57 protein-coding genes and 3 pseudogenes (2 of these 60 cut by a window edge) are annotated in these 57,671 nt (G+C 36.5%); 29 read left to right on the top strand and 31 right to left on the bottom strand.

The genetic code is table 11. The features are described from left to right. Positions 1–1,419: the 5' portion of an aminopeptidase N gene (gene pepN / locus C9J51_RS08205; RefSeq protein ID WP_045040735.1), read on the bottom strand. It extends 1,212 nt beyond the left edge of the window; 1,419 of the gene's 2,631 nt are visible here — the first part of the coding sequence; the start codon lies at positions 1,417–1,419; the stop codon falls past the left edge of the window. Between the two features lie 379 nt (positions 1,420–1,798). On the opposite strand from pepN, the gene pncB reads away from it, so the two are divergent. Next, a complete protein-coding gene (gene pncB, locus C9J51_RS08200; RefSeq protein WP_045038281.1) occupies positions 1,799–2,998 on the top strand; it encodes a nicotinate phosphoribosyltransferase in 1,200 nt (399 codons plus the stop codon). 110 nt (positions 2,999–3,108) lie between these two features. Here the strand turns inward: pncB and C9J51_RS08195 are convergent, their stop codons facing one another. From C9J51_RS08195 to C9J51_RS08180, 4 genes are all read right to left on the bottom strand, one after another. Then, the gene (locus C9J51_RS08195) at positions 3,109–3,774 is read right to left on the bottom strand and encodes a lipocalin family protein (protein ID WP_045040734.1); all 666 of its coding nucleotides are present in this window, start codon (positions 3,772–3,774) and stop codon (positions 3,109–3,111) included. A gap of 255 nt (positions 3,775–4,029) precedes the next feature. After that, positions 4,030–6,027 (bottom strand): carboxy terminal-processing peptidase, encoded by a 1,998-nt coding sequence (gene prc, locus C9J51_RS08190; RefSeq protein WP_107274959.1) that lies wholly within the window; start codon positions 6,025–6,027, stop codon positions 4,030–4,032. Positions 6,028–6,044: 17 nt separating this feature from the next. Continuing rightward, complete coding sequence (gene proQ, locus C9J51_RS08185; protein ID WP_045038278.1) at positions 6,045–6,677, bottom strand: RNA chaperone ProQ; 633 nt, start codon at positions 6,675–6,677, stop codon at positions 6,045–6,047. A 109-nt stretch (positions 6,678–6,786) separates the two neighbouring features. Beyond that, positions 6,787–7,245, bottom strand: a complete 459-nt coding sequence (locus tag C9J51_RS08180; RefSeq protein ID WP_107237028.1) for a GAF domain-containing protein — start codon at positions 7,243–7,245, stop codon at positions 6,787–6,789. 86 nt (positions 7,246–7,331) lie between these two features. On the opposite strand from C9J51_RS08180, the gene C9J51_RS08175 reads away from it, so the two are divergent. The 4 genes from C9J51_RS08175 (at position 7,332) to rsmF (ending at position 14,720) form a co-directional block, all read left to right on the top strand. After that, the gene (locus C9J51_RS08175; RefSeq protein ID WP_045040733.1) at positions 7,332–9,164 is read left to right on the top strand and encodes an ABC transporter ATP-binding protein; all 1,833 of its coding nucleotides are present in this window, start codon (positions 7,332–7,334) and stop codon (positions 9,162–9,164) included. Positions 9,165–9,280: 116 nt separating this feature from the next. Then, positions 9,281–10,477 (top strand): paraquat-inducible protein A, encoded by a 1,197-nt coding sequence (locus C9J51_RS08170; RefSeq protein WP_045038275.1) that lies wholly within the window; start codon positions 9,281–9,283, stop codon positions 10,475–10,477. Beyond that, complete coding sequence (locus C9J51_RS08165; protein ID WP_045040732.1) at positions 10,458–13,085, top strand: PqiB family protein; 2,628 nt, start codon at positions 10,458–10,460, stop codon at positions 13,083–13,085. Before C9J51_RS08170 ends, C9J51_RS08165 begins: the two co-directional genes overlap by 20 nt. A 204-nt stretch (positions 13,086–13,289) precedes the next feature. After that, a complete protein-coding gene (rsmF, locus tag C9J51_RS08160; RefSeq protein ID WP_045040731.1) occupies positions 13,290–14,720 on the top strand; it encodes a 16S rRNA (cytosine(1407)-C(5))-methyltransferase RsmF in 1,431 nt (476 codons plus the stop codon). A gap of 302 nt (positions 14,721–15,022) precedes the next feature. Here rsmF and C9J51_RS08155 read toward each other — a convergent pair whose 3' ends face one another. Then, the gene (locus C9J51_RS08155; RefSeq protein WP_045038272.1) at positions 15,023–15,337 is read right to left on the bottom strand and encodes a DUF496 family protein; all 315 of its coding nucleotides are present in this window, start codon (positions 15,335–15,337) and stop codon (positions 15,023–15,025) included. Between the two features lie 544 nt (positions 15,338–15,881). Here C9J51_RS08155 and cspE (C9J51_RS08150) point away from each other — a divergent pair. Both cspE (C9J51_RS08150) and cspE (C9J51_RS08145) read left to right on the top strand, forming a co-directional pair. After that, positions 15,882–16,091 (top strand): transcription antiterminator/RNA stability regulator CspE, encoded by a 210-nt coding sequence (gene cspE, locus C9J51_RS08150; protein ID WP_045029050.1) that lies wholly within the window; start codon positions 15,882–15,884, stop codon positions 16,089–16,091. Between the two features lie 460 nt (positions 16,092–16,551). Then, positions 16,552–16,761, top strand: a complete 210-nt coding sequence (gene cspE / locus C9J51_RS08145; RefSeq protein ID WP_036794623.1) for a transcription antiterminator/RNA stability regulator CspE — start codon at positions 16,552–16,554, stop codon at positions 16,759–16,761. A gap of 79 nt (positions 16,762–16,840) precedes the next feature. Here the strand turns inward: cspE (C9J51_RS08145) and C9J51_RS08140 are convergent, their stop codons facing one another. The 9 genes and pseudogenes from C9J51_RS08140 to C9J51_RS08100 form a co-directional block, all read right to left on the bottom strand. Beyond that, on the bottom strand, positions 16,841–17,302 hold the full coding sequence (locus tag C9J51_RS08140; protein WP_052675299.1) for a GNAT family N-acetyltransferase: 462 nt from the start codon (positions 17,300–17,302) through the stop codon (positions 16,841–16,843). A gap of 114 nt (positions 17,303–17,416) precedes the next feature. Beyond that, complete coding sequence (gene efpL, locus C9J51_RS08135) at positions 17,417–17,989, bottom strand: elongation factor P-like protein EfpL (RefSeq protein WP_045038271.1); 573 nt, start codon at positions 17,987–17,989, stop codon at positions 17,417–17,419. A 208-nt stretch (positions 17,990–18,197) separates the two neighbouring features. Beyond that, positions 18,198–18,617: a GNAT family N-acetyltransferase gene (locus tag C9J51_RS08130; RefSeq protein ID WP_045038270.1), complete on the bottom strand. Its 420-nt coding sequence runs from the start codon at positions 18,615–18,617 to the stop codon at positions 18,198–18,200. A 191-nt stretch (positions 18,618–18,808) separates the two neighbouring features. Then, the gene (locus C9J51_RS08125; RefSeq protein ID WP_082301553.1) at positions 18,809–19,024 is read right to left on the bottom strand and encodes a hypothetical protein; all 216 of its coding nucleotides are present in this window, start codon (positions 19,022–19,024) and stop codon (positions 18,809–18,811) included. Between the two features lie 199 nt (positions 19,025–19,223). After that, on the bottom strand, positions 19,224–20,609 hold the full coding sequence (locus C9J51_RS08120) for an MDR family MFS transporter (RefSeq protein WP_045040730.1): 1,386 nt from the start codon (positions 20,607–20,609) through the stop codon (positions 19,224–19,226). Between the two features lie 129 nt (positions 20,610–20,738). Next, positions 20,739–21,536 carry a Cof-type HAD-IIB family hydrolase gene (locus tag C9J51_RS08115; RefSeq protein ID WP_045038268.1) on the bottom strand — a complete coding sequence of 266 codons (798 nt, stop codon included), beginning with the start codon at positions 21,534–21,536 and terminating at the stop codon, positions 20,739–20,741. Between the two features lie 118 nt (positions 21,537–21,654). Further along, entirely contained in the window at positions 21,655–21,834 is a 180-nt protein-coding gene (locus C9J51_RS08110) for a hypothetical protein (RefSeq protein ID WP_045038267.1), read from the bottom strand. Positions 21,835–21,953: 119 nt separating this feature from the next. Continuing rightward, entirely contained in the window at positions 21,954–22,760 is an 807-nt protein-coding gene (locus tag C9J51_RS08105) for a Cof-type HAD-IIB family hydrolase (protein WP_045040729.1), read from the bottom strand. Positions 22,761–22,899: 139 nt separating this feature from the next. Beyond that, positions 22,900–23,040 (bottom strand): annotated as a pseudogene (locus tag C9J51_RS08100) (DUF417 family protein); the annotation flags it as partial. A gap of 175 nt (positions 23,041–23,215) precedes the next feature. Here C9J51_RS08100 and C9J51_RS08095 point away from each other — a divergent pair. Continuing rightward, a complete protein-coding gene (locus tag C9J51_RS08095; protein WP_045038265.1) occupies positions 23,216–23,785 on the top strand; it encodes a TetR/AcrR family transcriptional regulator in 570 nt (189 codons plus the stop codon). Positions 23,786–24,323: 538 nt separating this feature from the next. Here the strand turns inward: C9J51_RS08095 and C9J51_RS08085 are convergent. Continuing rightward, on the bottom strand, positions 24,324–25,163 hold the full coding sequence (locus tag C9J51_RS08085; RefSeq protein ID WP_045038263.1) for a class I SAM-dependent methyltransferase: 840 nt from the start codon (positions 25,161–25,163) through the stop codon (positions 24,324–24,326). 468 nt (positions 25,164–25,631) lie between these two features. On the opposite strand from C9J51_RS08085, the gene C9J51_RS08080 reads away from it, so the two are divergent. The 4 genes and pseudogenes from C9J51_RS08080 to C9J51_RS08065 all read left to right on the top strand — a co-directional run bounded on the left by C9J51_RS08080 (position 25,632) and on the right by C9J51_RS08065 (position 29,329). Next, positions 25,632–26,867: an SGNH/GDSL hydrolase family protein gene (locus tag C9J51_RS08080; protein ID WP_107237018.1), complete on the top strand. Its 1,236-nt coding sequence runs from the start codon at positions 25,632–25,634 to the stop codon at positions 26,865–26,867. Positions 26,868–27,289: 422 nt separating this feature from the next. Continuing rightward, the gene (locus C9J51_RS08075; protein WP_045040727.1) at positions 27,290–28,060 is read left to right on the top strand and encodes an SDR family NAD(P)-dependent oxidoreductase; all 771 of its coding nucleotides are present in this window, start codon (positions 27,290–27,292) and stop codon (positions 28,058–28,060) included. 107 nt (positions 28,061–28,167) lie between these two features. Then, positions 28,168–28,608: pseudogene (locus C9J51_RS08070) on the top strand (SDR family NAD(P)-dependent oxidoreductase); the annotation flags it as partial. A gap of 145 nt (positions 28,609–28,753) precedes the next feature. Continuing rightward, the gene (locus tag C9J51_RS08065) at positions 28,754–29,329 is read left to right on the top strand and encodes a TetR/AcrR family transcriptional regulator (protein WP_045040745.1); all 576 of its coding nucleotides are present in this window, start codon (positions 28,754–28,756) and stop codon (positions 29,327–29,329) included. Here the strand turns inward: C9J51_RS08065 and C9J51_RS19705 are convergent. Together C9J51_RS19705 and C9J51_RS08060 are read right to left on the bottom strand one after the other, a co-directional pair. Beyond that, positions 29,315–29,449 (bottom strand): hypothetical protein, encoded by a 135-nt coding sequence (locus tag C9J51_RS19705; protein ID WP_255418358.1) that lies wholly within the window; start codon positions 29,447–29,449, stop codon positions 29,315–29,317. The genes C9J51_RS08065 and C9J51_RS19705 overlap by 15 nt on opposite strands. Before the next feature lie 105 nt (positions 29,450–29,554). Beyond that, a pseudogene (locus tag C9J51_RS08060) lies at positions 29,555–30,718 on the bottom strand (alpha-hydroxy acid oxidase). 164 nt (positions 30,719–30,882) lie between these two features. Here C9J51_RS08060 and C9J51_RS08055 point away from each other — a divergent pair. From C9J51_RS08055 to C9J51_RS08035, 5 genes are all read left to right on the top strand, one after another. Then, positions 30,883–31,140: a HupE/UreJ family protein gene (locus C9J51_RS08055; protein WP_082301556.1), complete on the top strand. Its 258-nt coding sequence runs from the start codon at positions 30,883–30,885 to the stop codon at positions 31,138–31,140. A 445-nt stretch (positions 31,141–31,585) separates the two neighbouring features. Continuing rightward, positions 31,586–32,782: a nucleoid-associated protein gene (locus tag C9J51_RS08050; protein ID WP_107274957.1), complete on the top strand. Its 1,197-nt coding sequence runs from the start codon at positions 31,586–31,588 to the stop codon at positions 32,780–32,782. A gap of 1 nt (position 32,783) precedes the next feature. After that, positions 32,784–34,028: a hypothetical protein gene (locus tag C9J51_RS08045; RefSeq protein WP_045040725.1), complete on the top strand. Its 1,245-nt coding sequence runs from the start codon at positions 32,784–32,786 to the stop codon at positions 34,026–34,028. Positions 34,029–34,594: 566 nt separating this feature from the next. Then, positions 34,595–34,867, top strand: coding sequence for a hypothetical protein (locus C9J51_RS08040; RefSeq protein ID WP_045040487.1), 273 nt, complete (start codon positions 34,595–34,597; stop codon positions 34,865–34,867). Between the two features lie 54 nt (positions 34,868–34,921). Further along, complete coding sequence (locus C9J51_RS08035; protein ID WP_052668155.1) at positions 34,922–35,263, top strand: helix-turn-helix transcriptional regulator; 342 nt, start codon at positions 34,922–34,924, stop codon at positions 35,261–35,263. A gap of 116 nt (positions 35,264–35,379) precedes the next feature. Here C9J51_RS08035 and C9J51_RS08030 read toward each other — a convergent pair whose 3' ends face one another. From C9J51_RS08030 to C9J51_RS08005, 6 genes are all read right to left on the bottom strand, one after another. Then, entirely contained in the window at positions 35,380–36,144 is a 765-nt protein-coding gene (locus C9J51_RS08030; RefSeq protein ID WP_045040488.1) for a hypothetical protein, read from the bottom strand. 223 nt (positions 36,145–36,367) lie between these two features. Further along, a complete protein-coding gene (locus C9J51_RS08025) occupies positions 36,368–37,888 on the bottom strand; it encodes an HD domain-containing protein (protein WP_107274956.1) in 1,521 nt (506 codons plus the stop codon). A 311-nt stretch (positions 37,889–38,199) separates the two neighbouring features. Then, positions 38,200–38,466 (bottom strand): hypothetical protein, encoded by a 267-nt coding sequence (locus tag C9J51_RS08020; RefSeq protein WP_045040489.1) that lies wholly within the window; start codon positions 38,464–38,466, stop codon positions 38,200–38,202. A gap of 24 nt (positions 38,467–38,490) precedes the next feature. After that, on the bottom strand, positions 38,491–38,664 hold the full coding sequence (locus C9J51_RS19625; protein WP_244907451.1) for a Rha family transcriptional regulator: 174 nt from the start codon (positions 38,662–38,664) through the stop codon (positions 38,491–38,493). Positions 38,665–39,190: 526 nt separating this feature from the next. Then, positions 39,191–40,222 (bottom strand): SMEK domain-containing protein, encoded by a 1,032-nt coding sequence (locus C9J51_RS08010; protein WP_052668160.1) that lies wholly within the window; start codon positions 40,220–40,222, stop codon positions 39,191–39,193. A 497-nt stretch (positions 40,223–40,719) separates the two neighbouring features. After that, positions 40,720–41,028: a tyrosine-type recombinase/integrase gene (locus tag C9J51_RS08005; RefSeq protein WP_052668162.1), complete on the bottom strand. Its 309-nt coding sequence runs from the start codon at positions 41,026–41,028 to the stop codon at positions 40,720–40,722. Between the two features lie 398 nt (positions 41,029–41,426). Between C9J51_RS08005 and sbcB the strand changes: the two genes are divergently transcribed. From sbcB to purT, 7 genes are all read left to right on the top strand, one after another. After that, positions 41,427–42,848 (top strand): exodeoxyribonuclease I, encoded by a 1,422-nt coding sequence (sbcB, locus tag C9J51_RS08000; protein WP_045040490.1) that lies wholly within the window; start codon positions 41,427–41,429, stop codon positions 42,846–42,848. Between the two features lie 162 nt (positions 42,849–43,010). Next, a complete protein-coding gene (locus tag C9J51_RS07995; protein ID WP_146144928.1) occupies positions 43,011–43,538 on the top strand; it encodes a hypothetical protein in 528 nt (175 codons plus the stop codon). Positions 43,539–43,656: 118 nt separating this feature from the next. After that, positions 43,657–44,001, top strand: a complete 345-nt coding sequence (locus tag C9J51_RS07990) for a CidA/LrgA family protein (protein ID WP_045037383.1) — start codon at positions 43,657–43,659, stop codon at positions 43,999–44,001. Continuing rightward, the gene (locus C9J51_RS07985) at positions 43,998–44,684 is read left to right on the top strand and encodes a CidB/LrgB family autolysis modulator (protein WP_045037384.1); all 687 of its coding nucleotides are present in this window, start codon (positions 43,998–44,000) and stop codon (positions 44,682–44,684) included. Before C9J51_RS07990 ends, C9J51_RS07985 begins: the two co-directional genes overlap by 4 nt. Positions 44,685–44,899: 215 nt before the next feature. Next, positions 44,900–45,787 (top strand): cytidine deaminase, encoded by an 888-nt coding sequence (gene cdd / locus C9J51_RS07980; protein WP_045037385.1) that lies wholly within the window; start codon positions 44,900–44,902, stop codon positions 45,785–45,787. 132 nt (positions 45,788–45,919) lie between these two features. Beyond that, a complete protein-coding gene (locus tag C9J51_RS07975; protein ID WP_045037386.1) occupies positions 45,920–46,795 on the top strand; it encodes a DMT family transporter in 876 nt (291 codons plus the stop codon). Positions 46,796–46,959: 164 nt separating this feature from the next. Beyond that, a complete protein-coding gene (purT, locus tag C9J51_RS07970) occupies positions 46,960–48,135 on the top strand; it encodes a formate-dependent phosphoribosylglycinamide formyltransferase (protein WP_045040492.1) in 1,176 nt (391 codons plus the stop codon). 76 nt (positions 48,136–48,211) lie between these two features. Here purT and C9J51_RS07965 read toward each other — a convergent pair whose 3' ends face one another. Beyond that, positions 48,212–48,850, bottom strand: coding sequence for a thiopurine S-methyltransferase (locus tag C9J51_RS07965; protein ID WP_045040493.1), 639 nt, complete (start codon positions 48,848–48,850; stop codon positions 48,212–48,214). 298 nt (positions 48,851–49,148) lie between these two features. Continuing rightward, positions 49,149–49,442: a hypothetical protein gene (locus tag C9J51_RS07960; protein ID WP_005367981.1), complete on the bottom strand. Its 294-nt coding sequence runs from the start codon at positions 49,440–49,442 to the stop codon at positions 49,149–49,151. A 238-nt stretch (positions 49,443–49,680) separates the two neighbouring features. Between C9J51_RS07960 and C9J51_RS07955 the strand changes: the two genes are divergently transcribed. Next, positions 49,681–50,088 (top strand): nitrous oxide-stimulated promoter family protein, encoded by a 408-nt coding sequence (locus tag C9J51_RS07955; RefSeq protein WP_045037389.1) that lies wholly within the window; start codon positions 49,681–49,683, stop codon positions 50,086–50,088. 147 nt (positions 50,089–50,235) lie between these two features. Here C9J51_RS07955 and C9J51_RS07950 read toward each other — a convergent pair whose 3' ends face one another. Then, positions 50,236–50,604, bottom strand: coding sequence for a hypothetical protein (locus tag C9J51_RS07950; RefSeq protein WP_045037390.1), 369 nt, complete (start codon positions 50,602–50,604; stop codon positions 50,236–50,238). A 79-nt stretch (positions 50,605–50,683) separates the two neighbouring features. Then, positions 50,684–51,373: a pseudouridine synthase gene (locus C9J51_RS07945; RefSeq protein WP_045040495.1), complete on the bottom strand. Its 690-nt coding sequence runs from the start codon at positions 51,371–51,373 to the stop codon at positions 50,684–50,686. A gap of 282 nt (positions 51,374–51,655) precedes the next feature. Here C9J51_RS07945 and C9J51_RS07940 point away from each other — a divergent pair, with 282 nt between their 5' ends. After that, a complete protein-coding gene (locus C9J51_RS07940) occupies positions 51,656–52,429 on the top strand; it encodes a class I SAM-dependent DNA methyltransferase (protein ID WP_045037392.1) in 774 nt (257 codons plus the stop codon). A gap of 99 nt (positions 52,430–52,528) precedes the next feature. Here C9J51_RS07940 and hpf read toward each other — a convergent pair whose 3' ends face one another. After that, complete coding sequence (gene hpf, locus C9J51_RS07935; protein WP_045040496.1) at positions 52,529–52,918, bottom strand: ribosome hibernation-promoting factor, HPF/YfiA family; 390 nt, start codon at positions 52,916–52,918, stop codon at positions 52,529–52,531. Between the two features lie 485 nt (positions 52,919–53,403). On the opposite strand from hpf, the gene C9J51_RS07930 reads away from it, so the two are divergent. Beyond that, positions 53,404–54,765, top strand: a complete 1,362-nt coding sequence (locus C9J51_RS07930; RefSeq protein WP_045037394.1) for a phosphatidylserine decarboxylase family protein — start codon at positions 53,404–53,406, stop codon at positions 54,763–54,765. Between the two features lie 56 nt (positions 54,766–54,821). Here the strand turns inward: C9J51_RS07930 and C9J51_RS07925 are convergent, their stop codons facing one another. Both C9J51_RS07925 and C9J51_RS07920 read right to left on the bottom strand, forming a co-directional pair. Further along, the gene (locus C9J51_RS07925) at positions 54,822–55,196 is read right to left on the bottom strand and encodes a hypothetical protein (protein WP_045037395.1); all 375 of its coding nucleotides are present in this window, start codon (positions 55,194–55,196) and stop codon (positions 54,822–54,824) included. Positions 55,197–55,308: 112 nt separating this feature from the next. Beyond that, positions 55,309–55,830 carry a hypothetical protein gene (locus C9J51_RS07920; RefSeq protein ID WP_045040498.1) on the bottom strand — a complete coding sequence of 174 codons (522 nt, stop codon included), beginning with the start codon at positions 55,828–55,830 and terminating at the stop codon, positions 55,309–55,311. 521 nt (positions 55,831–56,351) lie between these two features. Here C9J51_RS07920 and C9J51_RS07915 point away from each other — a divergent pair. After that, entirely contained in the window at positions 56,352–56,579 is a 228-nt protein-coding gene (locus tag C9J51_RS07915; RefSeq protein ID WP_045037397.1) for a hypothetical protein, read from the top strand. Between the two features lie 486 nt (positions 56,580–57,065). Beyond that, positions 57,066–57,671, top strand: the 5' portion of a protein-coding gene (locus tag C9J51_RS07910; RefSeq protein WP_045040499.1) for a 2OG-Fe dioxygenase family protein. The gene runs 48 nt beyond the window's last position; only the first 606 of its 654 coding nucleotides appear in the window; it begins with the start codon at positions 57,066–57,068; its stop codon lies off the right edge, out of view.

Raw genomic sequence — 57,671 nt, 5'->3', positions numbered from 1 at the left:
CTGCTTAATAGTGACAGCGTAACTCTTCGCTGATGCATCATAAACGGTTGAGACACTAACAACAGGTGTACCTGCTTGACTGTACCAACGACGGAAACGGCTTAAATCAATCCCAGAAGCGTCTTCCATTGCTTGTGCGAAATCATCACAGGTTGCTGCTGTACCATCATGGCGATCAAAGTATAGCTTCATACCTGCTTGGAAATTTTCTTCACCCAATAAGGTATGCAGCATACGGATCACTTCACTGCCCTTTTCATACACGGTTAAGGTATAGAAGTTATTCATCTGAATGACTTTTTCAGGACGAATTGGATGTGACATTGGACCACGATCTTCAGCAAATTGAGGACCACGTACAATACGTACATTAGCAATACGATTAACAGGTCGAGAGCCTAAATCTGAAGAAAACTCTTGATCACGGAAAACCGTTAAGCCTTCTTTTAAGCTTAATTGGAACCAATCACGACAAGTAACACGGTTGCCTGTCCAGTTGTGGAAATATTCATGACCGATAACCGCTTCAATGCCTTGATAATCAGTATCTGTTGCCGTGTTTGGATTTGCTAATACGAATTTAGAGTTAAAGACATTCAAGCCTTTATTCTCCATCGCACCCATATTGAAGAAATCAACTGCTACAATCATGTAGATATCAAGATCGTATTCAAGACCGAAACGCTCTTCATCCCACTTCATTGAGTTCTTTAATGATGCCATTGCATAATCAGCACGATCAAGATTGCCTTTATCGACAAAAATCTCTAACGCAACATCACGTCCACTCATGGTAGTGAATGTATCACGCAATACATCAAAATCACCCGCAACAAGTGCAAATAAGTACGATGGTTTTGGGAATGGGTCTTGCCATTGAACCCAATGGCGACCGTTGTCAAGGTCACCTTCTGCAATGCGATTACCATTACTTAGCATGTATGGGAAAGCGGCTTTGTCTGCAATAATTTTGGTAGTAAAACGCGCTAAAACATCTGGGCGATCTAAATAGAACGTAATACGGCGGAAACCTTCTGCTTCACACTGTGTACAAAAACCACCACCTGACTTATATAGACCTTCAAGTAGCGTATTCGCTTCAGGATTAATTTCAGTCGTGATTGCCAATTCAAAATCAGCAGGAAGGTTTGCCAACGTTAAATGACCTGACTGCTGGTGGTAATCTGACCACGCTTGGCCATTCACACTCACACTGATCAATGTTAAATCATCACCATCTAACACTAATTCAGCATTTGTTTGATCGCTCATTCGTACAACATGACTAACGGCAACAACTGTTGTTTTGGTATCATGAAGGTCAAATGTCAGATCGATATCCGTAATGGTGTAATCAGGCGAGCGATAGTCTGAACGATATTTTGCCGCAGGTTGAGTCACAGTAGAATGTTCTGTCATTATTTTTATATCCTTTATGATTGCTCACATGCTGTATGCACGAGCCACCGATTAATGTTGACTGTTATATAATAATATTGTGTCACCAATAACACTTTTCAAGCATAACTTAACCGACAATATTCATTATCACGAACGTAATCGTTTTCGTATTTTATACGTCATACACGTTGAGATGATTAATGCAACAGTCACAACACCTAAACTTGATATTCCTTGACGTAGTTCACCGCTTAGGTCACAATCTCACACCAGTTAAATAGTTTAGTTATTTATTTACTAAACCTTATAAACCATGTCCAAGACATTGAATTTAAAGATCCTATAATTATAAAAATAAATTCTTTAAGTTTATTAATGTGAGTATCTACTACCAGGTATGAATAATAACAGACACAATAATGGGGTTATCGACTCCCTGCTTGATACTGATGCTTATAAATTGCATATGCAACAAGCAGTTTTCCATCAATATCCCGGCGTTGAAGCAGTGGCAGAGTTTCATTGTCGTAGCGAAGAAGATCTACGTCCTTTCGCTGCTGAAATCCAAGCACAAATTGATCACATTGCGACCTTATCTTTCACCCAAGGTGAACTCGATTTTCTATCGACTCTAACTTTTTTCCATGCTGATTACCTTGCTTTCTTAAAAGATTTTAAACTTAAAGCAAATGACGTTGACGTTGATGTCTCAGGTGATCAACTGGCTATAACTATTCGCGGTACATGGCTTGATATCATCTTATGGGAAGTACCATTACTTGCCATTATTTGTGAAACACGTTGCAAACATCTTTATCCACAAGCAACGGCAGCCATTGCTATTGAGCAGTTAAAAACAAAAATTGAACGTTTCTATCATGATGCAAAAGACTGTGATTTAAGCCAATTTTCTTTAGTCGATTTTGGTACACGTCGTCGTTTTTCAAAAGATGTTCATCATCATGTTGTTGATTATCTAAAAGATAATATGCCTGAATTTAAAGGCACATCAAATTATTATCTTGCTTACACGCGCGGATTAACACCCGTTGGCACTCAAGCTCATGAATGGTTCCAAGCACATCAACAACTTTCAGGTGCATTAGCTGATTCTCAACAACTAGCACTTAACCGTTGGCTACAAGAATATCCGCATGATTTAGGCATAGCACTAACAGACTGTATCAATATGGATGCTTTCTTACGTGACTTCGATCAGCGTTTATCTGAGCGTTTTATTGGTTTACGTCATGACAGTGGTGATCCTATTTCTTGGGGTGAAAAAGCCATTGCACACTACCAAGCGTTAGGTATTAATCCAAAAACAAAATCTTTGGTTTTTTCAGACAGTCTTACACTTGATAAAGCTTTAGTGATCTATAAGCACTTTAATGATCGCATCAATGTTAGCTTTGGTATTGGTACGCAACTTACTTGTGATCTACCTGATGTAAAAACATTGAATGTCGTTTTAAAACTGACAGAGTGTGAAGGTCGACCAGTTGCTAAAATATCAGATGAACCAGGAAAAAGTATTTGTCGTGATGAAAACTATCTTGACCAACTACGAACAGCTTTTCAGTTAGTTAACGAATAATCACTTTCCTAAATTCTCATAAATAAAAAAGCGAACAGCTCTTGTTCGCTTTTTTAGTTTTCTACGTCATCATCAATACGACTCATCGTAGTTATTACTCTCTGCTGAAATTATTCTCTATTTAATATTGCTTCCATACCAAAATGTTTATTGGTCAATGTTAACGTATTCTGTCCATTCAATACAAAATGGCTATCATGTTGCCCTTCTTCATATAACAATACAATTTGATCATCCTCTAAATAATACACACCACGATGTTGTTTCTTTTTCCCCTCTTGATTAGATATCTCCGCAGAAAATAAAAAATCCGGACGTAATGACAAGGCAAACTCTGAAATATTATCAGCAACGTCTTCGCCTGTAATATTTTTTGCCCGCCAGTTTCCGGCTAAATGCTCAGGTGCTAATTTAGTAAATTGGGCACCATCAAGAACAAAACGGTTATAGTTAAGTAAATAGGTATGTATTTGATCATCTTCACCAGCAGAAACAAAAGTAATATTGGTGTCATCAATATTATAATTCCCCGTCCACTGTTCAACTTGACCATTTATACGTAATAATCGCATTGCGAATTGATAATCTGATTTAAACATCACATGCATTGCTCGGTATCGTTCCCCCTCACTTTCAACCCCTTCTTGTTGGTCACTAAACCAATACCAATTACCGAGTAAAAAAGGATAATCAAATTCAGTAATGTCATCAGCAACAGAATGAAAACTAAATAAGCTTAAGATAAATAATCCAAAAAAGTAAAACGTCTTCATCATTCGCATTTCCCCTTACTTAACATTTTAGTTTCATCTAACTCCGCCGTATTACCGAAGCCATATACTTAACGTTAGTTTGGAAACCTAATTCTCGATGAAAAATATGCGTAATATCACACTTTGTAATTTAATCCGTCTCAATAATAAGACACAAATTCTACAGATAAAAAATAGACATAAAAAAAGCGCTCCGAAGAGCGCTTTAATAATAGAGACATCAACACAGTAATGTCATTCCGTTAATCATTATTACGATTATTTATGATCACTAAAATCTGCTGTTATCGCGACAGCTTCATCAAGATAAACATCTGGTGCTTCATAATCTTTTGGCACCGCATCCAAATCAGCAAAAGGTTTTTTACCTAATACTTTTTGACGTTTATTTAAGCGGGCTAAACGATCTGAATCTTCTTTATCTTGTTCGACTACACGTGTCTTCTCATTCAATGAAATTGTATTGATATCTTTTTCCTTTTTATAGGTCAAGATATCTTCATTGATAAAACCAAACTCCATATTATTTTTAATACGTGCTTGGTGTTCAGCAGTTAATATCGGCACAAGCGTATTGTAATTATGTAACTTCTTATAACCTGCTGGCTTTATACTATCCCAAGGTAATGCATTATCTTCAACACTCTCTCCTGTTTCAGCGGGATCAATCGCTGACGGGAAAGAAATATCAGGCACAACACCTAGATTCTGAGTACTTCCACCATTAATACGGTAGAATTTTTGAATAGTATATTGAACATGACCTAATGGCTTATCAAATAAATCATAAAGATGATTTAATGACCGGTGTTGTTGCACCGTACCTTTACCAAAAGATTGCTCGCCTAAAACAATGGCTCGTCCGTAATCTTGCATAGCCGCAGCAAAAATTTCTGACGCTGATGCGCTATAGCGGTTAACTAATACCGTTAATGGCCCATTAAAAGAAATTTGGTCATCTGAATCACCATTAACTTTAATTCGACCATAACTGTCTCGAACTTGCACTACCGGGCCACTCGAAATGAATAATCCCGTTAATGCTGTCGCTTCAGTTAACGCACCACCACCATTATTACGTAAGTCGATCACAACACCATCAACTTTCTGGTTATTTAATTTAACCAGTTCTTTTTTGGTGTCTTCTGACAGTCCCATATAAAAGCTTGGAATTTCAAGCACACCAATTTTTTTACCATCGATAGTTTTCACTTCCGACTTTGCTGCACGATCTTCAAGACGAATCTTGTCGCGTACAATAGTTACGGTGTAACTCTTTGCATTATTGCCTTCAGGTAGTATATCCAGAATAACCTTACTGCCTTTCGGCCCTTTAATTAACTGCACAACATCGTCAAGACGCCAACCAATAACATCAACAACTTTCTTGCCTTCTTGACCTACGCCAATAATGCGATCACCTGCTGCAATTTTCTTCGAACTTGCCGCTGGTCCACCAGCGACTAAAGAACGAATTTTGGTATAGTCATCTTCAACCTGTAATACTGCACCAATTCCTTCTAATGACAGATTCATCTCTGCCTGAAATTGCTCAGCATTGCGCGGCGATAAGTAACTTGTATGTGGATCGACCTCACGAGAAAAAGCATTCATGTATATCTGAAATACATCTTCACTGTGTGTTTGTGTAAGACGTTTAATCGCATTGTTATAGCGTTTAGTTAGCGTCTTTTGAATTTCAGGCCACTTCTTTCCTGCAAGTTTAAGATTTAGCGCATCATATTTAACACGTTGTCGCCAAATCTCATTCAGTTCAATATTATTTTTTGGCCATCCAAGCTCTGAACGATCAATAACAAAATCATCTTTATTATCGAATTTTATTTCAGTATCAAGTTGCGTAAGTGCAAATTGATACCGTTCAAAACGACGTTGAAGGACTTTATTAAAAATATCAAACGCAGCCGATGTATTCCCTGATTTCAGTTGATCATCTAACTGGCTTTTCCATTTACCAAACTGTTCGACATCTGTTGCGTTAAGAAAGCTTTTATTATAATCAAGCATTTCAATATAACGATTGAATACTTGTCCAGAAAACTGATCATCAAGTGTAAAATGCTTATAGTGAGAACGCATATAACGCGAAGCCACCCTAGTGCTCGCCGTTGCATGCTGCTTTTCAGAAGCAAGATGCGGCACATCACTTAATGAATATTTAGCCTCAGAGGCTTGAACCGAAGCTGCTAGTATTATGCCAGCAGCTATCAGTGAGAAACGGAATCGACAATTCATGTGTCGCGCATTCTCCTTTATGAACGCAAGTGCTCCGCTTTAACAGCCATTACTAAGCCATTATTTAAACGAACTCGCACATCGTCCTTGTTAATTTCAACAATAGTCGCTGGCATGTTACCTGAACCCATGTTCACTTGAACATTTTTGCCTACGATTACTTCATCAGCATTAAGCACACGTGTTGTCTCTACAGGCTGCTTTTTAATAGTAGCTGTTTTTGGCTTAGTGTTGCTAGATTTAACTGTTTTTGCTCGTGTTTTTTTAGCTTCGCCTTCTTTTGCCGCTTTTGCAATTGCTTGCTCTTTACGACGAGTGCGTACTTTAGCTTTGCTTTCTTCTAAAGCTTTAAGTGCATGATCAACGTGCTCCTGCTCTAGAACATCACAATCGTTACCATCTAGATCAACACGGTTCACACCCGCTTTAACACCGTGAAGGTAACGCCAAGAAGATGTGTATTGACGTAGAGCTGTACGTAATTGAGTCTTGCTTACTTTTGGATCTTCATTAAGACGCTCTGCAAGGTCTTGGAAGATACCAATTTTAAGTGGCTTAGCTTCACCTTCAACAGTGAAACATTTAGGGAAACGCTCAGCGATGTATGCAATAACTTCTTTACTGTTCGTTAACTTTTCAGAGTTTTCCATGGAGTTTCCTGACATAAACGAGGATTGCTCGTTATTTGTGCTTTGTTCAAAAAGAAATAGTGCTGCTATTATAATTACCTAACGAGGAAAAACCACCGAAAGCATGAAATTAGAGTACTTTTTGTAGTGCTTCTACAAAAGAAACTAGACCTTGTTCATCATTTTGGTCAAATCTTGACAAATTTGGGCTATCAATATCCAACACGCCAATTAATTTCCCCTTCACTGTAAGCGGAATAACGATTTCTGAATTACTGGTAGCGTCACAAGCAATATGTCCTGGGAATGCATGTACATCAGCAACACGTTGCACTTTATTTTCAGAAATAGCGGTACCACACACACCACGTCCAACAGGAATACGAACACAGGCAGGATTTCCTTGGAATGGACCTAGCACTAATTGGTCTTGTTTCAGTAAATAAAACCCAACCCAATTAATTTGTTCTAACTCCATATTTAATAACGCACTAATATTAGATAGATTAGCAATAAGATCCGTTTCACCTTCAATTAACGCTAATGCCTGTTGAGTGAGACGATTATAAAAAGCGGGTGTATTTTCCATAGATTACTCCGTATATAGCCGTTAGAATAGCAAGAATAAAATTGATAATAGGAATTATTCTCACCGTGAAAGATAAGAACCATCTTATGATTAATTGGTCTTGGTTACTACTACAAGCTAAGTTACATAAACCAAGATTAATTGTTGCGAATATTATTGCGGTTATCGCAACATTGATCAGTGTGCCTATTCCACTTCTAATGCCATTAATGGTGGATGAAGTTTTGTTGCATAAACCAGGAGAAGGCATTAATTATCTCAATACCCTTCTACCTTCAGCTTGGCATAATGCAACCGGTTATATTCTTCTCGTATTAGTCTTAGTTGTATTAATGCGCACATTTAGTCAGGCACTGAATATACTGCAAAGCAGACAATTTACATTAGTATCAAAAGACATAACCTATAACTTACGCCAACATTTACTGGATAAATTAGGCCGTATAAGTATGTGTCAGTATGAAGAGCGTGGTAGCGGTGGCATTAGTTCTCACCTTATAACGGATGTCGAGACGATTGATAAGTTTGTTGGCGATACATTAAGCCGCTTTATTATTGGACTGTTAACCGTTATTGGTACTGCCGGTGTGCTTTTATGGCTAGATTGGAAACTCGGGCTTTTTATTCTGATCATCAATCCTATTGTTGTTTATGCCTCTAAACTGATGGGCAGCCGTGTTAAGAATTTAAAAAGTAAAGAAAACAAATCTTATGAAGTCTTTCAACATCGCCTAATTGAAGTATTAGATGGCCTCTACCAATTACGAGCATCTAACCGTGAACGTGATTTTTTAGATCAATTAAAAGGTAATGCCAATGATATTCGCCACAGTGCTGATAAATATGCATGGCAATCAGAAGCCGCTGGTCGTGTTTCCTTTCTCTTATTCTTAATCGGATTTGAGATATTTCGCGCTGCCGCCATGCTGATGGTGTTATTTAGTAATTTAACCATTGGTGAAATGTTAGCTGTCTTTAGTTATCTATGGTTTATGTTAGGACCAATTCAAGAATTATTAGGTATTCAATTCGCTTGGTATGGCGCATCTGCGGCAATGCAACGTCTTAATAGTTTATTATCACTGGAAGAAGAAACCCGTCCACCAGCAACGGTTTACCCTTTTAATGACGATCAAACTATTGCGATTAAGATTCGTGACTTACATTTTTCATATGATAACGACAAAGAAGTGTTATGTGGCTTAAATCTTGATATTCCAGCAGGTAAACGCGTCGCACTAGTGGGAGCATCAGGCGGAGGAAAATCCACCTTAATTCAATTGCTCTTAGGTATTTATCAAAAAAACAGTGGCGATATTTTAATAAACAACCATCCGATAGAAGCGGTTAGCTATGAAGCCTTACGTGAAAAAATGGCGGTAGTATTACAACAACCCATATTGTTTAATGAAACGTTACGTCATAACTTAACCCTTGGTGCATCATTTAGTGATGAGCAATTGTGGCAAGCATTAGACATCGCTCAACTTGCTGATGTTACAGAACGCCTTACTCACGGTTTAAATACTGAAATTGGCCGCCAAGGTATTCGCTTATCGGGTGGACAGCGCCAACGATTAGCCATTGCCCGCATGGTACTGACTAATCCTGAGTTTGTTATTCTCGATGAAGCAACATCAGCATTAGATACCTCAACAGAAGCGGCACTACATACTGCACTTAATGGCTTTTTAAAAAATAAAACCACCTTAATTGTTGCTCACCGTTTATCTGCGGTAAAACAAGCTGACATTATTTATGTACTTGAAAATGGCTTAGTCAGTCAATCAGGCACACACGTTGAACTGGTTAATACTCAAGGGCTTTATCAAACTCTTTATGGATCAATTCAGTCAGCAGAAATATCACCCAATAATATCGATTCTCACGAAGCAGTAGCCAGCGTCAACGCAAAATAATATAGTGTGCATCGATCGGCGCTCATTGAGAGTATTCATCGTTTATATTAATAATGGATAACTCGTTACTCAATGAGCGCTTTTGTGCACCTAATTATAAAAGGAAGAAACGCACCATGTCGAAGGCTCGACGCTGCCCAGGCTGCGATTTACTTGTGTTGCCACAAACCGCAACCCAAGGACACAGTGCCTATTGCCCACGTTGTCATACTCGACTTTATCGCGGTGGTCTTGCGCACTTTAATGCAGAATTAGCGATTGCGGTGGCTTGTCTTATTCTCTATATACCCACTATTAGTTTACCGTTAATTACTATTCGTCTAGTGGGTCAAATGATCCCTGCGACACTCGCATCAGGAACCATTGCGCTAGCACCTACTTTTCCAGAAGTTGCTATCTTAATCCTCTTTTGTAGTGCCATTGCGCCATTATTACTAATGAGTGCCGTTGTGAGCGCGCAATTCTCATTACGTTTTCGACACTTCCGTATTTTTAAAGTGTCGTTATGGATCTTGTCTCACTTAAAACAATGGACAATGCTAGAAGTCTTCTTAGTCAGCTTAGCGATTTCATGTTTTAAAGTACAAGAAGTGGCAGAAATCTATGTGGGTATAGGATTATATTGTTTAATCAGCATGCAGATTTTATTGTCAGTACTATTAACTAAAATCAGTGTTCGTCGTTATTGGGATGCATGGCAACCAGAAGATGAACATATCAGTGATAAACTTGATACCGTCTGTCATTGTTGTCAATTAACCCAAGAAGCATTACTCGACTGCCGCCGATGTGGTAGCCCATTACACCATAGAATTCCCAAGTCACTACAAAAAACATGGGCATATCTTATTACTGCCAGTATTTTCATTTTGCCCGCAAACCTTTACCCTATTTCTATCTTTATGAATAACGGTAAACGGATTGAAGATACTATCTTTTCAGGTGTTGCCGGATTAGTAAAAACAGGGATGACAGGTATTGCCATCATTATTTTTGTTGCTAGTATTGCGGTTCCCGTCGCTAAAATCATTGGGTTAGCGTATATATTATTATGCATTCAGTTTAAAAAACAAAGCCAACACCTACAACGCATGCGTATTTTTCGAATAGTGCATTGGATTGGAAAATGGTCAGTAATGGATCTTTTTGTGATCGCGATTATGGTCGCTCTAATTGACCGTGGTCAAATTCTTGACTTCACACCAGGACCTGGGGCAATTGCTTTTGCCGTGGTCGTCATCTTAACAATGTTAGCAGCAGAGAGCTTAGATTCTCGTCTAATCTGGGACAAATATGAACAACGAACAAAATAATACACAACCACAACAGGTTAATATTCGTCGCGATCGCGGCTTATCCCCTCTATGGTTATTACCCTTACTCGCGATTATTGTCGCGGGTTGGTTATTATATAAAGCTGTCAATGAAGGCGGTGAACGCATTCAAATCCACTTTAATGATGCCGTTGGTTTAGTTGCAGGCCGTACAACAATACGGTATCAAGGCTTAGAAGTCGGTATTGTTCGAGATGTAACATTATCTAAAGATCTTAAAAGTATTTATGTCTCTGCTGATATTTACCCTGAAGCAGTCAAAACATTACACTCGCATACTCAATTTTGGTTAGTTAAACCCAAAGCGTCTATTACTGGAATTTCAGGATTAGATGCGCTTGTATCTGGTAACTATATTGCTCTTCAACCTGGCTCTGGGGATTTTGCGACTCAATTTACAGCCCTAGAAAATCAACCGTCAAACATGCCAGCACATAATGGTTTGACGCTACAATTAAAAGCCCCTAACTTAGGTTCTCTTAGCATTGGATCCCAAATTTTTTATAAAAAGATCCCTGTCGGTGAAATTTATAACTACACCCTTAGTGCCAATAAAAAAGAAGTCTTAATTGATGCATTAATCAAACCGCGTTACGCCAATCTTATTACTAATAAAAGTCGATTTTGGAATGTTAGTGGCGTCAATGCTAACATTGGTTTTAATGGTGTTGATGTTCAGTTTGAAAGTTTATCAGCACTCATTGCCGGTGCGATTGCCTTTGACTCTCCAGATGAAGGCACACCAATTGATGATGGGCACTTATTTAATCTCTACCCTGATATTAATACCGCTGGTCGTGGTATCGCGATCACAATCACCCTGCCTGATAACAATAATGTAAGCAATTCAGGTGCCCCCATTATGTATCGAGGCTTACAAATTGGTAAAATTTCCGATCTAAAACTGGATGATAAAACCAATAAAATTATCGCTCATGCCGCAATTGAGCCTAGCATGAGTGATTTACTCAACAGTGGTTCTCGATTATTACTCGAAGAAGCACAAGTCTCACTTTCTGGTGTTAAAAATATTGGTAACCTTGTACGGGGCAACTACTTACGCTTAATTCCCGGCGAAGGTGAAAAAATACGTCACTTTACGGCTATTACTCAAAATACACTTGAAGAACAACAACCCGGTGTCGCAGTATTCCCTCTTTTTGCAGATAAAAGCTATGGCTTAAAATCCGGTACAGTACTGCGTTTCCGTGGTATTGATGTTGGTCATCTTACCTCTGTAAAACTCGATGGTGATCAAGTTCGATTTGATGCTTTAATTCAACCGCAATATACCCATTTAGTACGATCTCATAGTCGTTTCTTTATTGATGGAGGCATTGAAGCTAATATCAGTAACAACGGTGTTGACGTTTCTATTCCTGCGGCAGATCAATTAATAAGTAGTGCAATAAGTTTTACAGCCAGCGGTAAACCCGGTATCAAAAACAGTTATTCTTTATTTAAAAATAGACATTTAGCAAAATTAGCCGATGAACAATTAAAAGGCTTTACTTCTCTTACGTTGGTAGCGAAAAACTTACCACCAATATCTGAAGGTAGCCCCGTACTTTATCGTAATTTACAAGTCGGTGAGATCACCCGTTTTGCACTTAAAACATCAGGCGTTGAAATTAACGTTAATATACAAAAGAAATACCGTCATTTAATTGATAGCAATACTGTTTTTTGGAATCGTTCTGGTGTTGAGGTTGAAGCTGGACTTAACGGCGTTAAAATCAAAGCAGCTCCACTCTCAACCCTGTTAAAAGGCGGTATTGCATTTGATTCCATCAACGGCGTTGTTAATCGTTCAGGTAATGATTATAAACTTTATCCTAGTTTAAGTGATGCTCAACACTTTGGAGTCATGATCACCTTAACGGCTGATGATGCCCGCTCTATATCAAAATCAACCGCGATTAAATATCAAGGTGTAGTTATTGGTAAAGTTGATAATATTGAACCAAATTTTGATCGTAATAACGTTACTGTACAAGCGCGATTATTTCCACAATATGCAAAAATCATTGCACGTAAAAACAGCTATTTTTGGGTCGTTAAACCTAAAATCAGTTTAAGTGGTAGCGAAAACTTAGACTCATTATTAAGCTCATACATTGCAGTACAACCCGGTAATGGTTTAAGCGCTCATAATTTCAAATTAGGCTCAGCTGAATTATTTGATGCAGGAAAAACCTTTATCCTTGAAAGTGAAGATCGCGGATCTGTTAGTGAAGGGACACCACTACTTTACCGTGACATTCAAGTAGGACAAGTCATTAAAGTCGCATTAGGTGCCTTGGCTGATCGGGTTTTAATTACGATTCAAATTGAACAAAAATATCGTCATCTTATTCGTACTAACAGTATTTTCTGGAATGCTTCTGGATTAAATGTCGATGTGGGTCTTACTGGAGCAAAAGTAAAAGCGGGAACATTTGATAGTTTACTCCGTGGCGGGATCTCATTTGCAACGCCAGAAACCCATCCTCTAGCGCAACAAGCAACACAAGGTAAACACTTCCTACTTAATAAAGAAGTTAACCAACAATGGTTAGATTGGCGCACCGCGATCCCAATTAAATAACCCTTAATACTGTAAATAAAAAAGGAGCATCTAATGCTCCTTTTTTGATCGCTTACTCTCTAATAAACACGGTTTTTGTACACAAAATAATAGTGAGCGTAAATCCCTGTTTATCCCTCCCCTTAGAAGCATAGATAGCCGATATAATTTTGCCCTTATTTAGTATAGAATCCCGACATTGCTAGTTTGACAGAGAGTGCTACCTTGCATCCTAATATCTATATTCCTGACGCTTTTATTGATCTCATCAAGCATACAATGCCAGAAAACCTGAGTATTGATGAGTTTATTAGCTGTTGTAAAACGCCGTTACGTCGCAGCATTCGCATTAATACACTTAAAATAAGTGTGGCGGATTTTCTTACTCGCGTTGCTGATAAAGATTGGACGTTAACCCCTATTCCTTGGTGTGATACGGGGTTTTGGATCAAACGTGAGGATGAAAAGAGCGTTTCATTAGGTAATACTGCCGAGCATATGGCTGGATTGTTTTATATTCAAGAAGCCAGCTCAATGATGCCTGTTACCGCTTTACTTGATAACAATGACGCCCTTGATTGCGTGCTTGATATGGCATCAGCACCGGGTTCTAAAACAACTCAAATTGCTTGTGCTATGCAAAACAAAGGCGCATTAGTGGCCAATGAACTTGCTGCAAGCCGCATTAAAGTATTACACGCCAACCTACAGCGTTGTGGTGTTCATAATGCAGCATTAACACATTTTGATGGCTGTGTGTTCGGCACATGGGCACCTGAAGCATTTGACTCTATTTTACTCGATGCACCCTGTTCTGGTGAAGGCGCTATTCGTAAAGATGACGATGCCATGGCCAACTGGAGCCTTGAATCCATCGATGAAATTGCCGCAGTACAACGCAAATTAATTGTTAGTGCATTCCAAGCTCTAAAACCAGGCGGCGTTATGGTGTATTCAACCTGTACCCTTAACCAGCGTGAAAACCAAGAAGTCTGTTATTATCTTAAAGAAACCTTTGGTGATGCGGTTGAATTTGAATCTTTAGGGGATTTATTTGAAGGCGCACCCAAGGCATTAACGGCGGAAGGCTTTTTACACGTTTACCCTCAGGTTTTTGATAGCGAAGGTTTCTTTGTTGCTCGTATTCGCAAACATGCCTCTGTTGATACTGATCCAGTTAAAAAACGCATGGGTAAATTCCCATTTAACCAAGTTAAAGCTGATGAACAACAACTGATTGCGGAACAACTGAATACAGATCTTAATATCCGTTTATCAGCAAACAGTGATATTTGGCTACGTGATAAAGAAGTGTGGTTATTCCCAACACAAATTAAAGCCTTAATTGGTGAGATTCGCTTCCAACGTATTGGCATTAAGCTTGCTGAACAACATAAGAAAGGCTATCGCTGGCAACATGAGGCGATCATGACATTAGCGACAGGTAAAGAGTCAGTTGCCATTGCATTAACAGCACCACAGGCTAAAGAGTGGTTTATGGGACGAGATATTCGACCAGAAGACTTAACAGGTAAAGGTGAAGTGATTGTTACTTACCGTGATTACCCTATTGGTATCGGTAAATGGGTTGGAAACCGAATTAAAAATGGCTTACCTCGTGAATTAGTGCGCGATACTAACCTATTTGACATCTAATCCCATTCAACCCTTTAATGCTAACAAATACCTTATTGATGAAATAAATAATTATTTCTCATTAAAACTGGAAAATCATCAAAGCTAAGCTAGTATTGATAGTGTAATCAAATTCCAGATATAAATCAGTTAGCGCAAGGCTCATTAGTGGGCCATTCCCCTAAGCCCGACACAGGAATCGTTTCGGGCTCTTTTTATACCTACTCAAACTTTTTTGCTCCAGCCTCAAACATACCCATAAAAATAAGCAAAAAAAAACCTGAGCATCTAGCCCAGGTCTTCATTAGCCAACAAACAAAAGATTAGTTATGTTTGTGTGCTGTGATTTCTGCTTTTTTAAGATCTTTAACGTTCTTGCTAACGTCACGACGTTCTTTTGATAGTTCAGCACTGATAATAATATGATCATCAACACGATCTTCATAATCGCTTTTCATATTTTCAATGATTTCTAAAATTTGATCGTGTGTCATATCAACTTTGATATAATCCAGCATGTTTTCTAGTAATTCTACACGCTTACGGTTATCACGAACTTTACGATCGTTATCTAGAATTTCGCGTTTAAGTTTATTTTTACGACGTGCCTGACGAACAAGTTCAAGGATGTTGTTCATGTTTTGTCCTTAGTATGAAAATAAAGCCTTGTGAAACTGATTTAATGCTAATAATTAGGAAAAATGCACTTCCTAGTACATAACCGTCGAGTCTCAGTTTTTTTCTAAAATCGTTATATCAGAAAATCTGCTATAAACTCAAGTAATACCCGAAGATTATCGTTTAGATGATGCGTTAACATACGCTTAAAGATTCCTTCTTGCCCAAATTATGCCCTTTACTATTTGAGTCTGCTTTGATTTCGTTCAAGAAATATTTGAGATAATTGCTAACAAAGAATACATTTTTGTAAAATAGCAAAGAAATCATGCTATCACCACGACCACTGCCCTTTTTATTTACAAAAAAATCTAATTTAATTTACAAATCACCAATCATCACCTAACCTTCATAGTAGACCAGTACTTATTTACAATTAAAGCAATCTGAACAAGGATATCTTCGCTGTCATCTTCATGATCAGCAACAGAGTTCAACACTCAAATCGCTCCGTAATCAAATATTGGCTATACCGTGTGATGAATAGATTGATCAGGAGACAACATGTCAAAAGCAACAGGTACCGTTAAGTGGTTTAACGAAGAAAAAGGGTTTGGTTTTATCACTCAAGATGACGGCGGTGCTGATGTATTTGTACACTTCCGTGCGATTAGTGGTGATGGCTTTAAAACCTTAACTGAAGGCCAAAAAGTGTCTTACGAAACAGAACAAGGTCCTAAAGGTCTTCAAGCAGCAAACGTTGAAAGGGTTTAATAAATTAACCTTGAATATCCATAGAATAAAGGGCGCATTCAGCCCTTTTTTTTCTTATTAACTATGCCTCTTCATAAAAACCAGATTGTTGTATTTCGTAATAGCCTAGATATAAATTAGATCAATGCAAATACCATTCAACATACAATAAAACCCCAATTTCTCCGATCAATACCCTTCCCACAAATAAGCAAACAATAGCATAACAAGGCGACATATTATTTTGTTAAAGAGGTCACATTATTGGTTTGTTCTTACAAGAGAAACTTGCCCTTTCAAAATGAAAATGGCCTAATACTTGTGGTTTTATTAAAGGCCTATTTATGCAACAAATTAAAATAGAAAACTTCGATACACTGTTCAAATGTTCACAGTTGTCCTGAAGCGCTTCATTATTCTTTTGTACATAAGTAAACCAGCGTAATGTGCGCTATTAATTTATTTTTTCAGGAGACATCATATGTCTAAAGCAACTGGTATCGTTAAGTGGTTCAACGATGAGAAAGGTTTCGGTTTTATCACTCAAGACAATGGCGGCGCTGACGTATTCGTTCACTTCCGTGCTATCACTGGTGAAGGCTTCAAATCACTAGCTGAAGGTCAAAAAGTATCTTTTGACGTTGAGCAAGGCCAAAAAGGTCCTCAAGCTGCTAACGTTGAGCGTGCTTAATTTTTCAACGAACGGTTGAAAGAAGTAAAGGGTATCTCAAGTACCCTTTTTTTATCGCTATTTTTTCAGCAATAATGACTTACGCCACCACGTACTCCATTTTTACACGTGGTTGATCCACACCAAAATACTCACTTTCTTGTTCAACATCGACAAAACCAAGTTGTTGATAGAGTTTTTTAGCATGATTCTCTGGATGTACTGTTAACCAGAGTTTTTTACATCCACTCAGCACATCCATGGCCTCTTGCATTAATGTTTTACCCACACCTCGTCCCTGTACGCTAGTATCAACTGCTAACGCCAAGATCCACCCTTCTGATACCTTTAATGATATATCATTAAACTGAGGCGCGCACAGCACATAGCCAACAACATTATTCTGTTCACGAGCGATTAAAAAACCAGCAGGCCAACAATCATAAGCTTGGCGAATAAAAAAATCCGGATAACAGTGTTCGCCAAATAGGCGTTGTTCTAATTGGTACACCGCGTGTAGATCTTCTTTTTTAGCAACACCAATTGTTATTGTCTGAACCACATTATTCCCTATGCGTTATGTTTAATATATGCCTTACACCAAAATAAATGGCGTATAAAAAAAACCAGCGTCGCATAAACGACACTGGCTTTATAAAACAACAATAACTAATTATTATTTATCGCCACGGCTCATGAACTTATGTTCAGCGGTGTTGATCTTGATTTTTTCACCATTTGCAATGTACTCAGGAACTTGAACAACAAGACCAGTAGACATTGTTGCAGGCTTAGTACGAGCACTTGCAGATGCGCCTTTAATTGACGGGTCTGTCTCAACAATTGTTAGTTCTACTGTTGCTGGTAGTTCTAGTGCAACAGGTGCACCATCTACAGTTAATACTTCAATACCTTTAGTATCTTCGGTAATGAACAGTAATTCTTCAGCAATTGCATCTTTAGTGAATGTGTATGGAGTGTAATCTTCATCATCCATAAACACATATTCTTCACCATCGATGTATGAGAAAGATGCTTTCTGACGACTAAAATCTGCCAATGTAATCATTTCATCAGCTTTAAAGCTAACATCTGATTTTGAACCTGTTGCGACATCATAAATACGCATACGGTAAAGACTTGCGCCAGCACGGCCACTAGGCGTTAGCTTAGTAATTTCTTTAACTAAAGCTACTTTACCGTTAAGTTCAATAGCTGCAAATTTTTTAATATCACTAGCCTTTGGCATGATCATTATTCCAAAAATAAATAGTGGTGAGAAATTACACCAAGATACAGATTTATAGCAAGTAATATGATAGTCCAATCTCTATTTTTTTGCATTGTTCTACTAACATGGTCAATAGATAGACAAGAGAATAATTCAATCCAGTTATTACTCTCTTACAATGGTTTTATAAGGGACATCATTTATATGCCGTAATATAACCGCTATATTAAGGTAATACTAACTCACTGATATCGGTTAATACCCATGCTCGGTTCTGTTCCTTAAAACCCATTTTTGAATAATAGCCACCCTCTTTTTGGTCAGATAATAAAACTATTTTACAACCGTCAACCATTGACTCTGCCGTAACTAAAATAAGGTACTTATCAATTCCCATTGATTGAACACTTTCATCAACAGCAAGATCTGATAAATAACAGCAATAATGAAAATCCGTCATTGAACGAGCAATACCAACAAGTTGATCATCAACCCATGCTGTTACGATTAAATTACTATTCTCTAGCATGCCTTTGACTGTTGCTTCATTGTCGGTTGGTCTATGCTCAGATAACGCCGACTTGTTTACCAATGTAATATACTGATTCACAGTAATTGGGTGATTAACTTTATATTCTATTTCCATGTTTAATCTTCATATTAATACGATTTATAGAGCGGATACTACACCACATTACGATAGCATCGTTGTAATATCAGTGATTAATTTATTCGTGGTATTACCATTTGCAGAAAATAAAAACTAAACAGAGGAACAACAAAAAATAGACATAAAAATAGCGACGTAATCTGTATTATAACGTCGCTTGTAATATTTTACTTACTTTCAGATGTATAGCTGGAATATGAGCAGTAATAACAACCATTTGATTGCGGGTATATCTTCTTTGCCGCATCGAGTGCCGTACTGCATGCAGTATGATAACCCAGTGCATCACAATTATTCAACCCAGGACTGTGGCTACATGTTGCTGTATGAATTTCATGATCGCCGTTATCTTGCGTATTTTTATCAACATAAAACAAACTCATAATCACCTCTGAATAGTAGTATTCTTGAGTAAAGACATTACTCCTATCAAATTGTAGGAGATACTCAATAATCCCAATAGTTAGATTTGTATCACTTTCAGTAAGCAACATTCACCCCTAAATAATAATACTGTGATTAATTCGTTTTATTTCAATATTTCCCTCAACCTTTTTGTTACATTATTCCATTACACATTCTTTATGACTCTAATTCCACTTCATCAGACAATGGCCGTTTCTTCAATGCCAGCACCGCCAAAATAAAGGCCACCACCGCGACAGCTGCCATCACAAGGTAAGTCGTATTAAACCCAGATTCTAACAATTGCGTCTCAACGCCAGCCAAACCATTCGTACTATCTGCCAATACATTCTCTGGCAATTGAAAATGGAAGATCGCAGAACAAACAGCCACACCAATAGCACCGCCTAGCTCACGCCCAAAATTAAACAATGACATCCCAATACCACGATCTCGCGGTGGTAATACGTTTTGTACAACCACACTTAACGCTGGCAACGTAAAACCAAGGCCAATACCGGCAAAGATAAGCGCTAGTTTCACTTCAAAATCAAAATGTAATTGCCATAAAGCCAATGATGTCATTAAAAAGCCAAGTACAACGAAAATCTTATAATTACCCCATCGTGCAATTAATTTACCGCCAATAAATGCCCCCGTTGTAATACTAAACATAAAGATCATCATAAATAATCCACTCTCTGATGCTGTTAGTCCTTTTTGCCATTGAAGCTGTAAAGGGAAATACACTAACACGGCAAACATCAGTAACTGTGAACATAAAATCAAACTAACACTGACTAAATAACCAGGCAGACGCGCTAAACGGGCAGGAAGAATGGGATCCTTCGCGAATTTTTCTACAATATAAAGCAGTATTAACGATAATAATAACGCGCCTGATACCCAACCTATCGGGAGTTGAGATTCCGGCGATAACAATAATAATACCAGTGTCGTTACACTAATAAGTAACGCAGCACCTTTCCAATCAAACGGTGATTTTCGACCTTTACTTAAATGAGATAACGTACGATTAACCATTAATAAAGCCAGTAAACCTAACGGTAAATTGATCCAAAAAATCCAGCGCCAATTAAGATGTTCGGCAAAGAAACCACCCAGTAATGGCCCTGCAATACTGGATACTGCATAAACAATCGAGATATAACCTTGATATTTACCTACAATACGAGCGGGAATACTGTCGGCAATCACGGTAAAGGCTAATGCAATTAAACCACCGCCACCCAGTCCTTGCAAAACACGACTTGCAATTAACTGCCCTAACGTATCGGATAAACCACACGCAATAGAGCCCAGCATAAATAAAACAATACTTACGTTGAGCATTTTTACACGCCCGAAAATATCACTTAATTTACCATACACAGGAAGTACGGCTGTTGCTGCCAACAAATAAGCAGTTACAACCCATGTTAATGCTTGTCCTGCATTTAAGTCTTGGCCAATAAGAGATAATGGCGTGGTAACAATACTTTTTTCTAACGAGCCTAAAGCAATAACAAGCGCGACACTGGCAAATATACGTTGGGGTGACATTCCTTTTCCTTTATTTAAGTATACAAATACAACTCACTGTATTGCTTCATTATATTTAAAAACATCATCATCAAAACAGTTTGAATAATTTGTTAATATCTAAATAAAATCAATACTCTATCCCAATATTTAGTTTAATACTTTCTCTTTAATCACTGTCATTACACCTTGGTCATTGTTACTCGGTGCATGAAAGCGCGCTAGTTGTTTAATTTCAGGATGCGCATTGTCCATCGCATAACTAAAATAGGTTTCTTTTAGCATTTCAACATCATTTAAAAAGTCACCAAAACTCATACTTTCTTCAAATGTAAAATTAAATATACGTTGTAATTCTTTAATTGCTGTACCTTTAGAGGCGGTTTTATGCATCACATCTAGCCACACTTTAGCACTGATCACAACTTGATGAGTTTGGGAATATAACGGAGAAATAATCGGATACACTAGCGCTTCTGTACCATTAAAATTAAGTACTGCAATCTTAATAAATTCATCATCGACAGCCAGTAAATCATTAACGAATTCAAGATTATGGTAATATTTTTTGATTTCTTCTAGCGCGTGTTTATCTGTTGTTTCAGTATAAGCAGAGTTTTTACCGCAGAGAACAATAAAGGTATTTTCAATCGTTTTAATGCTATTAATAATGGCATGAATTTCAGGGGTAGGAATAGTTGAACTATAGAGTTCTTTGCCTTGGTGCATGACTAATGTACCGTTTTCAGCAATAAACAACATCTTATCTTTAATTGGCTCGAACGTATTTGCTAAGCTCTGATACTGCCGACCAGATGCAGCAGCAAAAAGAATGTTTTTAGCATCCAGTTGATTAAACACTGCGTAAAAATCAGCAGGAAGCGCCTTATCATCATTCAGTAACGTGCCATCCATATCTGTTGCGATAAATTTGATTGAAGATGTCATAAACAGTAATTATTCCAACATGTTATTATTAATGTTTAATATTCTACCTGTTAATGATATTAATTTTAATAAAAAAAACACCATTACATTACATAATGGTGTTCTTTCAGCTGGGTAATTAGTGATGATTATTGTTCTTTTTTTGCTTTAATGTTGGTTTTACCTCTGTACGACAACATCCCCCAACATTTTCTTTTTTCGCTTTTAGGTATAACTGTATAAATAAAAAGAACATGAAGAATAAAAAAACAACAACAGAAATAATGACATATAAAGGAAATAGTTCATCTGTATTCATAAAATGCTCCTTGATTATGCAACGTGTCAATACACCTAAATAAGAATGTAATTCATTACCAATATTTGTCAATGGAATTTATAACCTTACTTAGGTTGTAAACGGTTGTACCTTACTTCTTATTCGTGACGCTGTAACACTTGTTGTTTGATCACAGTTACGACGCCCTGCTCATTATTACTGGGGGCCATAAATCGAGCTAGTTTTTTAATTTCAGGATGGGCATTACTCATTGCGTAACTAAAATAGGTTTCATTAAGCATTTCGACATCGTTGAAGAAATCACCAAAACTCATACTATTTTCAAACGTAAATCCAAATTGATCACGCATTGCCTTAATCGCCTGCCCTTTTGATGCCTGTTTATCCATAAAATCTAACCATGTTTTACCACTAACAACGACTTGATGGGTATCAGAAAATAAAGGGGCAACAAAAGGATAAATATGTTCTTCAGTACCGTTAAAGTTTAATACTGATATTTTAATCACCTCATCATCAACATCTAATAAGTCATCAACAAACATAATCTGATGGCAATATTTCATGATTTCTTGCTGAGCCTGCTTATCTTTAGTCTCTGTGTAAGCTGATTTTTTGCCACATAAAACAATGTGTGTATGTTCAATATTACGGACGGTATTAATAATAGTATCCGTTTCAGTTTTAGGAATGGTTGCACTGTAAAGTTCTTTACCTTGATACATCACTAAAGTGCCATTCTCGGCAATAAAAAGTATCTTATCTTTTATGGATTCAAACATTTTTAATAACGTGAAATATTGTCGACCAGACGCAGCAGCAAATAAAATATCTCTGGCATCTAACGCATTAAATACGTCTAAAAAATCATGAGGAAGCTCATTTACATCATTCAGTAAAGTGCCATCCATATCTGTTGCAATAAATTTTATCGGTAATGCCATTACTATTATTACTCCGATTATATGTAACCTAATTAAGTGACAATATATTACCTCTAAATTCTCTACTAGCATATAACAGCGATACTCTTTATCTTCAAAGAGTGTCACTATATATTATAGAATAACCTTTATTTTATAATTACTTATCTGCCGCTGATAATGGTTTTTTATTGTGTTCCACAACCATTATTGCGATGGCTAGAAATAGAATGTCTTTGACTAAAAAAAAGTTGGCAATGGGAACACCATCAACCACTTTCCAAGTATTTGGTGTATTTATACCCTACCGTTGTTGCTGGTGGCGATACGGTATTTGTCCTTAAACTGTCCATATTGATCCTATCAAACTAAACCATTCAGTTTGATTTAGTTTGTGGCATATCACCTGTCAAGTATTTTGAACTAAACAGTTTATTTTGTTATGATCGGGATAATGACAACAGAGGTGAAGATCTATGAATAAGCAACAAGAAAAGCGATTAAACATCGTCAATAAAACAATTACTTTATGTGCGCAATATGGCTTTCATGGTACTAGTATGGATAGTATTACATCTGCAACAGGAGTATCTAAAGCGACTATTTATAAGTATTTCATTTCAAAAGAAAATTTAATAAAAGAAGCCCTATCTTTATTCAGTGAACGAGCATTAAATAGTCTAAATATTATTTTTGCAGATCCTACATTAACATTAGAACAAAAGCTTTCAGAACGATTTGAAATATTAGTGTCATTAATGAAAGATGACTTATTCAATGGCTGTTATTTTCAATTGGCCTATAGTGAATTTAACCATATCGACGATAATATTGCTAAAATATGTAGCGGCTACAAAAATGCACGTGTAAATATGATTAAAGATTTATTAACTGAATATAACATTCATAATGCTGAGCTTAAATCACAACAAGCAGAGCTAATTTTTAATGGATTATTAGCATCATTACAAATAACAAAAAATACACAATTAATACCAATGGCAAAAGAAATGTATCTCAATGTTATTTTTAATGATAATAAATGAACCATTTAATTAAATAGCTATTATAAATATATGATAGCTATTTAAATTCGCGTATAACAGCATAATTAAAAACGATACTACTTTGAAACCGATCACATATTTATCATAATTATCTTTGCGAAAAATCATTCCAATGGCATAAAGATGAAAGAAAATTAATTAATATAATCATCTATAATTTAATATGTATTTACCCTCTAAACTTATAAGTATGCACATGAAAAAAGGACAATTCATATGAAACTTTATTTTATATTCTGTTTATTATTTATCTCAACATCTGCTTTCTCTAGCACAGAGGTCATAAATTCAAAATTCCATCATCCGGGCAATAAGAAAAACATCCAAAAAGTCATCACACCAACCATTATTGATAATAGAGTGATCAATTCAAAATTTCATCATCCCGGCAATAAAGAACATCATGTTATAAAGAAAAATAAAAACAAATAATCGTGATTAAGCAGCAACAAAAAAGGAGCCATGGCAATTACACGTAATACTACGCATAATTGCCTTTGGCTCCTGCTCTATCACATTACTTTTGGGCGCTCACACCCATTAAATGATCAACTTTCTGTATATTCTTAAAACCAACAGCCTTTAATCGACGAATAACCCCATCAACAAAACCACTGCCTTTTTTCATGATATGCGGATTACCCGTGTAATGAAAAAGACGTCCATCTTGACGTAATACACGGTAAATCTCACTGTAAAATTCTTCGCTATATAGCTCACCAGCAAGAGAAAAACGTGGTGGATCGTGAATAACAGCATCAAAAGAAATTGAAGGCATTGTCTCAATCAATTCAAAGCTACTGCCTTGACGTTGTTCAATCCCATCCTTGTTCAAATCGCTTGACCAAGGATTCTGAGCGCGTAAACCCATTACCGATTCACTTAACTCAATGGTTAATACTTTTTTAGCGCCTAACCGGTGTGCAGCAATCGCGGCGTAGCCTAAACCACTGCAACAATCGAGCACATTATCACCGCTACGAACCGCTTGCTTAGCCATTTCAGAAGCACTTTTAAAAGGGTCAGTTCCTTTTGATATGTGCATTTTAACACCACTGATCTCAAGTAGTGGCGCACCATCTGTAGGTGCTAATTTGTAATAACCTACACTGCGATCTTCTAATGGATCGATATCGCCATCATTACAAAGATAAATTCTCTGCGTCTTTTTAACGATTTTTTTAAGATCAGCAATAGAAAGATGGTTATCTTCATCAAGAATTAAACCTTGATCATTAACGACAAAGTCTTGCTCAGTGAGATTAAGATCTGTCGATATTCGGACGCTAGAAAGTCCTTGCTTGATGGCATCTAATGCCTGTTGCGCATTTTTGGTATGAAGGTAATAGCCAAGCATAGTTCATTTATCTAATTGGAAACACTGACGGTATTATAACATAAAACAGAACGGTCATATCGCCATCGTAACTCACCAAGTCACCCCACCTTAAATCAACAATATCATCACGGTTTAATAATGTATTTCAGCATATTAATTATCTTCTACGCTAATGATCGCCATCATGATGAAACATCATTTACAACCATTCTTTATCAGTATTTTAACCTCAAATCAGAACTTATATTATTCACTAAATGAATACAAATAATCACAACTGATTAAATACAGATAGAATATGAATTAAAATCGAAACCAAAAAACTCCAATTAATCAATTTATTAGAAGAGTATCCCATTATGAAATATAAAACCTGACTCTTATTATTGGCTCTATTAATGTAGCAAAACAATGCAACCATTTACATTGTCGGTGAGTGTTATTCATCACTGTAATTAAAATGAGTTATTAAAATAAAGGACTGTCATGAACAAGGCATATTTGTTATTAACGTTATTAATCCCTTTTGCTGCAACTGCTTCTGATAACGTTCAACATATTGAAAATCAACCATCACAACCAAATGCGATCACTCAACCTGATAATACTTATACCTACGTAAAATGCTGGTATCGCACCAGTATTAGCCACGATGAACCCGCAACAGATTGGGTGTGGGCTAAAAATAGCGATAATAGTTATTATAAACTGCCGGGTTATTGGTGGTCGTCTATTTCATTTAAAAATATGTTTTATACTGATGTGTCAAATAAAGCAATCGCACAACGCTGCGCTGCGTCTATTGATACTGATAATAAAAATGCTGACATTACGTTTTATGCTTCAGATATAAAGGCATCTTATAGCCACACAATCTGGAGTAACGATACAGCTAACCAAGCCAATACAATCAATAGAATCGTCGCTTTTGGTGATAGCCTTTCAGATACGGGTAATACTTTTAATGGCTCACAATGGGTATTTCCAAATAGTAATAGCTGGTTCCTAGGTCATTTCAGTAATGGTTTAGTTTGGACAGAATATTTGGCTGACGCTAAAAATTTACCATTATATAACTGGGCTGTTGGTGGTGCTGCGGGTGTCAATGAATATGGCATTCTTACTGGTATTTATGACCAAATTTCATCGTTCAACACATACATGAAATCTGCAAATAATTATCACATTGAAAATACGTTATTTACTCTAGAGTTTGGTCTTAATGACTTTATGAATTATGACCGTAACGTAATTGAAGTAAAAAATGATTACAGTACCGCGTTGATCCGTTTAACCGATGCTGGTGCCAAAAATATTTTACTGATGACATTACCTGATGCGAGCAAAGCACCTCAATTTAAATACGCCACCGCAGATAAAGTCGCTTTAGTTAGTCAGCAAATTAAACAATTCAATCTCTTTATAAAAGAACAAGCAACTTATTATAAACAAAAAGGCATCAACATTACGTTTGTCGACGCATATCAGATATTTGAAAACGTAACTTCAGAACCTCAAAAATATGGTTTTGTGAATGCTAAAGATGCTTGTATGAACATTAATCGTAGCTCATTTAAAGATTATTTAATGAGCCACGCACTTACTAATGATTGCGCACAACATGGTTCAGATAAATATGTCTTCTGGGGAGTTACCCACCCAACCACAGCGATGCACAAATATATCGCTCAAAAAATTATTACCAGTGTTTCAATAAACTAAAGAGTGTTAATACTATTGGCACTAGCTTTCGGTTAGTGCCAATGATCTAGCATAAAACCATTAATAACTTACCTTAACATCTCAAGAAACAGAGCAAGCCCAATTTAAATACGATGCCTTTTCACTCTTATTTGAGTTATACATATTGGATGTGAGCATACATAGTCACTTTATAGCAGTGTGATCTTAGTCGAAAATGCAAAACAGTTGCGCCAGAAGGTAATAATTTTAATTCTTTAAAAATCAAAATGATAACAAACCTACCACCCGATAGGTAGATAAATGATTTGACGTTAAAAACAAATCACCTTATATTTAAAACCAATGAAGCGAAGCACAAACTATTTAATTTAGATGCTCGCTTCTTTTTTTAATCACGCACCTACCAACTAGTAGGTAGTCAAATAATAAAGGGATACATTATGTTTACTACATCATCAATTGCACTCATCGTTGGCGGTTCATCAGGTATGGGTAAAGCAACCGCAGAACGCTTATTAACCGCAGGGATTCCTGTTATGATTTTATCTCACAATGCAGAAAACCTAGCCACTGCAAAAGCCGATTTAGAACAACGTACAGGCGGCATTGTTGAAACAGCACAAGTTGATTTATATAACCCTGCAGACGTGAATACTTTTATTGGTCAACTTGAAAACGAAAACCGCCATATTGGCTATCTAGTTAACGCTGCTGGTTTTTTTAAACCGGTAAGTTTTCTAGAACATACTGAAAAAGATTACAATCTTCAATTAGATATCAACAAAGCATTTTTCTTCATTACTCAAGCCGTTGCAAAAAACATGCAACAACATGGTGGTGGTTCAATCGTAAATATTGGTTCAATGTGGGCACATCAAGCAATTAAAGCAACCCCATCATCGGCTTATTCAATGCAAAAAGCAGCCTTACATGCGTTCACCCGCAATTTAGCGATGGAATTAGCAGATTACAATATTCGTGCTAATGCTGTCGCCCCTGCGGTTGTACTGTCAACTATCTATAAGTCATTCATTGCTGAAGATGAAATTGAAACCGCTCTACAAGGATTTAATGATTTTCACCCTATTGGACGCATCGGCTCAACCACCGATATTGCAGATGCGATTGAGTTTTTATTATCAGATAAAGCAAAATGGATCACAGGTACGGTGCTTGACGTCGATGGCGGCGTGATGGCGGGACGCAATTAATACACAGAAACAATAACAGTCATTTTTTATTGAATAATGGCGATGAATACGTCGCCATTACCTTTCTACTCATAGGTAGAAAAAATTGTGATCTTTAATTCTAAATATTAGATATCAACAAAGCATTTTTCTTCATTACTCAAGCCGTTGCAAAAAACATGCAACAACATGGTGGTGGTTCAATCGTAAATATTGGTTCAATGTGGGCACATCAAGCAATTAAAGCAACCCCATCATCGGCTTATTCAATGCAAAAAGCAGCCTTACATGCGTTCACCCGCAATTTAGCGATGGAATTAGCAGATTACAATATTCGTGCTAATGCTGTCGCCCCTGCGGTTGTACTGTCAACTATCTATAAGTCATTCATTGCTGAAGATGAAATTGAAACCGCTCTACAAGGATTTAATGATTTTCACCCTATTGGACGCATCGGCTCAACCACCGATATTGCAGATGCGATTGAGTTTTTATTATCAGATAAAGCAAAATGGATCACAGGTACGGTGCTTGACGTCGATGGCGGCGTGATGGCGGGACGCAATTAATACACAGAAACAATAACAGTCATTTTTTATTGAATAATGGCGATGAATACGTCGCCATTACCTTTCTACTCATAGGTAGAAAAAATTGTGATCTTTAATTCTAAATGATAGATTATTGATCTTCTTAGTAATGTGAATATCAATGATGAAAGACATTAATCCTACAGCAGCAAAAATTGCTGATATTGCCGAAAAATACATTCAATGTCGTGGTTTTAACGGGTTTAGTTTTCGTGATATTCAAGATGAACTGGGTATAAAAACAGCCAGCATTCATTATCATTATAAAACTAAACAAGATTTAGCCATCGTTGTATTTGAACGTTACCTTGCACGGTATAAAACGGCGTTAATAACCATCGAACAACAACATGTAACCGCTGCCGATAAATTAAAAGCGTTAGCTAATATTTTTATTACAGTGCGTGATGAAGATAAACTTTGTTTATGTGGTATGTATGCATCGGATTTTTATTCTCTCACTAATAGCTTAGAAATTCAGCTTGATCGATTCGTTACCTTTAATGAGCAATGGATAGAACAAGTAATAACAGCAGGTATTAACAACGGTGAATTTCCATCACAATTAATTGCCACAGATGCCGCACGCCTTTATTTTGTGTCATTAGAAGGTTCTATGCTTATTTCACAATTTAAAGATGCTGATTATATTCAAGCAGTAGTTAACAACTACTTTAGTGTCGTTTTAAACGTCACATAAAATACTGCCGTCACCCTGTGATTTTTTACAGCGACGTTGCACTTTATAGTGTGCCATATCTTCTGTTACACCAACATCAGCAAGAACATCACGCAATGGTGCAGTGTACAAATATTTCATTTAAAGATAAAAATAGAATTTAACCGTTTCATCATTAACCAATAAAAAAGGTGCACTCAGTACACCTTCTTATCATGCTTATTTGTAATATCAATAAACAGTTAGTTACCAAAGATTTTTAATTTGAGCCAGATGATTTGGCAAATCTTGTGGTTTTTCACAACACACTTGCTCCATCACTTGTTGAAGTTGTTTTTTCAACATATTCATTGCGTGATAACCCCCATTTTGACCAAGAGCACCCACACTGTACATAAAACTACGGCCCATAAATGTAAAGTCCATGCCCGCCGCCAGCGTACAAGCAACATCAGAACCTTCTCTAATACCACTATCCATCATAATGGTTGTTTGGCCTTTACAAGCATTAAGAATTTCAATGCCTTTACTGATGGTTGATGGACCCGCATCCAATTGACGTCCACCGTGGTTTGAAACGATGATCCCATCAAGACCGATTTCAATCGCTTTTTTTGCATCTTCAACAGTCGATAACCCTTTTAGCACTAAGTTACCGTCCCACTTATCACGTAACTTACGTACTTTCTCTTCACTTAAACGTCCATTAAATGTTTTATCCATAAATAACGCTAAGTGGTGCATATTCATCGAACCAGACATATATTTGGTTCACGATTTAAATTCCGGCTTGCCTTTAATTAATGTCTCCAATGCCCATTCAGGAGAAAGCATAATTTGCAGCATATTTTCTGCTGTCATTTTTGGCGGCATCGCCAATCCATTTTTTATTTCTTTAGGACGATAAGCAAAGGTTGGAACATCAGATAGTAAGACTAAGGTTTTAACCCCTGCCGCCTTACAACGAGCAAGTAAATCATCTGTAATAGCATCATCAACAGGGTGATAAAGTTGAAACCACATTTTACCCTCAGTAATTTCAGCAATAGTTTCAATCGACGCAGTAGAAACCGTACTCAATACAAACGGTACATTATGATCAAAAGCCGCTTTCGCTAAAATCTCAGGTGCTTGCGGCCAAATTAAGCCTTGAAGTCCAACGGGGCTTACACCAAATGGCGCATCGTAAGTTTCACCAAACAATGTAGTTTTTAAAGATACATCCTTATAATCTCTTAAATAATAAGGAATAAGTTCAAGCTTACGAATATCATCTGTGTTTCGTCTTAAACCAATTTCATTGTTACAACCGCCATCTACGTATTCAAACGCAAACTTCGGTAACCGTGATTTGGCTTTTTTTCTTAGATGATCGATGGATGGATATGCAGTATTAAAATAGTCTTTCATGACACTTCCTTTATTATTTTGATAATATTTTTATTGGAATTCATAACTGAACTTTATCTTTCTATTACATATATATCACAAAAAAAACAAACAACTATCGCTTTTACACGCTATAAGTAAGAATTTACATTTCAATATTTAATGTATAAAAACAACGGTATTCTATCTCTTACCAAGAGATATTAAGCCGACGCTTACCGTGGCTAATCTCGTTTTTATTTGAACTTTTTGGCAATTTAAGTTTTGCAAGTGCACTAAAAAGCGACTGGACGGCAACAAACCCGCATTCCTCTAACACTGGCATATTTTTTAATATTGGCGTAGAAATCGAACAGCTTATCTTTCAACAAATACCGTTATATATCATAGGAATTATGGTTTCATTTTGGTTTATTCAGCGAGTTTACATCGTATTTCACTAAACTTGAGATGGCTAATTTTCAGATTAAAAGCCTTTAAATCTAATTAGCTCAAGTGAGAATGGTATGGATGCCACCTTTATATTAGCAAATAGCTAGCCGTTTCATTAACTCCGCAGCTTTGGGATAATAATGAAAAAGACCAATGAGCTAAAATTATACGGGATTGACTCTAATACGTTACTTATAACTATCTAATATAGAATAGCTAAACGACTTTATTTATTACTGAGGACATTTCAGGGACAAAATTAGCTAATTATTATATCAATCTAGCATATCCTAAACTAATCATGACAGCTTAAATATCACTCTCATCAGTCAAATTAGTATCAAAAAAAACAATCATAATCTATAAAATCAACATAGTTATCACTAATAGTTCAAAACACTATACATAACAATCTACATGCATATAATGTCAAAAAAATACTTCTAGGTTTTATCTATGTACACTTGCCATAATTGTGATACCAGTTTTTCTCAATCAGAGTGCCCAAGTTGCGATGCGATCGCCATACCATTAATTGATCCATCACTAAACGAACTAGTTGCCGTTCATGCTGTCACTTTAGAATTAGATATTGATAAGAAAAAACAAACGATTGTTCCAAAATTAGGTATGTTATGGCCATTACAAAAAGAAGACGTTTCATATAATTTCATTAAACAAGTTGAACTTAAATTTAAACGTAAAAATAAGTTCCATAGCTATTATGAAAAAAACACAGACAATAAGATTCCATCTCATATTCATAAATATATTCAATCATCAGCATCTCAAGAAGATTTCAAGCTTTTAGTTAAAAGTATGACTTCTGAATTAACTGCAAAAATTTTTGAGACAGGAGTCCATAAAGTTAGTAGTTGTAAAATAGTCTTCATGCATTATCGTAATACAAAAAATGATGACTTTGGCAAATTTTTAGCTGTTATGGTTGATACAAAATTAGGTTTTGATTTTACAACTGATAGTTTATTGTTACCAAAATCAGCAGCACATATTAATCTAGAAGCATTAAAGCAAGCAGTATCAATTAATATTGATTTATTTAGTCAATGTTATCCTAATACTCTAGAGTCAGAAGCATATTTAAAATTTATTAGAGGTTCATCATCAGCTGAATATTTCAGAACAGCTTTCGGCTGCAAAGAAAAATCAGACAATGGGCAGTCTTTACAAAATCTGTATGAAGCAATATCTCAATTTAGCGTTATTAACGGATTATCTTCTGATTTTGAAGAAAATGCCACTAGCAAACTAACAGGCTTGTTAGCAAAAACAAAAAAATCAGAGACAACTTCTTTCTCATTATCAGAAGCTGCTACCGTTATCGAGTCAGAACTGCCTAAAGAATATGAGCACCTAAAAGATACTTTTATTACGTTTGTTAACGAAAATGAACTATTAATTAATTATTATATTGAACCAACTCGAAAACAAATTGAAGACCAACATTGGATTGATTTATCTGATGAAGATCATGGGCTTATAGCAAAACTTCATTGTAACAATGAAATAGGTAATTCAGGCGATGGTAAGGATGTCGAATATAATAAACAAACTAAACGTTTAGAAATTCGAATAAACAACTCTAAACTTCGCGAAAAAATACTAAGAATGATAGAAAAATCAGGTAGTTGATATGACAACTCTTCACAAATTACATTGTCGACTTGAAAATCTTATTATATCTAACGAAGATACTAGCGCCCTTACGTTTGAATTAACTGAAGATTGTGACCAACCATCAATTTTAAATGAATTTAAAGAGTTGGGCTACACTTCACCTAGTAGACCTATTAGAGATAACAAATTACGCTTTAAGATCGGGAAAACAGCCTGGAAAGTACAAGTCTTCTATATTGGTGAAGAGCAAATATTTGAATACGCCGATACTCATGGGGAGCACCCATTAAATTGTATGTATTTCAATCCAACTAACAACAAATTATTCGTCTATTCTGAAGAGTTAGAAATACATAAAAAAATAACATTATTTTTAGGGTTTCGTTCTCTACTTGCAGAATTATCTGATCACTCTATCCCTGAATCTGGAAAGATAAAAGGGTCTCAGAAAGTAGTATTACTTGTTAATAATGATGATGGAGGAGCTAAACATTCAGTTCAAACAACAATAGATTATGAGGATTTTAATAATTTATTCATTAAGATTAATTTGGATAATAGTTTAGACTCATTATCCAAATTAAAACAATGTATTGAACTAGACGATCAACAAGACAAAGAGCGTAAAAACTGTATGCGCTCTGCTTTTGATTCTTTAATACAAACACTTAGTGATAGCAATAATATTTTCACATATTGTATGAGTAATCTTGTTAAATTACATAAAATATATAATGAACACCATAATATATTCATAAGTGATTTTAAAATAAATAAAGTAATTCAAGAGATAAACTCTAAAGATTTAGAATACACGGGTAAAATAAATGATATTACCTCTTCAGCTCAAACTAAAGCTTTAGCTATTCCTGGTGCCATGATTGCTATTAGTGCTGTAATGAGAGTCGACAATTTAATTAATGCAATTGGTGTTGTAGTTGCACTTTTAGCTACTTGTATAGTAATACACTCATCGCTGAATATATATAATTGCTCGTTCAAACATATAAGAAAACAAATAACAAATGTATTTTCTCGGTATCAAGTTTTAAACCAAAAATCTGAGATAAGAGAAGAAGCAGAAAAAACAGAAAAAGACTTATCAAAAATGGTTGATAAAGCTCAATCTAGCATGTCTTTTATTAAAAAAATAATCTGGTCTATTTGGCTATTTTCTATACTTTTTGTCTGGCTTAAAATGAACCCACAGTTCATCACTTATTCTATCTCTTTTTTAAAGACTTTAACGCAGTATTTATAACTTAAAAAAGCGTTACGCATCACGCTCAGCCCTTCACCACCGAAAATGATCTAAATTACCAACCTCGGTGGTGGTGGCTAAGAAGGCCAGAAAATTTTTATTTCCCGAGAGTTACACTCGTTTGATCTTTTTGATGATTTAAAAGAACCTATAAATGATTTATCCTCTAATATAAAAATATACACCCCCAAAGTAAGTCTCCTACCCAACAATAGTAAGTTCATAATAATTGACTAATATCAATAGAATTGAAAACATTCACTAATATGATTGCAACGTTTAAAAATGATATTAAAATTAAGGACCTTTTTTATTGTCATTAATCGGAATTATATATTTTTATGAACATAACCAATTCAATTTACGGAATTCATCATTATGGTCAAAAAAACGCCGGATTAGTATTACATAACTTTTTGTTAGCATTTGATGACACATTTAATAAAAAAAATAATGCTAGATTTAAAGATTTTTAAAAAAAACAATGATGTTTCCAGGTGGACTATTTTTAGTGATTATGTTCTAAATGACAAAAAAAACCAAATGATGTTATAACATTTTCAATAATGCCTGCAACAGCCGAATTTTATAATCTTGGTAAGCAAATTGAAATATGGCAAGAAAATCAACCAGATAATAATTATCACAAACAACTGTTAAAGGTTTATAATATTCTTCTAAATGAGGTCCATAAAAATGGAGCTAATCTTAAACACATTCGTAATATAGAAATTGTTTCTTCTTTATCTGCATATATAGCATTTCAAATATGTTCTGAGCTAAATATAGATATCATTGGTTGGTTTTCTGATAGTTATGGCTGTCCTTATTCTCTATGAATCGGGTTCGTCTTGCTAATTTTGTTAGTACAACATGCGAATAAGGAATCAAACATGTTCGATTACAACAGCTACCCTACTGTAAATATCTCTTATGCCACAGAAAACAGCTTAAACGTGACACCGTCACACTATAAAAGTAAACAGGAAAAGCAACTACCAGATTCACCGCCACCAGCAAAAACTTATGCTGAACTTAATGAGCAATCAACACATCTTTTGATTAGTCACGTTGAAGTATTAGAGATGTTTCAAATCACAAGTCGAGCAACTATTTATAAGTGGCGACAAACACGCGGCTTCCCTGAGCCAGTCACACTGATGCCCTTACGTTGGTTACGTTCTGCTGTTGAAGAATGGAAAGATAATACTAGTCGGTTTGGAAAACGATTTTAGAAGCAGAGCGATCTTGGTGAAAGATCGCTTTGTTTTTTTAATAACATTCAATAATCATGCTTAAATCTTTCATCAGGGCTACTCGAAATATTCCTCATTTTCGCCAATTCATCTTCTTACGGGACGAGCAATTGAGCGTATGCAATCTGAGCCGCTTGTGCTAAAGTCAAAATGACAGCTATAAATCCCAACAATTTTACCCACGATTTTTCCATTAGGTTATTTAACTTCTGAGACCAGTTATAGTTAGATACTTTTACACCTTTTTTTTGCAGCAAAAAATACATTGATTGGAACCAGTAAACCTTAGACATTGTAGACTTATGAAGTCTAACAAACTCTTTATCTTGGAAAGCTTTAACTTCTTCTTCACCACTAAGATTATCACGATGATTACCATCATTTAAATTTTGCAGAGTTTTCATTCTTGGGTGAGCAATACTATCTTTACCATATTTTTCTATAATTAAGCTAGATAAATTATGTTTACTCGTGTCTTGGATTCTTACACCTCTCTCACCGGAAAGTACTTCATATCGATGAGATAAGGCTTCAAAGCCGTAGTTGATATTAGACATATTCCAATGCAGCCACAATGCACCATTATTATCACGAACAAAAGAATAAAAATCAGTTAGCATCTGTTTTTCTAATTCATTGTAGTTCTCAGCAATCTTATCTCGGCCTATATGCAGCTTCTCGGCAACAAGGTGAATTGAAAAGCTATGCATTGTATGACTTTGAAGATGTAGTGCCGCGATAGAGGTTACACGAGGTGAAATATTTTCATTGTTGTCATTTAAATTTTCACACGAATAATGAATCACATAGATATTATGCTCATTCACTTTTAGAAACTTAAGCTTTTCTTTGATGCTCAATGAAATCACCCAACCATAACGAATTGTTTATAATAGTAAATTTTAATTATACCACTATACTCCACAACTTGAATATTGTATTTCGACTCTTACGCTAGTTACGTTCTGCTGTTGAAGAATGGAAAAATAATACAAGTCGATTTGGAAAGCAGTTTTAAAAATAAAGCGATCTTGGCGATCGCTTTATTTTTTTGACTTATAATTTTGAAAAGTAATCAAAAGTTTATCTTTTCACTAAAGAATGTTCTTTTATAAACTCATCTTTAACTTTATCTATTAACTGAATCAATTTAATACTAAATCGCTCAGACACTGATTTATGAGCGAATATTCTTATAAAACACTTAATTGATTGATATCGATATAATTTATCATTAGCATCCTTAAATTTTGTAATAGCATATTTTCCATCAAGCTGTTTTTCAAGGAGTTTTATCTCTGTCTTTGCTATATCTTTAAATGCGTTATCAGTCATAACATCAATAGTAAACATTGAGTCATCAATATCTTGATCTGCTATTAATTTGTTTATTATTGACTTCAATAAATTTACTTTATTATTGTCAATTACATCTATAATACATAATTTTGAAGGATATATTTTTGATTCATAGACTTTACGCCACGGCTTTCTAGAAATAATATCATTATTAATAGTGACAGCTGATTTAATATTACCAATCAACAACTCTAACTGTTCATTCAAGAAATAATCATCTGAATTATCAAGATAAAACTTTTGGATTTGTTCAATATAGGAGCCCTGTTCAGCATCAGTGGGTAATGTAAAATCAAACAATGCCACATCTGAATTATGTTTTTTTGAAAGCTCGCAAACTTTACTCAACATAGACGAAAAAGAGCGATTTGTTTTATGATAATAAACTTGCCCAAACAAATTTGCCCGTGCATTAATAAATTCAACTATCGAATCTAATCCGCTTTCTTTGTAAGCTAAAAAGACTTTATTTTCAGCAACAACAGGAACCATAGACATAAACAGTCTATTATGGTCGTAAATACCACACTTAACTCCAGAAAAATAACTATCCCTTAAAAGATAATCCATTCGATCTGCATCAATAGGACAGGAAGATATTATTGACGTAAACAATGGTAAAACATCTACCATACAACCATTTAATTCTACAGAAATTTCCTTCTGATAATCCTTTTCTATGATAGAAAGAACATTATCAATATTTATTTTACAACGCTTTTTTTCAGGTAAACTCTCATAAATAATTTTAGCAAAAAGAAGAGACATATGTTCATGTTCTACATGACCACCATCAGCAATTAAATCAACAATTTGAGGATAGTTATCACCAAAGTAACTTTGGAATTCCGCTTTATTACACATAAAAGAGTCGAATTGATGAGACATAGGTCCATGACCGATATCATGCATTAAAGCTGCCAATCGAAGCTCTTGTATATTAGATATAGGTAAATTAGAAAGCTTCGTAAAAATAACATCATCGCCATACTTTCTTTTATAACGATGAGCATTTATCTCCATATTATCTAAAATCTCATAAGCTAAATGCATCACACCTAGAGAATGTTCGAAACGACTATGCATTGCAGAAGGAAAAACTTTGTAAAGAAATGTATTTTGCTTGATATTCCTTAATCGTTGAAATAATGGATGATCAATAAAATCTAATTCTAATTCTGTCAGACGAATTATACCGTGAATTGGATCTAGAGTTTTTCCCGTAAGATTTGTATCAAATAGCATGCTATACCTAAAAATCAGAATAAAAGAACACCTTAGCACCTTGATGCATACCTTGTAAATCAATGGCTAACATTAAATAAGGATAAGCAACTCATAATATATAGAATAACTTTATATATCTAGTTTTCCTGCATACGTACTGATTTCCAAATTCATTACCACAACCCCAAACAGCTTCAATTAAAAAAATAACCAAACAATCTACCTCAAATAACTATCCAGCTTCTCCGCATATCCTTCTAGCTGACCTTTCAACCAATCATATTTGCTATAAACAAACAAAAAAGGCCCATATAGGGCCTCTTCTACTATCACTGCTTCTTCATCTGCTTAAACCGCGCATCTTGCAGCTTTGCTATCTCTGCAATACTTTTGTTCACACTACTCGATATCGCCAGTAACTCGTCCACACTGAATAAGTTTAGATCGTTAAACAATTGGGCAAGATGTGATTTACTAATTATGAACGCATCATTAGGGATCATCTTTGACTCTATAGCTTGACCATTTTCAATAACGGTCATAATTCTATAGCTCAATGGTTCTGCTGCTGGTTTCTTTGTGAGTTGTTCAGCCATTTGATTAAAGGCATTGATATAAGCTTATTTAACTGCCGCTGCACGTTTTCCCGTAAATCCCATTACGAGGAACATGAAGCCATCTTTCGTCATTTGGTAAACTTTAGAGTCCCTAACAACAACGCCTGCTGTGATTTTTTTCGCGTGGGCGCAAAAGTTCGCTGACGTAAAAACATCTGAACAATCAAGAGATTCAATCTTTTTAAAACGTCTTTGTGTTGTTTACTGAAGTGCTTCGATACCGTTAATGAATCAGTGACAAGTTCATTAGTATCAGAGATGAAAATAAGATCTGAGGGACTGAATTGCGCGATAGGCAAAGCAGATTGGGTAGGCATGATAACCTCCTGTAGTAATGATTTGATCACCACTCAGAGGTACTAATCGCTGGGTGGCGAACTGAGTAAGGTTAGTACTACCGCCTACAGGAAACGGCCTACCCTAAGGTAGCCTCACTCAGCCCACCATAATTCAGGTGTGTGAGTTCGCCGCAATAAAAAACCAGCATAAGCTGGCGTTATTACGCCTGTAGTTCGTGCGGGGTACTAATCCCGATACCAGATTTTGCTGGTTATTTTTAATATATAACACACAGGGACTTACTAAGTCAACGGATAATACTGAATATTATCCGTTAGAAGTTTGTTGATTTGGTAGGTAGCCTTGGCTTGTCCAACACTTCGGATAGGTGTCGGCTGTGCGACACATATCCTTATCTGTTAGTTTAACTTAAATCACTAAAGTCTAAATTTACTATCATTTTTCGGATTGAAAATGATTTTGATTTGGCATAATAAAATAGCTCTTGGCATAACAAATCAACGATAAATGCTCCAGATAAGACAACATAATGTACTTGGCCAAAGTCACCAGTATCACCTTCACTCCTTGCTACCATATTCTTGCTTTCAAGATAAGATAATTCATTCTGGTAGTTAGCATCTGAAACATTTAGGATTTTCTGAAATGCAGTAACCTCTAAACCTGCTGATTCGTAATCACAAGGAATATCATCTTTACGCTCAAGTAGAATTGCTAACACCTCACGAGAAAGTCTTGGCAACGCCACCAACTCATTAGCTAAATTTTTAACGTTGCGTAACCTTTTTCCTTCATCTAATTCTCCACATTCGGCTTCAGCGTATGACTCAAATGAATTAATGTCATTCAAAGTAACAGTAGCTACTTCTTCTACATTGTTATAATAAGAAGTATCATAATTTCCATCCTCATCCGGTAATTCAAACTCTGAAAGAAGATTAACCATGCTGTTACTAAACAGCTTAAGCACTTGCTCTACTTTTTGGATATCGAGATATACAATTTGGGATGCAATATCGTTAAGATCAATAATATTACTTTCTGAGAAATTTAATGCACAGTACTTAGCGTCTGTCAGGGTATATGAGCCTTGTTTGTCACCTAATACTAAAATACAGAGTTCATCGTAGTCCGACTTCTGTTGAGCAGTAATGTTATCTATTGTTTTCGAAACTTTTGATAGCTTTTTATCCGATGTGACTTGATATGCAACCCTTCTTTTTTTGTCACCAATATCTAGCCCAGGCTCGTTAACTCGGTCTGCGTTTAAGTTTACAAGGTTGAACCCAAAAACAATATTCAATAAATCACAGGCAAAATCTTCACAATATTTATTAATGTCATAGAATCCCAATTTGGAGCGAAGCCTGACCGAATTCTGTAACTGCGATATAGAATCGATAATCTCACCGATGTATTTTCCTCTTGAAATCATACTTACCTCATTTGTTAAACTAACGCCGCATTAAGTAGTGAGCAACACTATCACCTGACTAACCCTTACACCGTAAACACAAAACTCAACTTGAATTAAAAACGCCGAGTGTTGCGAATCTGTCTTAAACGCTTTGTTGAACGAAGCCGCTGCGCGGCAGAGTAAAGCAAATAGCGATTAAGCTACCTTTAATACTCCTTTTAATAGGAGTATTAAAAATGAATAACGAACCTTGCTTTACTTATTTGCGCGACTAAAAAAACAGGGCTATTATACTTATTAATGCATATTGAATCATGACACGAGTAACACTTTGTTACTCTAAAAAGCAAGAAGATGGAAAAGTGTTTTCAGTTGAAATTACAAGTTCAAATGCATAAAAAACTAACCCAAAATCACGTTAATACGATATGAATGAGCCTTTGTTCTAAGTAACTTTGGGCATTTTCGAGTTAGAAACTATATCCAACACGGCTTACGTCAATAATCAACAAACCCTACCTCAAATAACTATCCAGCTTCTCCGCATATAACTCATACCCTTCTAGCTGGTCTTTCAGCCAATCATGTTTGTTATAAACAGCTAATACCCCACCTAGCTCATGACCTAGCATCTTCTCAACCACATGTGGCATTACACCTAATTCTGATGCGCCGGTGGATAGCGAACGTCTAAAATCATGAGTACGCCAATCTTCAATAGGTAAACTATCTCTGATACGGCGGATATAACGGTTAGCCGCTGAAATAGTTATCGGCCTATCAAGATCACCATCAGGGAACAACACATCATCATAAGTTGCCATTACCCTTTCGAGTATCGCACGCGCTTCAATTGGAATTGGTCGTCTTATTGGGGCGTTGGTACACGAGTACCGACTACAGGTGCTTTACCTACGTGTTGTCTTTTAATACGGTCGAAGTCGGTTTTTTCAATAATGAACTTACTCTTTACAGCAATAACGATACCACTACTAATAACCCCTACAACACGCGAATAGTAGATTCCCTATCGCCCTCGCGGGCATTCACTGTAGGGAATGACGAGGGGGACGCTTTATTTTCCCTAAAAACTTGCCTCTATTAGGTCAGTTACGGGATACTTAGCTTTATAACGTATTGCTTTAAGAAAATATTAAGTTGATATGCAGCGTGTCATGGATTGCAGTAACTTGATATTGAGCCAACGGCTTTTGGGAAAACTATGAAAAAAACCAACGAACCAAGCTTATACTGGATTGATTACGAAACCTTTGGTGCCAGTCCAGCGAATGATCGCCCTTGCCAATTTGCAGGGGTGCGTACCGATATGGAGATGAACATCATCGGTGAGCCTTTGGTGATCTATTGTAAGCCACCAGCCGATTACTTACCGTCACCTGAAGCATGTTTGATTACGGGGATCACGCCACAAGAAGCAATGGAGAAAGGTTTATCAGAGCCTGAGTTTATTGCGCAAATTCATGCTGAGCTATCAAAGCCAAATACCTGTGTCATTGGTTATAACAATGTGCGCTTTGATGATGAAGTGACCCGTTATACGTTATACCGTAACTTTTATGATCCTTATGGCTGGGCGTGGCAAAACGGTAACTCTCGTTGGGATTTACTCGATATCATGCGTACTTGTTATGCATTGCGTCCTGATGGCATTAACTGGCCAACAGATGATGAAGGTCGTCCGAGCTTTAAGCTTGAGAAGCTCTCTATCGCCAATGGCATTGAACACGCGAATGCCCATGATGCTATGGCTGATGTGTACGCCACGATTGAACTGGCGAAGATTTTAAAGCACAACCAACCTAAGCTGTTTGATTACCTGTTTGAGTTGCGTCATAAGCGTAAATTACAAGATCTGATTGATATTGTTGATCTCACCCCTATTGTGCATGTATCGGGTATGTTTGGCACTGAATGTGGCAATACCAGTTGGATCGTACCGATGGCGTGGCATCCTGATAACAAAAATGCGGTGATCTGCGTTAACCTAGCCCAAGATCCGACCCCATTAATTGAACTTGATGCTGATCAACTGCGTGAGCGTTTATACACTAAGCGTATCGATCTTGGTCCTGATGAGTTACCCGTCCCGATTAAAGAAGTGCATTTAAACAAGTGTCCTGTTCTTGCCCCTGCCAAAACCTTAAAAGCAGAAGATGCGGCGCGATTGGGAATTGATCGTGAGTTATGCCTTAAACATTTAGCGTTATTAAAGCAGCACCCTGAAATACGGGCTAAATTGCTGGAAATGTTCAGTGTTAAACGTGAATACGCCAATAGTGATAACGTTGATACCATGCTTTACGATGGTTTCTTCTCAACCGCTGATCGTTCTACGATGGATATTATTCGTGAAACTGAGGTTGATTCGCTGGCTACATTGGAAATCAATGTTGAAGATGAGCGTATTAAACCGCTGTTGTTCCGCTATCGTGCACGAAATTACCCATTAACACTCACCTATCAAGAACAGCAGCGTTGGAAGCATCATTGCCAAGATTTCTTTGAACAGAACATGACTAAGTACATGGAGAACTTTGAAGCAGCTGCACTCGATTGCCAATCCGATGAAAACAAAATGAAGATCATGAAGTCGTTATATGACTATATTAATAAGTTAATGTAATTCATGCTGTTACACATTTAAAAATCCAATAAGCTCATCATAATAATCATGTGATGGGCTTTTTTATTATTAATAAGACTGGTTATTTGATGATTGTGGTAATTACGTCAACACTTAATGCTATCGAGTGAGGTTGTATTCGAAGGGCTTACAAGTAGGTGGATGATGACAACGAAAACGGCAATAAAATGTTATCGCTTTGAAGGTATTGATTTTATCCCTGAAGATAGACTACTTCGATGGCATGATAATCAACAAACCCTGTTAACTGATAACGAATCCCGTTTTTTAGCCTCTCTTTGCCATCTGGCAGGAGAAGTTGTCAGTATTGAGTCGGTATACCGTTATACCTTTATTTACCCTAATGCATTCGAAGATAGCGGTGATCATCATTATGATCTCAATATTCTATTATTATCACTGTCTAAAAAATTATTTCGTCATGGAAAAATGGCTATACCTGTCTATATTATCCCTAATTATGGCTTTCGCGTGTCATTACCCAATACCGCAGCAGTACGCAATGAAACCTCGGTATTAAAAAAAGCGCCATCATGGTCAAACATCACAAAAAAGCACACCAGAAAACCGTTCCATTTGGTAATAAAGACTAATTACGCAACCATTTGCACGATAATAGTTATTACATTTACACTACTGATTAGCGGCTATATTTTGACAATCAAGTAACATTAATGCTTGTTTTATCAACAGAAACCAATATAGTTCATTAACCGCCATTAATTAGTGTGACAATTATCATGTTTATTTGTATGATGATTGGAAATATTTAAGAGTCATACCACCCATGAATTATATACGTTCATTTGCTATCGTCATGATCTGTTTCTTTTTAGGACAAGGCATTCAGCACTGGTCTGGATTACCTGTTCCTGGCAGTATTATCGGCTTATTTATTCTTTTTATTGCTCTTGTCACTGGCATTTGTCGTGCAGAGTGGGTTGAAAGCACCTGTAATTTATTAATTAAACACATGGCACTATTATTTGTGCCCGTTGGTGTCGGTTTAATGAATTATTTAGGTGTCATTGAAAATAACGCAGCGATCATTTTTGCAAGTACCCTTGGCAGCACCGTTATTGTGTTAATTGTTATTGGCCTAGCGGTACACCATAAGGAGAAAAACTCATGATTTGGCTAGTGGCAACCTTAGTGTGCTTTTATTCTACACGTTATTTGGCAATGAAAATTAAAAACCCTTTTTTCAACCCTCTTTTACTTACCCTTATTATCATGATTCTGGCACTAAAATGGCTGGAAGTGCCTTACCAAACTTATTTCGCTCAAAATGAAGTGATCAACTATTTATTAGGTCCGGCCGTTGTTGCGTTAGCTTTCCCGTTATATCAACAAATTGGACTTATTCGCAGTAAGTGGAAAACCATTTTAACCTCTTGTTTTGTTGGCAGCGTGTTATCAATGACCTTTGGTACTGCGATTGCTTTTTCAATGGGGGCGGATGCTCAACTTGCGGCAAGTATTTTACCTAAATCTATCACCACGCCCCTTGCAATGGCGGCTTCTCAACAAATTGGGGGAATTCCTGCGATCACCTCTGCAATGGTGATTATTGTCGGGTTATTTGGTGCGGTATTAGGTTATCCGATCATGAAGTTATTCCACGTGAAACACCCTCTCGCTAAAGGCTTATCGATTGGTACGGTTTCACATGCATTAGGCACAGCCAAAGCCGTAGAAGAAAATTATCAAGAAGGGGCGTTTAGCTCATTAGCCTTGGTGATTTGCGGCATTATGACCACCTTATTAGCCCCGCTGATGTTTCCTTTATTATTGCGTATTTTTGGGCATGCTTAATAAGCAATTCAATAGTTGCGCATAAAACAACCAAAACGGTTAATTTTTGCTAAGTCATTGAAATATTATATTCTTTGTTACAGAAACAAGTGTGACGCCACTCTCAGTAATGTAATAGGTGTAATGGCAAAACAAACAGTGTGATCAAGATCACTTCTAACTCGTTGTGATTCACATAGAATGTTTTGCCATAAACAATGAAGGAGTAACACCCAATGTACGCACGTGTTATAAAAGCATTAAGCTTATTACCTGCTGAATTGGCGTCAGCTTTAAAGCCTATTATTGAAGCTTCAGATTTCGATTCGACTATCAGTCCTGAGCAATTTGAATGTTTATTATCAACCACGCACATGACTGATACTGAACTTCGCTTGGCCCTCCTTCCTCTTGCTGCTTCCTATGCTGTAGTCCCTATTTCTAATTTCTATGTTGGTGCAATTGTTCGTGGCACATCTGGCCGCTTATATTTTGGTGCTAACATGGAATTTGAAAACGCAAGTATGGCTTGTACTATTCATGCTGAGCAATCTGCCATTAGCCATGCATGGATCAAGGGTGAAGTGGGTATTAAAGATGTCACTATTAACTACAGCCCTTGTGGTCACTGCCGTCAGTTTATGAATGAATTAACATCAGCTAACGATATGATCATCCAACTGCCACAACGCGAACCAATGACGCTGCAACAATACCTACCTGATTCTTTTGGCCCGCTAGATTTAGGGGTGAAGGATGGTCTATTGAGCGATTTGAATAATGGCATTTGCATTGAAGAAGGTTCAGAACTTGCGATTAGCGCGTGTAATGCAGCCAACCGTTCACATGCACCTTACTCAAAGAATTTCAGTGGTGTGGCATTAAAAGCACATGATGGCCGTATTTTTGAAGGCATGTATGCAGAAAATGCAGCATTCAACCCAAGCTTACCGCCTCTGCAAGTGGCATTAATTAATATGAATATGTCTAACTATTCATTGTCTGAGATTGCAGAAGCAGCACTGGTAGAAAGTGCTGAAAGTAAAATTAGTCAATTAGCGCGTACACAAGCATTGTTAGATGCACTTAATCCGGATATACAACTAATGTATGTTGCTTATTAAGTCAGCAATTGATTTAAAAATACTGAAGAGACCGCCTAAGTGGCGGTTTTTTATTGTCTAAATAGGATCAATGTTGGCTATCAAACATCAAAAGCGTATCATCTCGCCACCTATTATTAGAAGCCAATGACAATGACTCAAACACATAATCCTTTGCGAGGCGCTGCATGGATGCTCACCGCTGGGCTCGCGTTTGCAATAGTAAACAGCTTAGCCCAGTACCTCAGTATCAAAATGCATGTTCCTTCCACGTCTGTTGCGTTGATCCAATACTTTATTGCATTAATCGCAATGTTGCCTTGGCTACGCACATTAGGTATTCGACAATCACTTAAAACCAATCACTTTTGGTTACACTGCTTACGGGTGTTTTTTGCGGTTATCGGCATCCAGTTGTGGCTATGGGCATTAGCCTACCCTGTCCCTATTTGGCAAGGTATTGCATTACTGATGATTTCCCCACTATTTGCAACAATTGGTTCAGGGCTCATTCTTAAAGAAACCGTCGGTAAAGCGCGTTGGTTAGCAACGTTAGGTGGTTTTGTTGGTGCAATGATTATTCTTGAGCCATGGTCTGAAGATTTTAACATCGCGACATTATTGCCTGTAGGTGCAGCCTTTTTCTGGGCGGCTTATTCATTGATGGTAAAAAAACAATCTAGCCATGAATCACCCACAACCATCGTGATGTATCTGCTTATTTTAATGACGCCATTCAATCTTATTTTAGCGGCACCTGATTTTACCATGCCAACGGCAGGTTTTAGCTGGTGGTTATTAATTCTGGCAGGCTTATTAACAGGGTTAGCACAATGGGCAATTGCCAAAGCCTATGCGGTGGCTGATGCTTCTTTTGTCCAACCTTTTGATCATGCTAAATTACCTTTAAACGTATTAGGTGGATGGTTAGTCTTTGGCTGGGCACCACCAGGACGATTATGGCTCGGTGCGGGAATTATTATCCTCTCCGTTGCTTTTATTACCCATTGGGAAAATCGTAAAAAATAACCACATTAAAACCGCTTATGATAAGCGGTTTTTTTTCGCTTCACGTTCTTCAATTATGATCTTTCTATCAAATACCCACCAAAAGCAAACGATTGCGCAAACATCAAAATAAGGTATTATTAGCGACAGATTTCACCTTTTATGACAAATCGTAAGGAATTTCAATGTTTGGTACCGCTACTTGTTCTGATGCAACCCGTGTATTACTGCTTGGCTCTGGTGAGCTAGGTAAAGAAGTTGCTATTGAGTGTCAGCGTCTTGGGCTTGAAGTGATTGCTGTTGATCGTTATGAGAATGCGCCAGCAATGCAGGTAGCACATCGTAGCCATGTGATTGATATGTTAGATAGTGATGCACTTAAACGTATTATTGCCCTTGAACAACCCCACTTTGTTGTACCTGAAATTGAAGCAATTGCGACAGATACTTTAGTTGAACTTGAAAGCCAAGGTGTCAATGTCGTACCCACCGCTAACGCGACTAAACTGACCATGAACCGTGAAGGTATTCGTCGTCTTGCCGCTGAAACCTTAGCCATTCCAACCTCGCCTTATGAATTCTCTGATCAATATGCCGATTTTGAAGCCTCAGTGCATCGCATTGGCATGCCGTGTGTTGTAAAGCCGATCATGAGTTCATCAGGCAAAGGTCAAAGCGTGATTAAAACTGCCGCAGACATTGAATCAGCATGGCAATACGCACAAGAAGGTGGACGTGCAGGCGCAGGTCGTGTGATTGTTGAAGGCTTTGTCGATTTTGATTATGAAATCACGCTACTGACAGTACGCGCGGTTGATGGTGTGCATTTCTGTGCGCCAATTGGTCATCGTCAAGAGGATGGCGACTACCGTGAGTCGTGGCAACCACAGCAAATGTCAAATGCTGCCTTAAAAGCGACTGAGAACGTTGCTAAGAAGGTTGTAAACGAATTAGGCGGTTATGGCCTATTTGGGGTGGAATTGTTCGTTAAAGGCGATACAGTGCTGTTTAGCGAAGTATCCCCTCGCCCGCACGATACAGGAATGGTAACCCTGATCTCGCAAGAGTTATCTGAATTTGCATTGCATGTCCGTGCCTTTTTAGGCATGCCCATTACCACGATTACACAGTATGGCGCATCAGCTTCTGCGGTTATTCTTGCTGAGGGTATTTCTACCAATATTCGGTTTGATAATTTAACCGCCGCGTTATCTCGCCCACAAACGCAAATAAGACTATTTGGCAAACCTGAAATCAATGGTCGCCGCCGTCTTGGGGTTGCGCTTACACGCCGTGATGACATTGACACAGCTGTTACTGATGCCATTGCTACGGCAGCAGATGTTAACGTCATTCTGTAGCCTTAGCGGTACAATAAAGACAATAAAGGCGTCACATAGACGCCTTTATTTTTTCAGCTACGCTATTGTGAGTTTATTAAACGTCAATTAGCCATACTTCTTCAGCAAAACGCTCGACACCACGTTGACGACGAGGATGGGTTGCATCAGCTTCATCACGTTCTAAATGGGTGATCTTACAACCACTGAATAACGTTTCTATTTCAGCCTTAGGCACTGAGAATGGAGGCCCGTCCATTTGTGATTGAGGGTAATCTAAGGTCACTAATAAAATACGCCCACCGGGTTTTATCAACTGCAATAAACGCTCAACATAACGTTCACGCATTGATTGTGGCATCGCAACTAATGCCGCGCGATCATACACCACGTCAACCGGTGCAACAGGAACGGTAAAATAGTCCCCTTGATAGATTGTGATCTCATCAAATGAATACACATGCTCACAGCCGATCCCAGTGACTAATGGCGTGTAAAGATTCTCAGCAAAAAAAGCTTTTACAGCAATATCACTCAGTTCAATCCCAACCACATCGTTATGACGCGCCGCAAGCCAAACTAAGTCTTCTGATTTGCCACACATTGGTACTAACACGCGATCATCACGTTGAGCATTCACCTGTGACCAGTGTTTTATTAATAATGGATTAACGTCGGTTAAGTGAAAACCAATACGATCTTCAGCCCAACGGCTATGCCAAAATTCAGCGTCCATGTATTACCTTCTTTCTTTATATATTTTTTATTTGATGCTAGTTGACCATAAGTCGCTATTGAGACTCAAGGGTTAAGTACAGAAGAAACAGGAAAACAGCAGGAATAGGAAAAATCGAAAGTGCAGGAAGAGAAGATAAACAAGGTAATGCAGGTGAACATGTCACTTTATAATAATCAACAAAAAAGGGATGCCGTAGCATCCCCTTTTTATTGACCACGCTAATAGCTAGATCAAAAATCTGTTTTTCAATTTTTCTATCGGAGAGTCATTGAATAACGATTGGAAGCCACTCAGGTTATGAAATTCTGAATAGTTTAATCGAATCACGACGAACCGTTACGCCACGGAAAGTTACTGGCTCTAACAACGTCATTAGTTGCTTAGAAACAAAAAACTTACCGCCATAGCTACGATCACCGCCACGATTAACCCAATCAGCAAATTCATCAGCCAGACTGAACATTGAGTTACCGACTAATAAAACTAGAACTTTAGCAACTTCGCTATCGTTCTGACGGTTAAACTCTGCGTCACGAACTTTCTTACGATATTCGTCGACAATTCTTTCAAGGCACTCAAATCTGCTCATATACACCACCATAAAAATCGAGGCGTGGATACTACTGCTCAACTCCTGTTAAATCAAGCTATCTCGGTATATTTCTTGTGTTTCATCATTAAATTTTTCACTTTACTAACATAATTAATACTTATCACTAAAGTAATTTGTGTTTATCTTCATTTTTTATCATTTTGATAAAGTTTTATTTGAAATACATCTTCATACCGTTAGAATCATTCCTTCTACTCATATGTGGCCATAAAACATGAATAAAGAAACCGACTTTCATCTATCGGGTCAACTTGGTCGTGAATTTAAAACGATAACCGCAATGATTGATCTTTATTGTGAAAAACATCATCAAATCAATACGGTGAAATTTCAGCGTTGTGCTGATTGTGAACAATTTAGGAACTATGTAAAACAACGTCTCGATCGGTGTCCTTATGGTGAAAATAAACCCAGCTGTAAGCAATGCCCTATTCATTGTTACAAACCACAACAAAAAGTTCATTCACAAACAATTATGCGTTATTCAGGCCCAAAAATGATCATTAAACATCCAATAATGGCGATTAAGCACTTAATTCATGATAAAAGGGCAATACCTGAACGTAACAAAGAAATTCTCTCTAATTATCAAAAAAGAAAAACGTTATTAAACAATAAATAAAAGAGACAAACGCCTGCTAATAATAATTTTTTGTTATGTATGATTATATTTAAAAGCCGTGACATTTTATGATGAGAGCAAAGACAAGACAGAGGCAGTCCTTATGTAATTAAAGACTGCTTCAGGAATAACGCGAAGAAATGTTATTTAGTTACGGTAAAAATCTATAACTTCAATTTTTACAGGTGTGTTCTTTTTCGTTAGCTCAATCGTAAATTGATCTTCATCGACCACTTTAGCATCTTTAGCCCCTTCACCTACAACACTCACCCCTTCAATTTTGGTATAAAGCTTAGTGTAGTCATAGTGCATAGTGACAGTGGCTTTAGTCGGTTCCGTGGTTGATAGTTCAAACGTGCAAATACCTGTTGGACAAAATACATCAATATCATCAGGTGATGTGACTGATACAGTATCAACATTTTTAACTGGCGTTGCTGTGACCGTTGGCTCACTACACCCTGCTAATAACATTGTTGCTGCTACCACAATAAAACCTAATTGACTTTTTTTCACAGATTTATCCTCATTTGATGATATATGTCGTCATGCCTATCTAACGTAGACGCTTCACAACATATATTGAATATATTCATTATGGGTTGAGATCGTTAATTTCATCAACCGTTAAATAACGCCACTGACCTTCATCAACATCTAACGTTACGCAACCAATGCTCTCACGATGCAAACCTACCACTTTGTTACCAATACTGGCAAACATGCGTTTCACTTGATGAAATTTACCTTCAGTGATCGTTAATAACACTTGTTTATCATCCACAATAGCTAATGTTGCAGGCGCAGTTAGCTGTAGTTCACCTTGCAACTTAATCCCTTGAGCAAACAATGCCTTGGCACTTATATCAATGGGTTGACGAAGGTGTACGCGATACACTTTAGGGCATAATTTATTCGGAGAGGTAATATTGAACGACCATCGACCATCATCAGTAATCAAGACTAATCCTGTGGTATCTGCGTCTAATCGCCCCACAATATGCAGTTCTTGTGGTCGTTCTATATCAATATAATTGAAAAGCGATGGGTAAACTTCATCAATATTAGAGCAAATTGTTTGTGCTGGCTTATTCATTAACAAATAACGAAATGGGCGTGGGGAAAGTTGCTCACCAGCAAAAGTTATCTCATTATTTTCATGAACTTGAGCTGAGATATCAGTATTAACGTTACCGTTGATCTTAATATCACCGTCTTCAATATGGACAATAGCCTCTGCTTTCGTCAATGCTGTACTTTTACAAACAAATTTATCAAGACGCATAAAAACATCGCTATTTATAAAGCGATTATTATCCTTGTCCGTCAGTAATAAGCAACTATTAGACAGATATTTCATCGCTCACCACGGCATCAATCTCGAACCCTTGATTTTCTTTTTATATAAATATACTCACACAGAATAAAATGCGATCTATCTCAATAATTTTATTAATTTATTAAATATTGTTTGTCGCATTAATAAAGCTAAGCTAACATCGCGCAACTTTGGTAATACATCGATTACCATAACCAAGATAATTTCTTTATAATCATTAGGTTAACAATGTCTTATAACGCTTTATACACTGATTTGTCTGGCTACTATGATTTAATGTGCGCTGATATAGATTACCAAGAACAAAGTAATTGTATCCGTAGACTCCACCAGCTATTTGGCAATCAAGGCACTCGTTATCTTGATCTTGCTTGTGGTACTGGTCCCCATGTTGAACATTTTATTGGTTATGGTTATCAAGCAAGTGGCTTAGATATTAATCAACCAATGCTGAACATTGCTCAACAGCGTTGCCCTCAAGCAACATTTGTTCAGCACGATATGTGTAACTTTACTGTTGATGCTCCATTAGACTTAATTACTTGTTTCTTATATTCGCTGCATTACAACGCCAATATTGAAAAACTGACACAATGTATTGAAAGTGCACATAATGCCTTAACGCAAGAAGGTGTTTTTTGTTTCAATGCCGTTGATAAAGATAAAATCGATAATAGCTCTTTTGTGCGCCACACTACTGAATTTGAAGATAGCCATTTTATGTTTCAATCAGGCTGGAATTACAGTGGTGAGGGTGAACACCAACAGTTACAGCTGCACATTGAAAAAACAAGTGACAATGTAACGCAATCGTGGCGTGATTATCACCCAATGGTGGCAATCAACTTTGCTCAATTACAGCAATTATTAGCACCCTTTTTTGATGTCACCATGTTCGAACACAGCTACGATAAAATCGTACCGTGGAATGGCCAATCAGGTAATGCTCTTTTTGTGTGTGTTAAAAAAGAAAATACAATAATCACTCAAAAAGCGGCATAAAAAAACCTCGATCAATATAATTTGATCGAGGCTTCATTTGCTTAACTAATAATAATATCACTGTGGCATGTTTTTATAACACGCCACATTAGAGCGCTATTATTTTTCGTTTTCAGCAATAACTACATCAGCAGCAGCTTCTGCTGATGCTTCTTCTTCTTTAAGGAAGTTTTCTTTGTCACGTTCATTTAATTCAGAACGGTGAGCAAGTGGTTTTTCTTTTTTCTTGATGATTTGGCGTTCTAAACGTGCAAATGCTGCGCTTAGTGCTTCGCTTAATTCTTTTTCATCAGCAGATGCTTCAATATCACCAACACTAGTCTTAACCGCAATCTCAACAATAAATTGACGACCTGGTTCTAGCTTCATAAATACATTACGGCTATGGAAAGCCACTTGGAATTTATCAAATTTAGCAAACTCAGATTCGATATGAGCTTCCATGTAGTCAGGTAATTCAAAACCTTTAGCAGTTACTTTTAAAGTCATTTTTTCCACCAATAATTTATTAAGTTATTTATTGTTTGTGCTATTAAGATGAACCTAAATTAAAAAACAAAACGTGACACAGATCACACTTTCAAACTATCACATTCAACGCCATTTTTAATAACACTCATTAAATCAACTACAAACGTCACAAAAACGAACAAACAACAACCAAAACCCATATTTAAAGTTTATAAAAAATACTATTTTTATATATTCAAACAGGTTTTATTTTTTATAAAAAACTTTAAATTAATAAAATCAGATCAAATGTTTAATTTAGTCTATGGTTTATCACACTACACATTAACTATGACTTAATAACCCGTTATGCAAAATTGATTACATATATTTGAGTTTTAACCTTTAGGTTTTAGTTAATGACTTAAATAGATAGTACCGCTAATGTAATTGCATCATATGTATTTAATATGAAGTTCATACTTTAGCGTTTTTAAATTTAATTTCTCATTTGGTATAGAATTATGAATCAGACATACCCTCTATTAAAAGGCAATTGGCTTCCTAAAAATAAAGCCCATATTGCAGCTTGGATTAAAGATTTAAAAACTCGTACGCATTTGACGTCTCATTCTATTGCTCAGCCTATTATTGATTTTAAAGAATTGGTAGAGAATGACCCTACGCTACTACGCCTTTCACAAGATATGTTTAGTGAAGCTAAAAGCCACAAAGAATTAACGCCTTTAGAAACACCAGAGGTGAATGACTTTAATGAATTTTTAGTTCTGCTTAACCATATAATGACGCAAGCTCCCGAATGCACTGAGTTTTTAGATCCTAAAACAGGTGCACTTGAACCCTGTGGTTTAATTGGCTTCCCTATTAATGCGCTACTTGATTGGCCAATGGCAACAGATTCAGGTTATGCATTCTTTGCTAACGAACTTGTTAACCAACAATTTAAGAAGATTCTGACTTACTGGAGTTTATACCTTTCATCTCCAGCATCACGCTCAGTATTAATTGAAAACCATCCAGACCGCACACCAAAAGTCTTTGGTTGGTTAAGTGATAACGCACAAAAAGAAATGGTCACGGTTGCTTGTCAGGCAGAAGCAAGTGATTCAGAAAATCATGATAAGCCGTTTGAGCATTTCTTTAACTGTGATCCAACAGATCAACACTATGGTTTTAAATCATGGGATGACTTCTTTACGCGTACATTTAAAGACGGCGTAAGACCTATTGCTGAAGGTGATGATGTTATTGCTAACGCCTGTGAGTCAGCACCATTACAAGTTGTTACCAACGTCGCTAAATCTTCAAATTTCTGGCTTAAAGGTCAACCTTATTCATTAGAAAACATGATGGATTTTGACCCACTAGCAGAGCAATTTGTTGGCGGTACAGTTTATCAAGCATTCCTTAGTGCATTAAGCTACCACCGTTGGAACAGCCCAGTAAGTGGTACAGTTAAAAAGACTTACATGGTTAACGGCTCATACTACTTAGGTAATCGCTACCAAGGTTTTAGTAATCCTGACGGTGCTGACGATAGTGCGCCTAACAATTCACAACCATTCTTAACTGCGGTTGCGACACGTGCTGTGATCTTTATTGAATCAGACAATCCTAACATTGGCTTAATGTGTTTCATTGCTATTGGTATGGCTGAAGTATCTTCTTGTGCTGTTACTGTAGAAGAAGGCCAACACATTAATAAAGGTGATGAACTAGGTATGTTCCACTTTGGTGGCTCTACACATTGCTTAATCTTCAAACCAGACGTTGAGCTTGAATTTGATTTCCATAATACAGCGCCAGGTCTTGATGCGACTAATATTCCAGTATGTTCTCGAATTGCGACAGTAAAAAGTAAATAAAATTATTGAGAATATAATATAAATGCCAAGGCAGCCTGATCATAGGCTGCTTTTTTTTATGCTTTAACTTTCCAACCATTACTGGTCTTAATAAAAATAACTTGCTGTTGGTTACTACTCATATCCCCTGCTTTATAATGTCCATATTCCATAGACAATGCATGCAAACCTAACCCCGAATCGTGGGTCTTGGTGTTGACCTCATAATTTTCCTGGTTTTGAATAAAACGGATGTCATAACTCACTTCAGCGATATATTGATCATATTTTTTATAACCACTGACTTTAGCGAAATTATCAACCGTCAAGATCGTGTTTGCTTTTGAGGACTGTGCTGCGGAATAAAAGGCGTGTTCCAATATAGTATCATTGGGTATTTCTGTACACCCAGCGAGAAAAGGAATCATCGCTATGCCTATATGTTTGTTCATACCAACATCCTTTGTCATTAACAATAAGAAACTAATATCATATTAAGTGACGTTATCAATAATGACAAAGGAAAAACAACGTTATACTCATTTTCTGTGTCGCAGACACCATTTATAATGCGGCAACGGTATGTGTTTCTTTTACCCAATGGTTTATCAATTTACCAATAGCTTCTGTATTCGCGTATTGGTGCCTATCCCCCATGATCTCGACGCAACTTATATTATGCTTACCCGCAACGGCTGCCGCGATTTCAGCATATGATCCAAAAGGATCGTGATTTTCTTGAATGATCAACACTGGCTGGCCTTTTTCATCAAGTGCTGGCAATAAATCATGTTCGGATTCAGAGAATAGACTCCATGCCACACCAATCAAGATTAACCTATCCCAACTAATGGTATTTTGTGCTTTAAGGGTAATCAATGTTCCTATCGATTTAGTGATCACCACATCAAAATGCCCTGATGGTAAATACGTTAGTTCTTTATCAACACTAAAAGCTTGTTCATTATCCCATGCAGCAAATCGATGCATATCAACCTGATCTTGACACCACTGCGTTGCAGATAATATTTTAAACAACCATGACTCAGTGATTGGCATTTTCCCCGTTATCGCTAAAATCTTCATAATTTATCCTTAGTTAGATTAATCATACAAAATATTAATACCATAATAGTCTTGTTTACCTATTAAAAGAGACACGCAAAAACGTAATATTATTGTTGCTTGATACCTATCAATAAATAACCGCTTAGAGGTTACTATAACCAATACTATTCTGTTGTAATCGATAAAGTTAACAAAGAACAAACGTATTAATACTCGATCTAATTTAAAAACCAAAAAGTCACATACCTTACAAATATTCATTCGGAATAAAATAAACTTATAAATAAACATCTAAAAACTTATTATTTACGTTTATTCCTCACTCTCATTAATAGTTTTTTATAATAAAGAACATTTTTATATTTATCTAACTTATATTTTGCGATATCATAAAAATTAATATTATATAAATGCTATTTTTGTGATTATAAACCTTTAATTATTGGCAGCACTTGTCTACAATTTAGAAAATTAACACAAGACAAACAAACACCCATAAGGCATTACCTTATAAAGACAGATATCAAAGGATTTTAGTTATGAGCAACATGCCTCTAAATGGTGTTTATCGTGCTGTTTTTAAAGCAAATATAGTCATGAGCCAATCTTTATTACAAGATCGATTTCAAATTCGAAAAGAACAACAACATATAACATTAGAAAAAGTAAAAATGTTAGATAAAAACAATCAAATAGAAGCGATATTAACGGGTGACGGCTCTGAAATTTATAAGAAGATTCAAGAGATAATTATATCTATTCAATAACACTATTTTAATGTTTCTTATTTATACTTATGTTTACCATTAATTAATTTAATACATTTACCATTATGTAAATCATTATAGTGATATTAATTGGTATTGCTTAATATCAATTAATTAACCTTAACGACAAAAAAATCAAAAAATAATATATTTAAATATCATTACCAATAGTTACTATAATATTAAATTATGGTATTTCTATCGTATTTATAATTCACCTTAACGGTCGTAATCATGATCGCATAAATGATTTTCATTCCAATATAATTGGAAACATACATATTATTAAAATCAATATAACAGAGCAAAAACACACACCTCACAAATATCACCTCATCATTTAATAGTGTTAAATTTTAAACATTCCTTAAAATATAGTTTTAAATTCTATTTTTATCTTTATTAGTGAATATTTAATCGATTAAATTTGTAATATCTGGTTTTTTAGCTAAGCCTAATAATAAGTAACAAATATATAGGAGAGGTATGATGAATACACCCTTTATGTATAACTTACAATTGACACAACTTAGCAACCACGCAGTGAATGAACTGTCCCCTTCCTTTAAGCATCTACCTCAAACCACCCATGCCGATGGAAAATACCGTTTACGTCGCTATTCTATTGTTCGTATTCATAACGGCAGAATAGATCACTTACCGCCAACTGACTTTGTACAGTCTAATGATATTAATCATTTTCAGGGTAACGTGGTACGTCACTTTGAAGCCCTAGATGATGATCTGATTTATTGTGATGGTATGTTAGAAATGTGTGAGTTGTTTCAACAAGCCAATGCCTTACCTGATGGTCAACCCATTGAGATTCATCAAATACGTATAGCAGCACTCAATGGCGAAACACCGACTTCACCAGAGGGGATTCATCAAGATGGTTTTGAACATATTGCCGTCATTGGGATTGATCGTCATAACATTAAAGGTGGTGAGTTCTTAGTTTATAAAGATAAAACCGCATCGCCTTTTCTATGTACCACATTACAACACGGTGAAATGGCAATTCTCGCTGATAATATCTTGTGGCATAACGCTCACCCTATTAAAGCAATAAAAAAACATCAACAAGGTTAT

Origin of the sequence: Photobacterium iliopiscarium, assembly GCF_003026395.1 — a bacterium.
GTDB lineage: Bacteria > Pseudomonadota > Gammaproteobacteria > Enterobacterales > Vibrionaceae > Photobacterium > Photobacterium iliopiscarium.
This window is presented reverse-complemented; position numbering and strand designations above follow the sequence as displayed.

Excerpts from the sequence above, each read along its gene's own strand:
- C9J51_RS19705 (WP_255418358.1), bottom strand. The coding sequence starts at position 29,449 with ATGAAATATTTGTACACTGCACCATTGCGTGATGTTCTTGCTGATGTT.
- sbcB (WP_045040490.1), top strand. The coding sequence starts at position 41,427 with ATGAAAAAAACCAACGAACCAAGCTTATACTGGATTGATTACGAAACC.
- C9J51_RS07915 (WP_045037397.1), top strand. The coding sequence starts at position 56,352 with ATGAGCAACATGCCTCTAAATGGTGTTTATCGTGCTGTTTTTAAAGCA.
- C9J51_RS08175 (WP_045040733.1), top strand. The coding sequence starts at position 7,332 with ATGATTAATTGGTCTTGGTTACTACTACAAGCTAAGTTACATAAACCA.
- C9J51_RS07995 (WP_146144928.1), top strand. The coding sequence starts at position 43,011 with ATGATGACAACGAAAACGGCAATAAAATGTTATCGCTTTGAAGGTATT.
- C9J51_RS07975 (WP_045037386.1), top strand. The coding sequence starts at position 45,920 with ATGACTCAAACACATAATCCTTTGCGAGGCGCTGCATGGATGCTCACC.
- C9J51_RS08010 (WP_052668160.1), bottom strand. The coding sequence starts at position 40,222 with ATGATTTCAAGAGGAAAATACATCGGTGAGATTATCGATTCTATATCG.
- C9J51_RS08120 (WP_045040730.1), bottom strand. The coding sequence starts at position 20,609 with ATGTCACCCCAACGTATATTTGCCAGTGTCGCGCTTGTTATTGCTTTA.
- C9J51_RS08075 (WP_045040727.1), top strand. The coding sequence starts at position 27,290 with ATGTTTACTACATCATCAATTGCACTCATCGTTGGCGGTTCATCAGGT.
- C9J51_RS07940 (WP_045037392.1), top strand. The coding sequence starts at position 51,656 with ATGTCTTATAACGCTTTATACACTGATTTGTCTGGCTACTATGATTTA.
- pncB (WP_045038281.1), top strand. The coding sequence starts at position 1,799 with ATGAATAATAACAGACACAATAATGGGGTTATCGACTCCCTGCTTGAT.
- C9J51_RS08195 (WP_045040734.1), bottom strand. The coding sequence starts at position 3,774 with ATGATGAAGACGTTTTACTTTTTTGGATTATTTATCTTAAGCTTATTT.
- C9J51_RS08020 (WP_045040489.1), bottom strand. The coding sequence starts at position 38,466 with ATGGCTGAACAACTCACAAAGAAACCAGCAGCAGAACCATTGAGCTAT.
- C9J51_RS08165 (WP_045040732.1), top strand. The coding sequence starts at position 10,458 with ATGAACAACGAACAAAATAATACACAACCACAACAGGTTAATATTCGT.
- C9J51_RS08035 (WP_052668155.1), top strand. The coding sequence starts at position 34,922 with ATGTTCGATTACAACAGCTACCCTACTGTAAATATCTCTTATGCCACA.
- C9J51_RS07960 (WP_005367981.1), bottom strand. The coding sequence starts at position 49,442 with ATGAGCAGATTTGAGTGCCTTGAAAGAATTGTCGACGAATATCGTAAG.
- C9J51_RS08065 (WP_045040745.1), top strand. The coding sequence starts at position 28,754 with ATGAAAGACATTAATCCTACAGCAGCAAAAATTGCTGATATTGCCGAA.
- hpf (WP_045040496.1), bottom strand. The coding sequence starts at position 52,918 with ATGACTTTAAAAGTAACTGCTAAAGGTTTTGAATTACCTGACTACATG.
- C9J51_RS07945 (WP_045040495.1), bottom strand. The coding sequence starts at position 51,373 with ATGCGTCTTGATAAATTTGTTTGTAAAAGTACAGCATTGACGAAAGCA.
- C9J51_RS08085 (WP_045038263.1), bottom strand. The coding sequence starts at position 25,163 with ATGCTTGGCTATTACCTTCATACCAAAAATGCGCAACAGGCATTAGAT.
- C9J51_RS08105 (WP_045040729.1), bottom strand. The coding sequence starts at position 22,760 with ATGGCATTACCGATAAAATTTATTGCAACAGATATGGATGGCACTTTA.
- C9J51_RS08125 (WP_082301553.1), bottom strand. The coding sequence starts at position 19,024 with ATGAGTTTGTTTTATGTTGATAAAAATACGCAAGATAACGGCGATCAT.
- C9J51_RS08095 (WP_045038265.1), top strand. The coding sequence starts at position 23,216 with ATGAATAAGCAACAAGAAAAGCGATTAAACATCGTCAATAAAACAATT.
- efpL (WP_045038271.1), bottom strand. The coding sequence starts at position 17,989 with ATGCCAAAGGCTAGTGATATTAAAAAATTTGCAGCTATTGAACTTAAC.
- C9J51_RS08155 (WP_045038272.1), bottom strand. The coding sequence starts at position 15,337 with ATGAACAACATCCTTGAACTTGTTCGTCAGGCACGTCGTAAAAATAAA.
- cdd (WP_045037385.1), top strand. The coding sequence starts at position 44,900 with ATGTACGCACGTGTTATAAAAGCATTAAGCTTATTACCTGCTGAATTG.
- C9J51_RS08005 (WP_052668162.1), bottom strand. The coding sequence starts at position 41,028 with ATGGCAACTTATGATGATGTGTTGTTCCCTGATGGTGATCTTGATAGG.
- C9J51_RS07920 (WP_045040498.1), bottom strand. The coding sequence starts at position 55,830 with ATGAAGATTTTAGCGATAACGGGGAAAATGCCAATCACTGAGTCATGG.
- C9J51_RS08040 (WP_045040487.1), top strand. The coding sequence starts at position 34,595 with ATGCCTGCAACAGCCGAATTTTATAATCTTGGTAAGCAAATTGAAATA.
- proQ (WP_045038278.1), bottom strand. The coding sequence starts at position 6,677 with ATGGAAAACTCTGAAAAGTTAACGAACAGTAAAGAAGTTATTGCATAC.
- C9J51_RS07965 (WP_045040493.1), bottom strand. The coding sequence starts at position 48,850 with ATGGACGCTGAATTTTGGCATAGCCGTTGGGCTGAAGATCGTATTGGT.
- C9J51_RS08050 (WP_107274957.1), top strand. The coding sequence starts at position 31,586 with ATGTACACTTGCCATAATTGTGATACCAGTTTTTCTCAATCAGAGTGC.
- C9J51_RS07925 (WP_045037395.1), bottom strand. The coding sequence starts at position 55,196 with ATGAACAAACATATAGGCATAGCGATGATTCCTTTTCTCGCTGGGTGT.
- C9J51_RS08080 (WP_107237018.1), top strand. The coding sequence starts at position 25,632 with ATGAACAAGGCATATTTGTTATTAACGTTATTAATCCCTTTTGCTGCA.
- cspE (WP_045029050.1), top strand. The coding sequence starts at position 15,882 with ATGTCAAAAGCAACAGGTACCGTTAAGTGGTTTAACGAAGAAAAAGGG.
- C9J51_RS08045 (WP_045040725.1), top strand. The coding sequence starts at position 32,784 with ATGACAACTCTTCACAAATTACATTGTCGACTTGAAAATCTTATTATA.
- C9J51_RS07955 (WP_045037389.1), top strand. The coding sequence starts at position 49,681 with ATGAATAAAGAAACCGACTTTCATCTATCGGGTCAACTTGGTCGTGAA.
- C9J51_RS08170 (WP_045038275.1), top strand. The coding sequence starts at position 9,281 with ATGTCGAAGGCTCGACGCTGCCCAGGCTGCGATTTACTTGTGTTGCCA.
- purT (WP_045040492.1), top strand. The coding sequence starts at position 46,960 with ATGTTTGGTACCGCTACTTGTTCTGATGCAACCCGTGTATTACTGCTT.
- C9J51_RS08130 (WP_045038270.1), bottom strand. The coding sequence starts at position 18,617 with ATGGAAATAGAATATAAAGTTAATCACCCAATTACTGTGAATCAGTAT.
- C9J51_RS07990 (WP_045037383.1), top strand. The coding sequence starts at position 43,657 with ATGAATTATATACGTTCATTTGCTATCGTCATGATCTGTTTCTTTTTA.
- C9J51_RS07930 (WP_045037394.1), top strand. The coding sequence starts at position 53,404 with ATGAATCAGACATACCCTCTATTAAAAGGCAATTGGCTTCCTAAAAAT.
- C9J51_RS08180 (WP_107237028.1), bottom strand. The coding sequence starts at position 7,245 with ATGGAAAATACACCCGCTTTTTATAATCGTCTCACTCAACAGGCATTA.
- cspE (WP_036794623.1), top strand. The coding sequence starts at position 16,552 with ATGTCTAAAGCAACTGGTATCGTTAAGTGGTTCAACGATGAGAAAGGT.
- prc (WP_107274959.1), bottom strand. The coding sequence starts at position 6,027 with ATGAATTGTCGATTCCGTTTCTCACTGATAGCTGCTGGCATAATACTA.
- C9J51_RS08110 (WP_045038267.1), bottom strand. The coding sequence starts at position 21,834 with ATGAATACAGATGAACTATTTCCTTTATATGTCATTATTTCTGTTGTT.
- C9J51_RS08115 (WP_045038268.1), bottom strand. The coding sequence starts at position 21,536 with ATGACATCTTCAATCAAATTTATCGCAACAGATATGGATGGCACGTTA.
- C9J51_RS07985 (WP_045037384.1), top strand. The coding sequence starts at position 43,998 with ATGATTTGGCTAGTGGCAACCTTAGTGTGCTTTTATTCTACACGTTAT.
- C9J51_RS08025 (WP_107274956.1), bottom strand. The coding sequence starts at position 37,888 with ATGCTATTTGATACAAATCTTACGGGAAAAACTCTAGATCCAATTCAC.